Source organism: Altererythrobacter sp. B11, assembly GCF_003569745.1.
Taxonomy (GTDB): Bacteria; Pseudomonadota; Alphaproteobacteria; order Sphingomonadales; family Sphingomonadaceae; genus Croceibacterium_C.
The window spans coordinates 1127014-1184684 of the sequence record NZ_AP018498.1; the positions used below are offsets into that span (position 1 = coordinate 1127014).

Sequence of the window (57671 nt, forward strand, 5' to 3'; positions counted from 1 at the left end):
TTGGCCAGCGGCAGGTTTTCCTCGCCCGATTGCGCGGGGCTGGGGACATAGGCGGGCGCGGGCTGCGTAGCGGCAGGTGCCGCCTGTTCGCTATCCGCGGTGCGCGAGGCATTGAGGCCCCACAGCGTCGCGGCGCCGAGCACGGCGACGAAGCCGATGCCGAGCGCGAGGCCCACCGCATCGGAACTGCCCTTGCGGGTCGCCACCGCCGGATAGGCGGTGCGGCTGGCGAGGTCGATCACCTCGGCGCTGGCTTCCTCGCGCGGGTCGCGATCCTCGCCCTGGCGGCGGGTCTTTTCCGGAAGACGCATGGCAAGTTTCATCGGATTACCTTCGCTTGTCCGGGCCCGCCTGGGCCAGGGCCGATTGGTCGCCCTGCGGCGCCTTGCGCACAGGGCCTTCATTGGTCAGCGTGGCGACATCGCCGCCCGAACGCAGCACGAACTGGCGCGGCACGCCGTCCACGACGATGGTATCGCCGCGCACGGCATAATTCACCGGGCCTTCGTCGCCCGCCGCATTCAGCACCAGGATCGCCGGCAGCGGCGTGTCGCGCGGCCAGGTCATGAAGGTGGCGTCGCCATCGTCATAGATGCGCACCGGCAGCAGCTTGGCATCGCCCTTGGATCCCCAGGCGAAGTTCAGCTCGGCCGGGTCCACCACGGCATAGGGATCGGTGGCGGCGGCCACTTCGACCGGATTGGCCGCCTCCCCAGGCACGGGCGAGGCCACCGGCTCGGCGTCGGCCTCCTGCACCTCTTCCAGCTCCTTGGGATAGCTGAAGGCGAGGACATAGAGCGGATTGCGATTGGCCGGGCTCGCCACCAGATCGAACAGATAGGTGTGCTTGCTGGTGACCACCGTCATATTGGTGGCCGCCCGCTCCGCCAGCGGCTTCACGAACAGCAGATTGGCGCGCTTGTTGGGCGTCACCTGCCATTTCTGCGAATCGCCGATGGCGACATTCTCGATCGTTTCGTCCTCGCCGAACTGGATCGTGGCCTGGACATTCGCCTTGCCGTGGATCGTCACCACCTGATCCGGATCGTAGAGCCGGTCCACCAGGCGCGGATCGCTGGCACCGGCGGGGGCCGCCAGCGCGGCGGAGGCGAGGAGCGCTGCGGGAAGCAGGGCGCGGATCATTTGAACTTCTCCGTGGAACGTGCGGGGGCGGCGCGGAAACGGCTGCCGATGCCGCGCGCGCGCGCAGGGCCGGCACCGGCTGCGCCGGGCGCGGCAGGCCCGGAGCCTGCCAGGATGGTGGTTTCGCGGCGGGTGCTGCCGACGGGGCCGCTGTCGTTGGCGGCCATGGGCATGCCGCTTGCGGTCACGCGGATCTGGCGCGAAGCGGCTGCGGCGGCACCGCTGCGCGGCTGCTCCGCCCGGGGGGCAAGCGGGGCGATCGCCGGGGCAGGCGGCCGCGGCGCGGCGGAAGCGCGGCCGTCCGCGCTATCCGCGGCGGAGCCGGCGAGGCCGAAGACGCTCCACCCCGCAACCATCGTGCCTGCGACCTTGAGCACCATGACCATCAGCGCGGCATGGACCGCGCCGATCATGAAGAAGGCCATCGCGGCGCGCGGGTCGATCTTGCCCGGCACCACGGCGATCGCGCCCAGCACCGGCACGGTCAGTTCCAGCATCAGCGACCCGCCCAGCACGGCGAAGAGGGGGGTTATCGCCAGCATCACCACGCCCTTGAGCCAGCCCACGAACAGGCCGCGCGTCCCGGCGAACAGCGCCATCACCACGAATATCGGGCCAAGCGCGAGCAGCACCGCCAGTGCGATCTTGCACACCGCCAGCAGACCCACCGTGCCGAGCAGCAGCAGCGTACCGCCCATCCACAACAGGCCGGGGGGCGAAAAGGTGGAGGCCGCGCCCTGCTGCATTGCTTCAGGGCCGGAGGCGTTGATCAGCGCGGCGAACACCACGTCGATCTTCTGGGCGAAGATGTCCGTCGCCGAACCGTCGGAGCCCATGAGGATGGAGGCGATGTAGTCGGGCGCGCCGCCCGCCAGGTTCCAGAACACGCTTTGATAGGCGGCCCAGCTGGTGGCGAAGGTCACCACCAGGCCCAGCGTGACCATGCGCGGCGTCAGCGTGGCGATGCCGATCCGGCTGCGCCCGGTGATCAGCAGGAAGCCGAAGAAGGCGATGAAGATCGTCAGCAGGATGGTCAGCGCCGGCATCAGCGCGCCTTCGGTGCCGAACAGGCGGCCGAATGCGGCCTGCGCCGTGGCCGTGGCGGCACAGTCCACCGCCTTCAGGCTGGCGGCCACGCCCGCGCCCACGCCTTCCAGCGCGCGATCGCACATGGCGGCGTTCATTCCGCTGCCTCCCAGGCAGCGAAATCGCCATCGGCGCCGTCATCGGTGCGCTGGCCCGGCCAGGCACGGCCGGTGAGGGCGGGATACCATTCGGATGGCGCATCGCCGACGGCCTCGCGCAGCAGGTCCAGCCGCCGCACCGCGCTTTCGCGGCCGGACAGGATGGTCAGCACCTCGGGTGCGTTGGACAGGTCCAGCCGCACCACCACACTGGCATCGGGCTGGCGCACCAGGAAGCAGCGGCTGTGCGCCGGCAGGCTGCGGATCAGGGCAAACTCATGCTCGGTGAGGCCAAAGCCTTCGCAATAATCCTCCGGCCGGGCGCGGGCATTGGGCATGAAGATCATTGTGGCCGTCTGTTCCACCAGCGCGGTGGAGATGCGGCTTTCCAGCGCATCGCGCGCCGATTGCGTGGCGAAGCCGACCAGCGCGTTGCGCTTGCGCAGCGTCTTCAGCCAGTCGCGGATGCGGGCGGCAAATACCTCGTCATCCAGCGCCTTCCACCCCTCGTCGATCAGGATCATGGTGGGGTCGCCGTCCAGCCGCTCGTCGATGCGGTGGAACAGATACATCATGGTGGGGGTGCGCAGGCGCGCGTTTTCCAGCAGCGCCGTCATGTCGAAGCCCATCACCCGGGTCGACAGGTCGAGCCGGTCGGTCGCGTTGTCGAACAGCCAGCCATGCTCGCCATCCTCGATCCACGGGGAAAGCCGATCGGCGAGGTCACCCGGTTGCGGGCGCCGTGCGCCGGAAACCAGCTCGCGGAAATAGCGCAGCCGGCGCAGCGAGGAATCATTGCCATAGGCGGCGTCTACCGCCCCGGCGATCGTCGCCAGTTCCTCCGGCCCTTCCGCCTTCAGCAGCACGCCCAGCCATTCGCGCAGGAAGGCACGGTTGCCGGGGGTATCGGGCAGCGCCAGCGGGTTGAAGCCGGTCGGCTCGCCCGCGCGGATCCGGTCATAACTGCCGCCGATGCCGCGAATGAACAGCTCCGCCCCGCGATCCTTGTCGAACAGGATCGTGCGCGGGCTGAACTTCTGTGCCTGCGCGGCGAGGAAGTTCATCACCACCGTCTTGCCCGAGCCCGAGGGGCCGATGACCGAGAAATTGCCCAGGTCGCCGTGGTGGAAATTGAAGAAGAAGGGCGTGGCGCTGGTGGTTTCCAGCAGGGTCACCGCATCGCCCCAGTGATTGCCCTCCGCCTGGCCCAGCGCGAAGCCGTGCAGGCTGCCGAAGCCGGCCATATTGGCGGTGGAGATCATCGCCCGGCGGACCAGATAGCCCTCATTGCCCGGGAACTGGCCCCAGAAGGCGGGCTCCAGATTGGTATCCTCGCGCACGGCGATCGCGCCGGTGTCGGCCAGCGTGGCGCCGACCGCCGCGGTCGCATCGTCCAGCCGGGCCAGATCGCGTTCGCGCACCAATACGGTGAGGTGGTGATCGCCGAAGGCCACTGCCCCGCTGCCCAGCCCGTCGCGCGCGGCGAGCATGTCCGCCCGCTCGGCCATGGCCTCTTCATCGGCGGAACGCAGGCGGCGCAGGGCGAGGTCGATCCGTTCGCGCGCGGTCTGCCGTTCCTGCGGGGCGAAGCTTTCGCTCACCACCATTTCGAAGGGCAGGCGCAGCATCGCATCCAGCAGGCCGGGCGAGGTCGCGTCCGGATAGTCCTTCAGGCTCAGCATCGCGGCGAAATCGGGCGCCGCGGCGCCGCGCAGCTCCATCGCATCCAGCCCGAAGCTGGCGCGGCGATAGGGCAGCATGCGGCCGATATCGGCATCGTCTTCCGGCCGGCGGACGGGGCGCATCTCGCCATTGTAGAGTGCGCTCAGCAGCTCCAGCAGCTCGTTGTTCACATGCCCGCTGGTGCCGTTGTAATCGCCCAGCATCTGCGCGCCATACTGGCCGAGCGAGGCGGCGAGCGCCTGGACCGCGGCGCGCAGCGTGCGCAGATCCTTCGGGTCCGCATCCGGCCCTTCCGCCCCGCGCCGGCGGACGAGCTTGCCCATCCGTTCCGCCATGCCCGCCTTGCCGCGCGCGGTGCGGCGCACCAGCGTGACGAACTGATCGTTCACGAACAGCGATCCGCTGGACAGCTTCTCGCGCCAGCGGCGGTCGATATGCGCGGCCAGGGGATCGTCGAACTGCGCCGGAAGCTCCACCGCCACGCGGCGGCGGATCACGTGATGATACATGACGAAGCGCGCATCGAGGTTGGAGCGCAGCATCACTTCGCGCGTGGCAGCATGGGCATTCAGCGCGTCGGTATCCTCCGTCTCGAACAGCAGGCCCGGCACTTGCAGCGAGCTCATCAGCGAGCCGTCGCGCAGCATCAGCGTGTGCTGATCGACCAGCCGCGCATAGGGCAGGCGATCGCCGGCATGCGCTTCCTTCGCGCTCCATGCGGCGGCTCCGAGCCACTTGGTCTTCATGTCATGCTCCCTGCCGCCAGGCGGCGGTTCAGCTCAGGCGGTGTAGCTGTTGCAGCCCCACCGCCGGAAATTCCTCACCCGCGGGCACTTGCTGACCTTGGTGATCCACAGGTCGAAAATGCGCGGTTCGCGCAGGCAGGCGAAATAGCCCACCGCATGCATCACAAACGGGATGGGGATGATCCACAGGCTCTTGAAGATCAGGAACATCTCCGTGGTCACCAGCCCGTTGATGATGAAATAGTTGAACGTCACCCCGGCGAACATCTGCGGGCGGGTGAGCGCGCGGTGCACGGGGTGGCGGACCAGCTCCATGGCCTCAGCCCACCGCCGCGGCGGACTGGATGCCCGAAACGATCGAGGCGGCACCGAACAGGATGAAGCAGCCGATGATGACGGTTGCGCCGAAGCGCCAGTTCATCCGCCCGGTCAGCATCATGAAGCCCACGGCGGCCACGGCCATCACCGCCACGGCGGTGGCGACATTGCCCAGCAGCGTGCCCTGCATCCAGCCCAGCGCGGCCACGATCGGGCCGGAGCCGGCGGGATCGACGCCCTGTGCGAAGGCGGCGGAGGGGAACAGCAGCGCCAGCGTGGCGGCGGCAAGGCGGGAAAGCGAACGCATTTACTCGGAACTCCGGGATTGGTCGGACAAGCGGCCCATGATGGCCGAAACATATTGGCGGGTTTCGCGGATCGCGGGGACGCCGCCGGCGGTGATCACCCGGCCGGGGCCGGCGTTATAGGCGGCCAGCGCCTTCTCCAGATCGCCGTCGAAGCGGTCGATCTGTTCGCGCAGATAGCGGGCGCCGCCTTCCAGATTGGCGAAGGGATCGTCGGGATTCACGCCCAGGTAGCGGGCGGTGCCGGGCATCAGCTGGGCAAGCCCGCGCGCGCCGGCTGAAGAGCGGGCGCCCTCGCGCCAGCGGCTTTCCTGCCACACCAGCGCCTCGATCAGCGCGGGGCTGAGATCGAAGCGGGTGGCAACCTCCGCGACCTTGGCGGAATAGGCGGCGGGGATCGGTGCCGCGGCGCTGGCCGGCCGGGCAGCGGCATAATCGGCAGTGAGCGCCACTTCGGCGGGAACTTCAGCCAGCGGCGCGGATTGGGGGATGGCAGCCTCGGCCACGCCGAGTGCATCGCTTGCGCCCGGCCCGGCGACCCAGCGGGCTTCCCCGCCGCTCACTTCGAGCACGTCGGCATAGGCCGGAACCACGCCAAGCGTGGCCAGCGCCAGCGCGATCGCGGCTCTCGTGGCAATTAGAATCATCCGACCCTCCAAGCCCTTGGCTTTGCTTACCGTAAATGACATCGGCGTGACAGTCGCCCGATAAGCAGCACGCCCCGGGCGGCCTGAGCTGCCCGAGGCGTGTATTTGCCCGTCTGGGTGTGTCCGCGCGGCATCATGGGCGCGCGCGGAAAAGAGGGTCAGCGCAGGGCGATGGTGCCGCCGGCCTCCAGCTGGCTGAGCGCCTGCCGTGCGGCGTGGCGCGAATCCACCCAGCGGCCGTCGGCCAGTTCCAGCTTGTAGCGCGTGCGGCTGTCGATTGCCGCGCGATAGGCGCCGGCCGCCCGCTCCAGGTCGCCGGTCTGGCGATAGGCGGTGCCGAGATTGATAAGCAGGGCGGGGTCTTCGGGCTCGCTCCGCAGCTCAGCCTGCAATTGCGCGATGGCAGCGCGCGCATCGCCCGCGGCCACCTGTTCATAGGCGGCGTCTTTCTGTTCCAGCTGGGCGGTTTCGAAAGCCGGCGAAACGGTCATGGCCTGTGCGACGAGGAGCGCCGCGGTCATGGTGACGGACATCTGCAATCTCCCTCTTCTATTCGTATCTGACAGGAGAATGCGCCCCGTGCAGGCGTGCTGCAATGAAAATGTAATATTGTCATAAAAGTGCAACGAATGGCGAAGCCGCGCCGGAAAACTGCGAAGCAGAGCGGCTGCCGTCTTGCCGCGCAGCGGAAATCCTTGGCCGTGCAAAGAAACTGTCACGTCGCGGTCCTAGCGAGCGACTTGCGATCAACGATTTCGCATTCCTGATTCTCGGTTTTTGAGGGGACCGCTCGCTGTGACTCACCTTTCTCGCTCGCTTATCCTTGGCTGCAGTGTCCTGGCGCTCGCCGCCTGCGGCCCGGAAGAACTCGCCTCGCCCGGCACCGGCGGCGACATCATCATCGAAAACCCCGCGCCGACCCCCACGCCGACACCCACCCCCACGGGCGGCACGGGCACGGTTACGCCGGCGGCCGGCTGCCCGACGATCGGCACCAACGCGCTGGTCGATGACGGCACGATCACGAGCCCCAAGGGTGACTATCGCGTCTGCACGTTGCCCTCGACCTTCACCGCCGATGCCACGCTGCCCTATGTCGCAGGCGTGGTGTACCGCATGAACGGCCGCGTGAACGTGGGCGTGGACGATGGCGCGACCGCCGATGCCACCGATGGCGTCACCGGCACGAATGTGAACCTCACCATCGAACCCGGCGCGATCCTCTATGGCGCCGAAGGCGTCGGCGGCGGCTCCTACATGATCGTCAATCGCGGCAGCAAGCTGCTGGCCAACGGCACTGCCGCACGCCCGATCATCTTCACCGCGCAGAGCGACATTCTCGGCACCGCGCAGGATGATACCAGCGCCCTGTGGGGCGGCGTGGTCATGCTCGGCCGCGCGCCGGTGGCGGACTGCTTCGCCGGCGGCATCAACCAGAGCGACCAGACCAAGTGCGAAATGCGCGTGGAAGGCATTGCCAACGACATCCCGTTCTTCGGCGGCAACACGCCGACCGACAGCTCGGGCAGCGTGCAGTATGTCCAGATCCGTTACTCCGGCTTCACGCTGGACCTGGGCGGCGAACTTCAGTCGCTCACGCTGGGCGGCATCGGCAGCGGCACCACCATCGACCACGTCCAGTCCTACAACAGCTCGGATGACGGCGTGGAGTTCTTCGGCGGCCATCCGCAGGTGAAGCACTTCGTCGTGGTCGGCGCCGAGGATGACTCCTTCGACGTGGACAGCGGCGCGCAGCTGAACCTGCAGTATGCCCTGGCCGTGCAGCGCGCCAATGTCGGCGACCGGGTGCTCGAGAACGACTCCCCGGCGGACGACAAGGGTTCGGGCACGACCATCCCCGACGCTCTGCCACGCACGCTGACCCAGATCTCCAACTTCACCTTCTGGGCGGCCAGCGGCGCCAACACGATCAACGCGCGCGGTGCGGGTGACATCACCCTTGCCAACGGCGTGATCTACCAGCCGGCTTCCTCGCAGTTCTGCATCAACGATGCGGGCCATGTGGGCGGCGGCCGCGGTTCGATCCTCAAGTTCTTCTCGCTTGAGCTGGCCTGCGTGGCCAATGCCGCGACCAACACGGCGGTCGCCAACGGCAACGGCAGCGCCAACGTGTTCACCACCACGACGCTGGCGACCAAGTATCTGAACGGCGACAAGGAAATGAACTTCACGCCGATCTATAATGCGACGACGCTGTCCAGCTTCTTCGATGCCACGGCCTACATCGGCGCAGTGGCACGGCCGGCTGGCAGCGACCTGGCGTGGACCCGCGGCTGGACCTGCGACAGCACGACCGTGTCCTTCGGCAGCGGCGTCTCCTGTAAGTCCCTGCCGGTTTATAACTGAGCAGGCGTGAAACGGAGGGAGGCGCTCGCGTGGCGGGCGCCTCCCTTCTGCACTTGGGCCGCAGCCCATTCAAATCACAGGCCTTAAAATGAGGGGGTCTTTCGTCATGACCACTGGCAAGCAGTTGGTTGGGCTGCTCTTGCTCACCACCGCACTTACGTTTCCCGGCATGGCGTCCGCACAGGGCACCACCGGTCCCGCCAGCCCGGCGGGCGCCGCGCAGGCGCCGACCGAGGCCAGCAGCGACCAGGAACTGCTCGATCAGGTGGAGGGCACCGATGCCGCCGATGCCCAGGCGGAGGAGCCCGAGATTTCGATCCCCGGCGGCGCGATCATCGTGACCGGGCGCGTGCGGCGCGATCCCACCCGCGATTCCACGCAGGTGGTCTCGGTCCTCTCCACGGAGCAGATCGCGCGCACGGGCGAAGGCGACATCGCCGGCGCGCTGGGCCGCGTCACCGGCCTTTCGGTGGTGGGCAACGGCCGCGTCTATGTGCGCGGCCTCGGCGATCGCTACTCGCTGGCGCTGCTCAACGGCCTGCCGCTGCCGAGCCCCGAACCGCTCAGCCGCGTGGTCCCGCTCGACATCTTCCCGACCAATGTGATCGCCTCCACGCTGGTGCAGAAGACCTACTCGCCCAATTTCCCGGGGGAATTCGGCGGCGGCGTGATCAACCTGACCACCCGCGCCGTGCCGGATGAGAGTTTCCTCACCATCGGCGGCGGCATCAGCGGCGATACCGAAACCACCTTCCAGAACAGCTATGCCTATTTCGGCAGCCAGACGGACTGGACCGGGTTCGACGATGGCACGCGCGACCTGTCGCCCCAGCTCAGCCAGTATCTGTCGGATTCCATCGCCAACGGCACCTCGCTCGGCTCCATGTCGCAGGCGGAGCGGGAGAATATCGCCCGCACGCTCACGCCGCCGCAGTTCGCCGGCCTGCAGATCATCGACAAGACGCGCGCCAATTTCTCCGCCGGCCTCACCGCAGGCACCGCCTTCGACGTGGGCGGCGATGCGCGGCTCGGCCTCGTGCTCACTGGCAACCTCAGCAACAAATATCGCAATCGCGACATCACGCGCCAGGAAGCCGGCAATACCAACACCAGCTATTCGCGCAACGAGAACGACTTCGTCACCGACAACAACATCCTCGCCAATGCGCTGTTCAGCGCCGGCCTGGAATTCGGTGAGCATACGGTCCGCTGGACGAACCTGTTCATCCGCGACACCGTGAAGCAGGCGCGCCTTTCGTCCTACAAGATCGCCGATGTGGAGGAGGCCGATTTCCTCCGCCAGAACACCGCATGGTACGAACGCCAGCTGATCGACACGCAGCTGGTGGGCGAGTTCAAGTTCGGCCCCCTCAGCCTCGATCTTCGCGGCGGCTACGCCCGCACCGATCGCGAGGCGCCGTACAACCTCACCTATACCTACGCGCGCACGAACAACCCGGCCGATCGCTTCGGCGACGTCTATCGCATCGATCTCAGCGGCGCGGGGCAGCAGGCGCTGCAGGAAAGCGGCGTCTCCGTCTCCTTCTCCGACCTCAACGAGACGCTGTGGTTCGGCGGGCTGGATGCCAGCTATGAAGTGATGCCCGACCTCACGCTGACGGCGGGCTATGCCTATACCGACACCGATCGCTATACCGAGCGGCGCGCATTCGAAATTCGCGCCACGGTGGACCGCAACTTCAACAACCCGAATGGCGATCCCAGCATCCCGCCGATCGACCCTTCGCTCGTCCCCGCGCTGAACCAGGCGCTGGCGGCGGTGGGGGCGCGGCGGCCGTTCGAAATGCTGAACGGGGCGGTGTACAATCTGTTCGACGTGAACCTGCTGGAATCGGGCAGCACTACGCCTGCATTCAGCGCCGCGTTGAAGGTCCATGCCGGCTACGGCCAGCTGCAGTGGGCGCCGACCGCGGAAGTGACCGTGCAGGGCGGCGTACGTTATGAAAGTGCGGAGCAATCCTCCATCCCGCTGGGTGCCAACAACACGTCGAAGCCCCGCACGAACAAGAAGGATTACTTCCTGCCCGCCCTTACGGTGACGTGGGAACCGATCGACGATCTTCAGCTTCGGGCCAGCGGGTCGCGCACTCTGGCGCGGCCGCAGTTCCGCGAGCTGATCTCGCAGCTCTACTACGATCCGGAAACCAACCGTTCCTACAGCGGCAACCCGAACCTCAATGACAGCAAGCTGCTGAACTTCGAGGCGCGGGCGGAATATTACCTCACCAGCCAGAGCCGGCTTTCGCTGGCGGGCTTCTACAAGAAGATCGACAGCCCGATCGAAGCCTTCATGACGGGCGACGGATCGATCTCCTACGCCAACGCGCCCGAGGCCAATCTGTATGGTGCGGAACTGGAAGCCCAGTATTTCTATGATCTGGTCGATTGGGGCGGGTGGTTCGAAACCAAGCAGCTCGTGCTGATCGGCAACTACACCTACACGCAATCCAAGCTGAAGGTGGGTGACGAGACGATCCTGATCGACCAGGGCGGCAATGCCAGCCAGTTCCCGGCGAACCAGATCTTCACCGATGGCGCGCCGCTGGTCGGCCAGTCCGATCATCTGTTGAACCTGCAACTGGGGCTGGAGGATACCGACAAGCTGCAGCAGCTCACCCTGCTGGTGTCCTACGCCAGCAAGCGGCCGACCTTCCGCAGCCAGGGCGGCCTGCCCGACGTGATCGAGAAGCCGGGGGTCAGCCTGGATGCGGTGGTCCGCCAGGGCTTCACGCTCAAGGGAACCGAAGCAGAGCTGAAGCTGGAGGCGCGCAACATCCTCGGCACGCGCCATCAGGAATATCAGGTGAACGCCAACGGCCTGCGGATCGACAACAACACCTACGACGTCGGCCAGACTTTCGCGGCTTCGCTGTCGTTCACCTTCTGATGCTTTGCGCCGGCTGCCCCGCGCGGGTGGCCGGCCTTGTTGAATAGCCGCTTGCACATATCGTGCAGGCGGTTTTCCCCTTTCTTGCGCTCTGCTTGCGCGTGGCGCACAATCGGCGGACGGGTCACATCAGGTCGAGCACATAGCCCTTGCCGTGGACGGTGCGCAGCAGCTGGCTGGCGCCGGCATTGCGGAGGCCGAAGCGCAGCCGCTTGATCCATACGTCCACGGTGCGCAGGTAATCGGGATCGCCCGCCTTGCCCAGCGCGTGGACCAGCTCCTGCCGGGTCAGCACGCGGTTGGGGTTTTCCACCAGGAAGCGCAGCACGCGGAATTCATTGGGGCGCAGGGGGATCAGCTTGCCTTTCCAGCGCGCCTGCTCCCCGGCCACATTGATCTGCAATTCGCCCAGTTCGATCGTCTGCGCGGCGGCGCGGTGGCGATCATTGGCGTGCAGCGCCAGCACGCGGTCCAGCATTGCCTGCCGGTTGAGCGGGCCGACCGCGTAATCATCGGCGCCCGCCTTCAGCGCGCGGCGGCGGTCCTCCGGATCGTCATGCTCCAGCACCATGGTGATATGCGCCTCGCGCATCCTGGGATCGGCGCGCAGCCGGCGGCACATTTCCAGGCCGGAAAGCTCGTCCATCACCCAGTCCACGAACACCCAGGCGCCGCCTTCCACCAGCCGCGTCGGCCCTTCGGCCGTCAGCAGGGCGAAGGCGAACACCGTATCGCCATGCGCGAAGTCCTCGAAGCGGGCAGCGCCCGCGTTGGACGTGAAGATGGTGACGCGCTTCATCCCTGCCTTCGCCCCTATTGGTCTCAGGGATTTCCTGCCGCCGTGATGTGACTCGGTTATGACGGAGCACGCGGATCGCCGCAGCTGCGGCAAAGGACGCAGGGCTGGCTCCGTGACACGGCGCCCGGGCGCGGCTAAGCCGTTGGAAAGCTCCCCAAGCCCCGGAGAATGGACATGCGCACCGCCATCATCCCGCTCGCTCTTTCGCTCGCTGCCTGCGGGCAGATGGCCAGTCCGGATACGGTGCCGCCGCCCCCCGCGGCAGAAGCGCCGGGCGACAATTATGATCTCGCGGCGCAGCAGGCGAAGATGGCGGAAATCCGCATGGAGCCCGACACCTCCTATCTCACCGCGGAGGAGCGGGACGTGGTCAATCTGCTGATCCGGGCCTCGGGCCTGATGAGCGAGATCTATCTGCGCCAGCGGGACCCGGAGAATCCGCAAATCCGCACGGCCATTTCCCGCTCCCGCCGGGCCGATCGCGACCTGCTGCTCGACATGTTCGATCGCAATTTCGGCCCGTGGGACGAGATTGCGGAGCGGCATCCCTTCTGGGGCACCACGCCCATGCCGGAAGGCGCAGGCTTCTATCCGCATGATCTCACGCGCGAGGAATTCACCGCCTATCTTGCCGCCCATCCCGCGCAGAAGGATGCGCTGACCAGCCCCTATACGGTGGTGAAGCGCGAGGGCGACCGGCTGGTGGCCGTGCCCTATTCGATCGAATATGCCGAATGGCTGCGGCCGGCGGCCGATCTGCTGCGCCAGGCGGCCGCGCGCACCAGCAATGCCAGCCTGCGCAAGTTCCTGCAGCTGCGCGCGGACGCCTTCCTCAGCGACGATTATTTCGCCAGCGAACTCGCGTGGATGGACCTTTCGGGCACGCCCATCGAAGTCGCGATCGGGCCGTATGAGGTCTATACGGACGGGCTGTTCGGCACCAAGACCGCGTTCGAAAGCTTCGTGACGCTGAAGGATCCCGAAGCCTCCGCCGCGCTCGACAAGTACAAGCGCTATCTGCGCGATATGGAGGCGAACCTCCCGATCGAGGATCGCTACAAGAACTTCCAGCGCGGCTTCGAAAGCCCGATCGCCGTGGCGGATCAGGTGCAGGGCGGGGGCGACAACGTGCCCGGCGTCCAGACCATCGCCTTCAACCTGCCGAATGACGAGCGGGTGCGGGAGGCGAAGGGCGCCAAGAAGGTGATCCTGGCCAATGTGCTGGGCGCCAAATACGACCGCATCCTGCAGCCCATGGCCGAGATCGTGCTGGAGCCGGCGCAGGCGCGGCTGGTGGCGAAGAAGTATATGGAGCTGGAGACGCTGTTCCATGAACTGTCGCACAGCCTGGGGCCGGGCACGATCACCGTGGACGGGCGCCAGACCACCGTGGGCGAAGAACTGCGCGATCAATATTCGGCGCTGGAGGAATCCAAGGCCGATGTCGCCGGGGTTTGGAACATCCTGTTCATGATGAACAAGGGGGAACTGCCGGCGGCGGAGAAGGACCAGCTGTGGCCGACCTATTTCACCGGCATCTTTCGCGCGATGCGCTTCGGCACCGGGGAGGCGCATGGGCGCGGGGCGGCGGCGCAATATGGCTATCTGAAAGCCAAGGGCGCCTTCGCCTGGGACGCGGCCAGAGGCGCTTACGTGATCGACCCGGCGCGGATGGAAGCGGGGCTGCGCGATCTCCTGCATGACGAGCTGATGCTGGAGGCCACGGGCGATTACGCCGGCACCAAGGCCTTCCTCGATCGCTGGGCGGTGCTGGACGAGCATGCCGAGGCGGCCATCGCGCGCATGGCGGCGATCCCGGTGGATATTCGCCCGATCTATCCCGACCATATCTGATCCGGCGGCGCGGTGCCGCTTGACCGGCGCGGCGCATCTCCGTATTCGTTATTGCGAGGCATTTGCAAAAGAGAGTCGCAAATGCGCGGAGATCAGCGCCCGGCGGCCCAGTGGGTCGGGGCGCATCGCGGGAGGTGCGCATGTATCACTATATCGATCGGCCGCTGGGCCAGCTGGCGGCGCATGAGCAGTTCCTCGTCGCCTCGATGCGCCGCTGGGTGATGGCGCGGCACATGGGGCGCTGCGCGGTGCGCGCGGCGGAGCCATTGTTCCGCATGCGCGAGGCGCAGACGGCGCTGGGCGCGTTCCACTGCCTGATGTCGGTGCTCGCCTGCCACGCGGCCTGCCCGCTCAGCTTCGCGGCGCCGTGCTGCCTCAATGTGTCGGAAGGGGAGGCGCTGCTGCTCTCGCTGATCGAAGCCGCGCGCGAAGTGCCGCAGGAGGAACTGACGAGCCGCTGCGAAGGCGTGATCGGCGCGGATCGCGCGGTGGAGCTGGCCTTCGTGGTGGACCGGCTGGCGGGGGCGCTGGCCGAAGCCGGCTGACGCGGCTCAGAACAGCGCGTTCAGCACCAGGAAGCCGCCCGCGCCCAGCAGGCCGGCGGCCGGCACGGTGACGACCCAGGCCAGCGCGATCGGCTTCATCAGCGCCCAGTTGGTCTGCCGGTTGACGATCCCGATACCGAGCACGGCGCCGATCAGGATGTGCGTGCTGGACACCGGGATGCCGAAGGTGGAGGCGAGCATGACCACCGCGGCGGCGGACAGCTCCGCGGAAAAGCCGGAGGCCGGGTGCATCTGCGTGAGCTCCTGGCCGACCGTGCGGATCACCTCCTTGCCGATGAACCACAGGCCGGCGATCAGCGCCACGCCGAAGGTGATCATGGCGACGCTGGGGATGGCGGCGGTGCTTTCCATCGTGCCGCTGCGCAGCACGTCCATGATCGCGGCGAAGGGGCCGATGGCGTTGGCGATGTCGTTCGCGCCATGGCTGAAGGCGAAGCCGGCGGCGGTGAACACCTGCATCCAACTGAACAGCAGGAAGGTCGAACGATCGAGCGATCCGTTGCGCAGCGAGCGCACGAACACGAAAGTCGCCATCCACGCGGCGGCGGCGATCATCGCCATGATCAGGTAATTGTGGAGGGTGGAGATCTCCAGATGCATGTTCTTCAGGCCCTTGAAGAGCAGCATGGAGGAGATGATCGCGGAGCCCGCCGCCGCCACCAGCGGCACCCAGTTCTGCAAGGCCTTGTGCGCGGCGATGCTTTCGCGCCGGCGCTTGATCTCCACCAGTTCGCGGAAATAGTCGGACTCCAGCTCCTCGGGCGAGAAGTCCTCCTCGCGCAGGGCCACGCCGTCGCGCACCATGGTGTTGGTGTAGGAGATCTTCTGGATGTCGCTCAGCTTCTCGAAGGCGCTGCGGTGGCGTTCGTTCAGCTTGCGCCGTTCCTGCCGCAGCAATTGCAGCTGCTGCTTGGCGCGTTCGTTGTAGCCGAGGATGTGGGTCTTGATCTGGTAGTAGAGCAGATAGGACACGACCCCGCCCAGCAGCGGGGAAAGCACCCAGGACAGCACGATGGTGCCGATCTCGTCCCACTGCACCAGCGCCAGCGCCGCACCGCCGCCGCTCAGCAGCATGCCCAGCGCGATGGAGGCGCCGACGATCCCGCCGACGATGGAATGGGTGGTGGAGACGGGCCAGCCGTTGCGGCTGGCGAACAGCAGCCACAGCGCCGCCGAAAGCAGCGCCGCCATCATGATATAGACGAACTGCATCGGCTCGACCGCGGTGGCGGACAGATCGACGATGCCGCTGCGGATCGTGTCCGTCACCTCGCCGCCCGCGATCACCGCACCGCTCACTTCGAACACCGCCGCGATCATCAGCGCCTGCTTGATCGACAGCGTGCCCGCGCCCACGCTGGTGCCGAAGGAATTGGCCACATCGTTGCCGCCGATGTTGAAGGCCATGAACACGCCGAACAGCGTGGCCAGCACGAACAGCATCACATGCGCGTGATTGGTGTAATCGAGGCCCCAGAACAGGAAATACCCGGTCATCCCCACGAACAGCACGCCGAAGCCAAGGCTGGTCCAGCTGAGCCCGAAGGGCAGCACCGGTGCGGCGGAGGGCTCGTCCGGAGACACGGATATGTCCTGCATGCGCGTTCCTGCTCTGAATCGCCGCCGGCGGGCGGTGGCCGGATGGCCGGGCTGCCGCCGGAAGGCGACAGGCGCGCATCTCATGCAATCTTTGCGGGAGTGTGACTGCGATGGGGCAGGGCCGCGGCGCACCCCCACCGCTTCAGGCCGGCGCGGGCTGGCCGATCGGCAATTCCGCCAGCGCCGCCGGCAGATCGGCGACGCTGTCGATCACCCGATGCGCGCCGGCCGCGCTCAGCCGCGCCCGCGCGGCGGCAAGGCGCGCCTCCCGCTCCGCCGCAGGCAGGGCGGCGAGATCGGCGGCCGAAAGCCCCAGCGCATTGCCGGTGGCGGCCACCGCCACGGTCCACAGGCCGGCATTGCGCCCTTCGGCCAGCCCCACCTCGGTATCGTCCACCTTCACGCAGGCACCCGCGGGCCAGGCGCCCAGCTCCACCAGGTTCTTCCACGCCATCAGCGGGGACGGCCGCCCCTCCGTCGTTTCCCCCGCACACACCACGCAATCGGGGCGATAGCCCTGCTCCGCCGCCAGGGGCAGGATCGCCGCCATCATCTCGCGCGTGTAGCCGGTGCAGGATCCGATCTTCACCCCCGCCTGCTGCAGCACCCCCGCCACCTCCGCCGCGCCGGGGATCAGCACGGCACAATCGCGCGCCGCTTCCGTCATGGCCGGCCCGATCCGGTCGAACAGCATCCGCGCATCGGTTTCGACCGGGGGCGCGCCGTGGGCCTCCGCCCATGCGGCGGCAATGCGCGGCTTGGCCAGCAGGCAGGCGATGTGATCCCACTTGGCGCGGCCCATATCCTCCTGCGCCTCCGCCTCGGTAATCGGCACCTCATGGTCGGCAAACAGCCGGCACAGCGCAATCACCGGGGCGCGGCTGCCGAAATCGATCATCGTCCCGGCCCAGTCGAAGATCACGGCCTTGAGATTTGGGTGCACGATGCTGCCTTTCATGTCGGGAAGAGGGAGGAGAGGGTGTCTTCCGCCAGCGCGAAGGCCGTGGAAGCGCCGGTGCCACTGGTGACGACGACCAGCGTCACGCCGGGCAGCGGAGTGCGCCGGATGCTGTGATCCGGCCCGCTGGCATAGGTGCCGGTCCAGCGTTCGATCACTGGCGGCGCGGCACCGAACAGCGCGGCATATTGCGCCAGCATGGCCTGATCCACCGCGGCGGAGGCGAAGGGTTCGGGGGTGGCGGCATAGACATGGCTGTCCCCCAGCACGATCGATCCATCGGCGCTCTGCACGGCGATCAGATGGATGCCATAGCCCAGCGCCTCCGCCTCTTCCTGCTCCAGCCTTCGGCGCAGGGGCTCCGCCTCGGGCAGCTCGGCATAGCCGAGATAGCGGACCAGGCTGAGATCGCTCATCACCGGATGCGGCAGGCGCCAGCCCGGCGGGGCCAGCCGCAGCATCTGCAGCTGGCAGCGGGTGATGCCGGCATCGGCACAGGCGGCGGGGAACAGGCCCGCCCAGTCATCGCCCGGGCAGGCGATCACCTGCCCCGCGGCGATGCGGCTGCCGTCCGCCAGCACCACCGCGCCGGGCTCCACCTCGCGCACTGCCTGGCCGCGCAGGAAGGTGACGCCGCGGCTTTCCTCCAGCCAGCGCGCCAGCAGCGGGATGGCGCTGCGCGATTCCACCCGCAGATCGGCGGTGGAAAGCAGAGCGGCAGCGGGCTGGCCGCGCAGCGCGGGGGCCAGTTGCCGTGCCTCCCGCCCGCTCAGCACGCGGCAGCCCTCACCCATCGGCGTATCCGCAAAGGCTTCGATCACCAGCGCCGCCTCCGCCCGCTGGGCCACCAGCAGCAGCCCTTCCTGCTCGATGGCGATGCCGGCCTGCGGCGCCACTTCCCGCCAGATGGCGGCGCTGCGGCGCGCCAGCTGCCACACGCGCCCGCTCTGCTGCCCGGTGACGGTGACGAAGCCGAAATTGCGGATGGAGGCGCCATTGGCCTGCGCATCCCGATCCACCACCGCCACGCGCAGCCCGCGCCGCGTGGCGGCCAGCGCATGGGCGAGGCCGACGATGCCCGCGCCTACGATGGCAAGGTCAAACTGCTGCGGCTGTGCGGACATGATGCGTGCCAAGACGGAAGTGGAAATAGAGCGCCGAACAGATGGTGAGCAGCGCCACGGCGGCGGAGGCGACATAAGCCGCGTCGATGTAGAAGGAGAGCCAGTCCATCCGCGCCGCGCCGAAGCTGCGATATAGCAGCAGCGCCACGCTGCCGACATAGCCGGAGCTGTCCGCCACATAGATCAGGAAGCCCGCATTGCCGGCATGGCCGATGGCGGCGATCATCCGGTCGAACAGCATGGCGTTGAACGGGGTATAAGCGAAATAGAGGCCCGCCCCGGTCAGGATCATATAGGGCAGCGGGTGCAGCAGGCCCATCTGGAAGGCCAGCGTGGAAAAGCCCAGCAGCAGCGCGCCCAGCAGGATGATGCCATGCATCGCCAGCAGCGCGCGCATATTGTCGCGGATCAGCATCAGCCCGCCCAGCGCCGCCAGCGCCACTGCGGCCACCGGCAATTCGCTGGCGGAAAAGACCGATGCGACGCCGCCATAACCCATCGCGCCCCACAGTTCGGCGGCGAAATTGTCGCGGAAGTCGCGGATCGCGGTCAGCAGCACATAGCCGGAAACCAGCAGCACCATGGCGAGGCCGTAATTGCGCAGGAAAGCCAGCCGCGCCGCGCGCAGCATGGGGACACGCACGGTCCGTTCCGCCTCGTCGCGTCTATCGGGGGCCGGCATGCGTTCCAGCAGGAACAGCGCCAGGAACAGCACGGGGAAGAACAGCGCGCCGGTGACGGCGGGCATCCACATCTCGCTGACGCCGCGGTCCATCACCAGCACCGCCACCGATTTCACCGCGCCGGAGGAGATGATGAAACTGGCGCAGAGCACCGCGCCCAGCGCTTCGGACACGCGGCGCCCTTCGATATAGCTGAACACCAGCCCCCAGATCATGCCCAGCGGCAGGCCGTTCAGGAACAGGCAGGCGATATTCCACGGCGCGGGGATCAGCGCGAACAGGATCAGCGCCAGCCAGGCCGTGCCGATCAGCGCCAGGATCGCCAGTCCGCGCCCCTGCCGGCCGAATTCCGCGATCACGCGGATGCCGATCAGCTTGGACAGGGCATAGCCCATGACCTGCGCGATCAGCAGCGCCGTCTTGTAATCAAGCCCGCCCAGCAGCGCCGGATGATCGGCAAAGGTCGCCGCCGCAAAGGGTTTGCGGAAGGCATACATGGCGAAATAGGCGCTGAAGGCAGCAAGCCCGCCCAGCGCGATCATCAGGCTGCGCCGGACCGGTGCGGGCGGGGGCGCAAGTGCGGGAGACTCCACGATCACCTCTGGAACGGGGGTGGGGCTGAAGGCGGCGGGCGCGCTCATCGGCGGGGCTCCGCACTTTCGCCGCCGGCCTCGCAGCGCCGGGCGGCGATCGCGTGCGGGGCCAGGGCGAAGCTGTCGCGCAGGCGGCCTTCGGCATCGCGCATCTCGATCTCCAGCCGGTCCTGCCACAGTCGCGCCAGCAGGAAATGGAAGCCGCTGTGCAGCGTGGCCGCGGTGGGGCTGGCGGCGGGGGCGGCCCGCTCGCTGTCGCCGCCGCCCCCGCCGCTGACGACATAGGTCACTCCGCCGCAGGCGGGCTTGCCCGCGCGCAGCGGCCAGGATCGCTCGTAGCCGTGGATATGGCCGGAAAGCGCGAGATCGACGCCGTGCCGCTCGTAAAGATCGACGAAATCGGCGCGGATTTCAGGATCGCCGCCGGTGGTGGGGGCGGCATAGCCGTTGCCATAATCGTCGTCGTCGGAACTGTAGGCCGGCTGGTGGTGCAGGGCGATCTTCCACCTTGCGGTGGATGCGCCCAGCGCCTGATCCAGCCAGGCGCGCTGCGCCTTGCGGAAGCCGGGCTCCTGCCGCTCGCGCAGGGCCAGATTGCCGTCCAGCACGAAGAATTCGGCATCGCCGATGCGATAGGAATAATAGCCGCGGCCCTCGTCGGGCTGGTTGTGATAGCGATCGAAATTGGTGAACAGGCGCCGGTCCTGCGCGGGGTCCACCACATCCACATCGCCATTGCCGCGCACGGCGAGCGCGGGAACCCGCTCGACCAGCGGGCCCATGCCGGGGAAGAACTCGTCGGTCCAGTGCCAGCGCCGCTCGTCCTCCTCGCCGCCAACCAGATCGCCGGCGAGCACCACGAATTGCGGGCGCTGTTGCCAGATCAGCCGGCTGAGGCGGGCGTTGATGAAGGGCCGTTCCTGCGTGTCGCCCACCACCGCGAAGACCAGCGGCCTGCCCTCCGCCGGCATGGTGCGGAAGGCCAGCGTGCCGCTGTCCAGCACCTCGCCGGCGGCATCGCGTGCCGTGACGCCGTAGAAATACTTGGTCGCGGGGGCGAGGGCGGGCAGGGTGGCTCGGTGCAGCCGCGCGGCATCCGTGAATTCCAGCGCATGGCCGAAGGCTGCGGTCGGCCCCCATTCCACGCGGCCGGTGGCGGGGCGGTCCGTCTCCCACAGTAGCTTCTGCTCGCGCGTGCCCGGCGGCGTCAGATAGGGGCCGGCGGTGAAGCGCAGTTGCTTGCCCGTGCCGCGCGTGGCCGCCGCAATCTCGGCGGTGCGGGCGGCGAAGGCGGCCTGCGCCCCGGCGGCATCTATCGCCTGCCCATGCAGCCATGCGCCGCGCAGCAGATTCGCCATGCGCATATGCGGCTCCGCGGCCAGATAGCCGGCCATATGCACCGCGCGGAATGGTCGCGCTGCGCCCTCAGCCTCGGCCACCAGCACGCCGTTATGGAACAGCCGCCAGTGGTGCCCGTCGAAACTGCCCACGATATGATGCAGATAGCTGCGATAGGGGGCAAAGCGCGGCGCGGCGCGATCGGGCAGCCATTCCAGCGGGCCGAAGCGCAGCGCGGGATCGCCGGTGAACTTGCCGTTGCCCAGCAGGCTGAAATAGCCGAGCGTCCAGGCGGGCGCCCCATCGCCGTCTACCCCGGCGGCGAGCAGGCCCACCGGGTGGTTCACATGGTCCGCAAGCCATAGCTCCACGCTGAAGGGGCCGTCCGCCACTTCGGGCAGCGAGGCCCAGTCCTGCCGCACTTCGGAAGGGGGCTGGCCGAACAGCAGCGGCGGCGCCCAGGGCGCGGGGGCGATCATCGGCGGCGCCGGCGGGACGGCGGGCTCCTCCGGTATGTCAGGCGGGATCACCAGCGCATAGCTCGGATCCGGCCGCCACACGGCTTCGGGCGGGGATGCGCCGCCGGCCGCCAGCGCCAACAGCGCCAGTGCCGGCCGGCTGAGGCCCGGCGTCACGCCAGCACGCGCATGGCGCCGATGCCCGGATCGGTCAGGCCGGGCCGGCCGTTCTCCACCTTGCCGGCGAAGCGGCGCAGGAAGCGCTCGTCGCCCGCCACGGTCACCGTCAGATCGTACCAGCCCTGGCTCGGGGCGAGCGGCCAGGCCAGGCTGGCGGACCTGCCCGGCGCCACGCGCATTTCGCGCTGCACCGGTTTGCCCCCGGCATAGGCCCCGTCCATCACCGCGACGAAGGTGATCCACTCGGCGCCATCGTTGCGCAGCTGGAGCGCCAGCGCCTGTTCCGCTTCGCGTTCGCGCATGTTGGCTTCGGCCGGAAGGCGATCGCTGCCGAGGGTGCCGGCATAGCGGCGCCAGTAGCCGTTCGGGCCGCGCAGGGTCATATCGTATGCCCAATCAATTGCACTGTCCGTCTGCCATGCTTGCGTGGCGTGTGCGTCGCCCGTGCCGAGGGTGAAATGCAACGGTTCCTCGCGGTCCAGATTGTCGTGCAGCGTCAGCGTCGCGCCCGTCAGGCCCTTGTTTTCCATGGTGATTGTGAGGCGGCCATCGGCCCCCACCGCGGTTTGGGTGACCAGCCGATAGGGCAGCGGCCGATGCGGCCGGCGCCCCTCCATTTGCTCTCCAGGCTGTTGTTTTTGCGGGATTTCGTTCGCCTTCCCCGCATGCGAGGCGGCGACCCGGATGGCGAAATCCGCAGTATCCGGCAGCCCCAATTCCCCCAGCCCGGCAGTGGCACTGGCGAAGTCGAAAGCGGAGGTCAGATCGCCGCACACCGCCCGGCGCCAGTGGCTGATATTCTCCTCCCGCACCCCGAAGCGCCGCTCCATCAGCTGCAGGACCGAGGTGTGATCGAACAGTTCGGAGCAGACGAAGCCGCCCCGGCTCCACGGGGAAACCACCACCGCCGGCACTCTTATGCCGAGGCCGATCGGGTGCGGCCCGCGGACCTTCTTGGCCTCCGGCCCCCAGACCTTCGTCTCTCCGTCGATCGGGACGGTGGAATGGCCGCGGTAATCCCCCACCGGCGGCACGGGCGGGGCCATATGGTCGTAGAACCCGCCCGCCTCGTCATAATTGAGGATGAAGGCGGTGCGCGCGAAGACCTCCGGATTGTCCACCAGCGCGGCGATCAGGCCGGCGGTGACATGCTCCCCCTTGGCGGGTTCCGCCTGCGGATGTTCGGACAGATCCGCCGCCGTGACGATCCAGCTGATCTGCGGCAGCTTGCCCGATTCCACGTCCGACCGGAACGCCGCGACCAGCTGTTCGCCATCGGACCGGGTGCGATCGGCGCCCTCCTTGTGCTCGCTCACCCATGAGCGGCCCCGGCGATAGAGCTCGGAATCCTCCGGGCAGGGGCGGAAGGCCGGGAAGACGGACAGCAGATTGTCGCCGAAATTGTCGTATTCCTGATAGACCTTCCAGCTTACCCCGGCCTTCTGCAGACGCTCGGCATAGGTGGACCATGTGTAGGCGTCCGGCCGCAGCGGCTGATCCGTGCGCATGTCGGCGCTCGGCGTCTCGTCCTCGCCGTAATTGTGCATTTGCGGATCGCCGCCGACCGTGCCGCCGCCGTTGCAGCCGGTGAACAGGTGCAGCCTGTTCGGATAGGTCTGCGTCATGGTGGAGCAGTGATAGGCGTCGCATACGGTGAAGGCGTCGGCCAGCGCGTAGTAGAAGGGCAGATCGCCCGCCGCATAATGCAGCATGCGGTTGTGCAGCTCGTCCGTGTGACCCCAGCGATCGTATCGCCCGCGGTTGAAGATCACCATGTTCTCCTGGTGCGACTGGTCGGCGCCATCGACCTTGAAGGAGCGGGTGGTCTTCGAATCCCCGTGATAGGGCAGCACGTATCCGTCGGGATGCTGGCTGGAGGGCTGCGCCCAGACCGAGCGCCCGCCCGGCAGCCGCAGCGGGCGGGGATCGCCCAGCCCGCGCACGCCGTTGAGCCTGCCGAAATAGTGATCGAAGGAACGGTTCTCCTGCATGTGGACGACGATGTGGTCGATGTCGTTCAACGTGCCTGAGCGGCGGGCAGGGGCGATCGCCAGCGCGCGGCTGATGAGGTCCGGATAGAGCGAGGCGATCGCTGCGCCGCCGGTCAAGCCGAGGAAATTCCTGCGAGAGCCGCGAATCATCTTTCCAACCTCCAGTCGCTGCGCTAACTGCGGCGCTCGCTTTTGGTATAGTCCAAAGACTACAGTTCTGCGTCACTTCGGGGAGTTTGCCAGCGCGGCCTTCCTCCCCGCACGGGGTGACATTCGCGAGTGATGGCCAGCCGATGATCGATTCCATCTTTGCCCTGTTCCGCCGCTTCGGGGAGGAACATTACGGGGAGAATGCATCCCAGCTGCAGCATGCGTTGCAGTGCGCGCAGCTGGCGCGTGAGCACGGCTGTGCCGACAGCCTGGTGGCGGCGGCATTGCTGCATGACGTGGGCCAGTTCCTCAACGACGCCGGCAATGCGGCGGTGAAGCTCAACCGCGACGCACGGCACGAGATCACCGGCGCCGCTTTCCTTGCGCGCGGCTTTCCTCGCGAGGTGACGGAGCCGGTGCGGCTGCATGTGGATGCGAAGCGCTATCTCTGCACCGTGCAGCGCGATTACGAAGCGGGGCTGAGCGAGGCGTCACTGCTGAGCTATCGCCTTCAGGGCGGCCGCATGAGCGAGGAAGAGCTGGCTGCATTCCGCAATGAAGACTTCTTCGAGGAAGCACTGCTGCTGCGGCGCTTTGATGATTCCGGCAAGCGGCCGGATTGGGCGGTTCCCGGCCTGGAAAGCTACCGCGACCTGCTGCAATCGCTGCTGCTGGCCGATCATCCCGCCGCCTGAGGGCGGGGCCGCTGCTCACCATCCTCAAATCCTGACGCTGCTGACGGCCGGCGGTCGCATGCGAAGCTGCGCGCCCGAGCGGCGCACGGCCGTGCGCTAGGCGCATGCCGCGCTTCGCGGGTGCAACAAAAAATTTTCCTTCCTTTCCATGTGTGTGCGTGCCGTCGCGGTGAAATTAACCGGCTGCCGCTCGTCCTGTCACGCAGCTGTAATCGGTAACTGGCCTATACCAGTTTGAAAGACAAAGACCGAGTCGCGGGCTTCGGGGGTGGATCGAGTGCGGACCAACACGGTTCCCGCAGCGCGATCTTGCACGCCCGGTGCAAGCAAGTCTCTGACTTTTCATGAATCTTGGACAACATTGAGGGAAATCATGAAACGCCATGTCTCTTGCGCCGCGCTGAAGCGGCACCTTCTCCGCACTGCTGCGCTCGGCACGCTCGCTGTCGCCGGCACTGCGCATGCCGAAGCCGATGATGCGGCCACCGACGCCGACCAGATCGTGGTCACCGGCCAGAGGCTCAGCCGCGAAAGCGCGATCGCCGCCAAGAAAGAGGCCGACACCGTGATCGACGAGATCGCGGCGGATGATCTGGGCAAGCTGCCCGACGCCAACGTGGCCGATGCGCTGGCGCGGCTGCCGGGTGTGAACGTGGTCGTCAACCAGGATACTGGCGAGGGCGAATATGTCACCATCCGCGGCTTTTCCGGCACCTATAATGCTGTGACGATCAATGGCGTGCGCGTGGCGCAGACCGACCCTTCCAGCCGTGACGTGTCGCTCAGCGTGCTGCCTCCCAATGGGCTGGCCGCCATCCGCGTGACGAAGACGCTGACGCCCGACGTGGATGGGGATGCGATCGCTGGCGTGATCGATTTTCGCACGCCTACGGCCTTCGACTTCAACAAGCCCACGACGCTGCGCCTCTATGCCACGGGCGGGATCAATGGCCGCGCTCATTCCGCCGACGAGGATTCTGGCGTTTATCAGGGCCAGCTCGATTTCGCGCAGAAGTTCGGAGACGGGCAGTTCGGCATCTTCGCCTCGGTCAATTACGGCGTGACCCACGGCAACGCGCAGGAGACCGAGAACGACGGCGAGTGGGAGCCCTATGTTTGGCGGAAGAACTCGACCGAGACGATCTCCGAAGACAATATGCATTTGCCGGGCATCGACCTTGACTATCGCCGCGTGAAGCAGACCCGCTACGGCGGCAATATCTCGCTGGATTATCACGGGGATGCCACGCAGCTTTATCTCCGCGGCCAGTATGCGCGGCAGGAACTGCGCGGCACGAACGATTACACCGACTACCGCAATCGTCCGACCGCGCGGCTCACCCAGGTGGACCCCGAAGACACCAGCCTGCTGCAGCCGGAAGACATGATCACCGGCAGCGATCCGACGCTGGGCAGTATCTACGGCTACACGACCGGACAGATCGTGGACGAGGATGGCGATGGCATCATTTCCGACGCCGATCGCAATTCCAGCAAATATTGGTCGCTCAACGGCCGCTCTGGCGTGTGGAACCCGCAGGCGTTCCAGTTCGCTCGCAACTTTGGCACGATCGACGTGAACCAGACCCTCGCTACCGTCGAGTTTGGTGGTGAAAGCAAGATGGACGCGCTGACGCTGACCTACAGCGCCAGCTATTCGGGCGGCACGCGAGAGAACCCCGATGGCTACTCCGTCGGCTATAATTGCGACAAGTGCACCTTCCCGCTCGATGCCACGGGGATCGACTGGGTTTCCAGCGATCCGCGCTTCCCTCATGCGGGCATGCCGGCTTTCGCGGAGTTCGTGGAGCGCGACAGTTCGCTGCTCCCCTTCGATGGCGCGAGCCATGAGCGTTGGAAGCAGAAGGATGACCGGATCGCGTTGAAGCTGGACGCACGCTACGACATGGATGGTGTGCTCAGCTATGTGCAGGCGGGCGCCAAATGGCTGCGCTCCAAGCGCGATTACGATTACACGCCGCTGTATGACGGCGATTTCGCCGGCACTCCGCTGGACGGTCTGAACCTGGAGGAATCGGGGCTGGTGGACAAGGAAGTCACCAGCATGCTGGGCGGCGAGTATTATTATGGCGACGTGTTCGATCGCGCCGCCGTGGTCGCCGCCATCCGCGCTGCGGAGGCGGCCAATGGCGGCGACGTCAGCGAAGAAGATCTCCTGCAGGACGACAAGAAGGGCAGCGAGAACGTCTATGCCGGTTATGCGCTGGCAAATTTCGACTGGGACGCCTTCCGCCTGATCGCCGGCGCCCGGCTGGAGCACCGCACCATCCACAACGACTTCTGGGTGGACGACGGTGACGAGAGCGGCTTCGGCAGCAGCGATTCCAGCTACACGATCTTCCTGCCCAGCCTCACCGCCACCTACCGCCCGAGCAACCGAGTGGCGATCCGCGGTGCCCTGTGGACCGGCTATTCCGCGCCGGAATATGGCAACATCTCTGGCGGCCAGAGCATCACTCGCGACCCCGTGACGGATGAAATTATCGCCATCAGCCAGGGCAATCCGGATCTGAAGCCGGCGAAGGCCTATAACGCCGATCTTTCGCTGGAATATTATCCCGATCCCACCAGCGTCGTATCCGTCGCCGCCTACTACAAGCACATCAAGAACTTCATCTTCACCAACGGCAATCAGGTGGATGCGGCGACGACGATCGGGACGATCGAAATCACCCAGCCGAAGAATGGCGAGACGGCCAAGGTCTATGGCGTGGAGCTGAACCTGATCAAGGGGTTCGACGGGCTGGCTGCGCCCTTCGATGGCTTCGGCTTCGAAGGCAATCTGACGCTACAGCACAGCGAGGCGGAGAGCGGGCTGGACTATCGCGAGGGCGACAAGATGCGCCTCGTGAACACGCCGCATATCCTCTACAACGCGGCGCTGACCTTCCAGAAATATGGCTTCGAAGCGAAGCTGTCCTATAATTACCGCGGCAAGTTCATCGAAGACCTGCGGGACAATGCGGTGGACAAGTGGGTGCGGCCCAACCGCAGCCTCGATCTCCATACGCGCTACAATATCACCCCCAGCCTGGCGATGGACTTCGACGTGGGCAATTTGCTCAACGACTGGAAGTACTACACCACCAAGGGCGACAATCCTTCGTACCAAAAGGACTATATGGAGCCGGGCCGCACCTATCTGATGCGCCTCAGCTACGTTTATTGATTGCGGGCGCGGGGGTCGGCAGCCATGCCGGCCCCCGCCCTGCCGTGGCCGGTTGCCAAGGCGCCCTGCAGGAGGCACCAAGCGACCAGACGCGTCACCCAATGCAGGGGATACCATCCACTATGCCGGCGAGGAAAAGCTCCGCTGACGCTCGCGGAAAGCCTCCGCCTGCCGCGGAGGCGGCGGTGCCGCAATATCTCGCCCTGCGCGACAGGATCGCCGAAGGCATCGAGATGGGCAAGCTGGCGCCCGGCGCCCGGTTGCCGTCGGAACGGCAATTGCAGACGGACAGCGGCGCCGCGCGCGGGACCATCCGCGAAGCGCTGTTCCAGCTGGAAGCGGAGGGGCTGATCTATCGCCGCGATCGCAGCGGCTGGTACGTCTCGCCCCCGCCCATCACCTATGACCCGACGCGCTGGGCCGGTTTCATGAGCTATGTCGCGGATCAGGGGCGGACGCCGGAAACGCGCACGTTGCTGAAGGAGGAGGTGCCCGCCCCGCCAGCCATCGCCGATATCTTCCGCGTGGCCCCTGGCGCTCGGCTGTATGTGATCTCGCGCCGCCGCTCGATCGACGGGCGGCCTGTGCTGGTGGAGCGCATTACGGTCGATCCCAAGCTGGCTCCCGGGCTGTTCGACCATTCGCTCGACGGGTCGCTGACCCAGGTGCTGACGCAGGCCTACAAGCTTTCAGTGGCGCGCAACCGGGTGAGCATGCGCCCCTGTGCGCTGGTGGGCACGGCGGCGGAGCAGCTCGGCGTGAAAAGCGGCACTCCGGGGCTGGAAGTGGTGCGCACCAGCTTCGACCCGGCGGGCCGGGTCGTCGAGTACGATCAGGAATACTGGCGGCACGACGCCATACGGGTGCATGTGGACCTGAACGTGGCCTAGCGCGGCGCGCCGGTGGCGGCGCATCACTCGGCACGCCGAGATTTCGGAACTCGCGCCGTCATGGCGAATTACAGCAACGGCAAGTGAGAAGCCCTGCGCTCGCTGTCGATCACCGGTGACTGGTTCGAAGTCCTTGGCTTCGTCCCTTTCGATCGTGATCGCCACCCGTGCTCCGCCAGCCCGCCTGCGATGACAAGAGGATCCGTCATGGATGATATAGCCCCCCGCCGCCGCAGCTTTGCCGCAATGATCGTGGGGGCGCTCGTGGCTCTCATCGGCACCGTACTGACGATTGGGGGCGGGTGGCTCGTGATCCTCGACGGATCACCCTATTATCTGCTCGCTGGCCTGGCGATGCTCGCCTCCGGCATCCTCCTGTTTCGGCAGCGCCTGCTGGGCGGCTGGGTGTATATCGCAGTATTCGCCGCGACGGTAATCTGGGCCTTCTGGGAAGTGGGCGCCAACGGCTGGGCGCTGGTCCCGCGCCTGATCGCGCCGCTCGTCCTGCTGATCGCCGTGGTGCTCGTCATGCCGGCGCTCACCCTTGCTCATCGCCGCTGGACCTTTGCCTTTGGCGGGCTCGCCGCGGTGTTGCTGGTGTTCATCCTCGGCGGCGTGATCATCGGCAAGGAGAACGAGCACGAAGTTCTGGCCGAACTCCCCGCAGAAGGCAGCGGCATGGCCGATCCTTCGCCCTTGCATGCGGATAGCGACTGGCCTGCCTATGGCGGCTCCTACGCCGCGCGCCGTTACACGCCGCTCAGCCAGATCACTCCCGCCAATGTCTCCAAGCTCGAGCGGGCGTGGCTGGTGCACACGGGCGACATGCCTTCCTCCAAGGAGGTGGCGGGCAAGTATGGTGACGAGAACACGCCCCTGAAGGTGGGCGATACGCTGTATGTCTGCACGCCGAAGAACTGGATTCTCGCGCTCGATCCCGCCACGGGCAGGCAGCGCTGGAAGTTCGATCCAAAGGTCCCGGACGCAGCGATTCCCTACACCGCCGCGTGCCGCGGGGTGAGCTATTACGAGGTGCCCGGAGCGGCCGGGGACGAGCCTTGCGCCCGGCGCATCATCTTCGGCACGCTGGACGCGCGGCTTTTCGCGCTGGACGCGGCAACCGGGCGCCCGTGCGAGGATTTCGGCACTAACGGGCAGGTGGATACGACAATCGGCATGGGCCAGACGCGGCCGGGCTATGTCTCGATCAATTCCCCGCCCACCATTGTCCATGGTGTCGTGGTGACCGGGCATCAGGTGCTCGACGGACAGGACCGGTGGGAGCCCTCGGGCGTGATCCGTGGCTTCGACGCCGTTACCGGCAAGCTCGACTGGGCGTGGGACATGATGCACCCGGACTGGAATGGCTATCCGCCGCCGGGTGAGGAATGGGCGCGCGGCACCCCCAATATGTGGACGATTGCGTCGGGTGACGAGGATCTCGGCCTCGTCTACCTCCCCATGGGCAACTCCGCAGCCGATTACTGGAGCGGCAAGCGCCGCCCGCCGGAGAACTTCTATGCCACCTCGCTCGTCGCGCTGGATGTGGACACCGGCAAGCCCCGCTGGCGCTTCCAGGCGGTGAAGAAGGATGTGTGGGATTACGATTTCGGCGCGCAGGCGACCCTGATCGACTACAAGGGTACGCCGGCGCTGGTGCTCCCTAGCAAGCAGGGCGACATCTACATCCTCGACCGTCGCACCGGGAAGCCACTGACGCCCGTGGGCACGATCCGCGCCCCGATCGGAGGTGTGGAACCACAGGAGCGGGCAGAAACGCAGATCGTTTCGCGCTGGCAGACGCTGCGAAAGCCGGACCTGACCGAACAGGACATGTGGGGCATGTCCCCGATCGACCAGATGATCTGCCGCATCCAGTTCCGCAAGGCGAGCTATGACGGCTTCTATACGCCTCCCACGGCGGATCGGCATTCGATCGAATACCCGGGCTATAATGGCGGCACCGACTGGGGTGGTATCGCGGTGGACCCGCGCCGTGGGGTGATCGTGGCCAATTACAATGACATGCCGAATTACGTGCGACTGGTTCCGCGCAAGAAGGCGGAGGAACTCGGCTGGGCGCCGCGTGGCGAGGCCCGGGGCGGGATCGGCGGAGCGGAAGGCGCGGGCGATCCACAGCTCAACACGCCCTATGCAATTGATGTGAACGCCGGATGGCGGCTGCCCCTCACGGGTATGTTGTGCAAGCAGCCGCCCTATGGCGGGCTGCGGGCGATCGACATCGCAACCGGGAAAACGCTGTGGGATCGCCCGTTCGGCACGGCGCGCACCAACGGCCCGTTCGGCATTCCGTCCATGCTCCCGCTGACGATCGGCACGCCGAACAATGGCGGGGCGGTGGTGACAGCCAGCGGCCTCATCTTCATCGCAGCGGCAACCGACAATCTTATCCGTGCGGTCGATCTCGCCACAGGCAAGACCCTCTGGACCGACAAGCTGCCGGCGGGCGGCCAGGCCACCCCCATGGTCTATCAGCAGAACGGGCGCGAATATCTGGTCATCGTGGCGGGCGGCCATCACTTCATGGAGACGCCGATTGGCGATGAGGTAATCGCCTATGCCCTGCCGCAGAGCGGGTGACCCAGGCCGCGTGCTTGATTATCCCGGCCGCACTGCCTATCTCGGTCGCGGCCGGCATGTGCCGGCTGACGTTCTCAGGGCGGGGTGAAATTCCCCACCGGCGGTAATTGCGCTTATGTGCATCAGCCCGCGAGCGCCCGTGGCCTAGGCTGCGGGGTCAGCAGACCCGGTGTGACTCCGGGGCCGACGGTATAGTCCGGATGGAAGAGAACGATGATGGCTGGCGCGCGCCTTCCTATGGGAGGCGTGCCAGTGCTGTCATGCGCCCTGGGCTGCGTCCGTTGTTTGAGTCGGAGCGGCATGGGCAGGTTCGAGACACTCGACAAGCAGGCGGGGGCGGCATGGATTGCCGATGCCTTCGCGCGTGCGATCGAGTGTGCGCGTGCCTTTGAAGGCGCCACCGCACCCAATCCCCCGGTCGGTTGTGTGCTGCTCGACGACGAGGGGCGGCAACTGGCCGCCGCGGCGCATCAGAAGGCGGGCGGCCCCCATGCGGAGGCGCTGGCGATCGAAGCCTGCCGCGCCAACGGCACGACCCCGCAGGTCCACACTGCAGTCGTTACGCTGGAACCCTGCAACCACCATGGACGCACGCCGCCCTGCAGCGAAGCATTGCTGGCCACGCCCGTGCGCGTGGTGTGGATCGCCTGCCGCGATCCCAATACGCAGGTCGCCGGGGGCGGTGCGGAGCGGCTGGCGGCCGCGGGCCTTGCCGTGCATTTCCTCGACGAGCTGGATGATCCCCGCGCGTCATCGTTGAAGCGGGCGGCAGACCGGCTGATCGCGCCCTTCGCGCACCGGATGCATACGGGCCTGCCCTTCGTGACCGTCAAGCAGGCGGTGACGGGCGAAGGAAGCATGATCCCGCCGGCCGGCAGCAAGACCTTCACCTCCTCCTCGTCACTACGCCTCGCCCATGTCCTGCGGCGCAGGGCGGATGCAATTCTGACGGGCTCCGGCACCATTCTGGCCGACGAGCCTCTCCTTACCGTTCGCCATGTGGCGGATCATCCCGGCAAGCACCGGATGCTGGCGATCCTCGACCGCCGCGGGCGCGTGCCGCCGGCTTATCTTGAAGCGGCGCAGGCACGCGGCTTTGTGCCGATCATCGCCCGCGATCCAGCTGAGGCGCTTGCCGCGCTGGGCGACGCCGGAGCGCTGGAAGTGCTGGTGGAGGCGGGCCCGCGCGTGACCGAGGCCATGCTGTCACGCGGCCTGTGGGATGAGCACGTTCTCATTGAGAGCCTGCCCGCCGCAGAGGGCGGTGACAGGATCTCCGTCCGCCGGCGTGATGCGGCGGGGGACATTTCGGAAGGGGGCGTGGATGTTCTCGGGTATTATTGAATGCACGGCGCCGGTGCTGGCCGCCGGGGCGCGGGAGGGTTCGCTCTCGCTGCGGCTCGCGACCGGCTTCCCCGATCTGGATCTGGGCGAAAGCGTAGCGGTGAACGGCGTTTGCCTGACCGTTACGGAGCGGGACGCTGCCGGGGAAGCGCTATTCTTCGTCGGCCCGGAAACACTGGCGCGAAGCAATCTGGGCGCTCTGACTACCGGGGGTCTCGTCAACCTTGAACGTTCGGCCACGCTTTCCTCGCGCCTTTCGGGCCATCTCGTGCAGGGGCATGTGGACGGGCTCGCCCGCCTTTCCGGCCAGAGTGAAGACGGGGGGACATGGCGCCTGCGCTTCACCGTCCCCGAAGATCTTTCCCGCTACTGCGTGGAGAAGGGTTCGATCGCGCTCAACGGCGTCAGCCTGACCCTCAACGCAGTCGAAGCTGCCGGGCAGGGCGAGAGCGACCTGCACGTGGCGATCATCCCCCACACCTGGGAACACACCAATCTGCACCGGCTGACGCCGGGCGATGCCGTCAATGTCGAAGTGGACGTGATGGCCAAATATGTGGAGCGTCTATGTCAGCCCTATCAACGGCCCTGAACCAGTTGCGGCAGGGCGGCATGATCGTCCTGCTCGACGACGAGGATCGCGAGAACGAAGGCGATCTGGTGCTCGCCGCCGAATTCGCCACGCCCGAAGCGATCAACTTCATGGCACGGTTCGGGCGCGGCCTGATCTGCCTGGCCTTGGCCGGGGAGCAGGTGGACCGGCTCGGCCTCAAGCCGATGGTGGCCGTGAACCAGGCACGCCGCTCCACCGCCTTCACGGTCTCGATCGAGGCGCGCGAGGGGATCACCACCGGCATTTCCGCACATGATCGCGCGCGGACGATCCGCGTAGCCATCGACCCCGCTTCGGGGCCGCAACACATTGCCTCCCCCGGCCACGTCTTCCCGCTGCGCGCGGCGGAGGGCGGGGTGCTGGCGCGGAACGGCCATACCGAGGGCGCGGTGGACCTGATGCGGCTTGCGGGGCTGCAGCCGGCGGGGGTGATCTGCGAGGTGATGAAGGATGACGGCACCATGGCGCGGCGGGATGACCTGAGGGCTTTCGCACGCGAGCATGACCTGCCGATCCTGACCATTGCCGAGATCGCTGCGCATCGCCGCGCGAACGAAGTGCTGGTGGAGGAAGTCGCCCGCTCCACGCTTCCGACCGAATTTTCCGCCAGCCCGTTCGAAATGCGCGCCTTTCGGGGCCTGCATGACGGGGTGGAACATCTGGCGTTGCTGCGCACGCCGCTGGGCGATGCGCCGCTGGTGCGGGTTCATTCCGAATGCCTGACCGGCGATGCGCTGGGATCGCTGCGCTGCGACTGCGGGGCGCAATTGCGCGAGGCGCTGCAACTGATCGATCAGCAGGGCGGCGCGCTGCTCTATCTGCGCAGCCAGGAAGGGCGCGGCATCGGCCTTGCCAACAAGGTGCGTGCCTATTCGCTGCAGGATCAGGGGCACGACACGCTGGAGGCCAATCTTGCCCTCGGCTTCGCGCCGGATGCGCGCGAGTACGGCGTGGCTGCGCAGATGCTGCGAGCTCTGGGCATCACGCAATTGCGCCTGCTGACCAACAATCCCGAAAAGTCGCGCGCTCTGGTGGCGGCCGGCCTCGACGTGCGCGAGCAGGTGCCATTGATCGTTCCCGCCAATCCGTTCAACGCTCGCTATCTTGCCACCAAGCGCGACCGCTTCGGCCACACGCTTGCCCATGACCATACGACCGAGGACCATCATGCCTGATCCGATTCAACCCCGCATCGCGCTGGTCGTTAGCCAGTTCAATCCCGAGGTCACGGATGGCCTGCGCGATGGCGCGCTGGCTGCGCTGGCGGAGCGGGGAGTAAAGGTGGCGGACGCCGACATTCATAGCGCCCCCGGCGCCTTCGAAATCCCGCTGCTCGCCCGGGCGCTAGCCCACTCCGGCTATGACGGGGTGGTCGGCCTGGGCTGCGTGATCAAGGGCGATACGGCGCATTTTGAATATATCAGCCAGGCGGCCAGTATCGGCCTGATGCAGGCGGGGCTGGAGACAGGCAAGCCGCTCACCTTCGGTATCATCACCGTTTATACGGAAGAGCAGGCGGTTGAGCGGAGCCGCGCCGATGCCCACAACAAGGGGCGCGAAGCGGCGGAGGCGTGCTACGCCGCGCTGCAGACGCTCGCGGCGATCCGCGCACGCGGCAAGTAGAACTGCGAGGGCAGGGGCGCCGCTTGGCGTCCCTGCTGTGCGCTTTAGTGCGGCACGGCGCCCAGCTCGAAGCCGGTCTTGTCGTGCAGCGCGAAGCGATCGACCAGGTCGGCGCTGGCCCTGTTGTAACCGATCACTTCCATCGGGCAGCCATCGCGGCGCAGCCGGGCGACGACCTTGTCGAGCGCGGCGACGGCGGAGATATCCCAGAAGTGGGCGGCTGATACGTCGATGGTGACGCGCTGCCCCGCCTCAGGAGCGAAGGCGCGGGTGAAGCGGTCCACGGAGGCGAAGAAGATTTCTCCGCGGACGCGATAGGTCACCGGCCCGTCCCCACTAATCGGCTCGCGTTCCACAGCGAACATGCGGCGGACCTTCCCTGTGAAGAAAATGCCGGACAGCAGCACCCCGGCGAGAACGCCCTGCGCCAGATCGTGCGTTGCCACCACCACCGCGACGGTGACCAGCATCACCACAGATGAGGTGGGTGGATGGCGGCGAAGGTTGGGGATCGAATTCCAGCTGAAGGTACCGATCGAAACCATGATCATCACGGCGACCAGCGCCGGCATGGGAATGCGCCCCACCAGCGGCCCCAGCACTGTCAGCAGGAACATCAGGAACGCGCCGGCGGTGAAGGTGGAGAGCCGCTTTCGCCCGCCCGAGGTGACGTTGATGACCGACTGGCCGATCATGGCGCAGCCGCCCATGCCGCCGACCAGCGCCGCGGCGATGTTGGCACCGCCCTGACCTGCGCATTCGCGGCGCTTGTCGCTTTCGGTGTCGGTCATGTCATCGACGATCTGCGCAGTCATCATCGATTCCAGCAGCCCCACCGCGGCCATGGTCAGCGAAAAGGGAAGGATGATCCGCAGCATTTCCAGCGTGAAGGGCACCTGCGGAAGGGCTAAGGAGGGCAAGCCTTCGGGCAAGCGCCCCATGTCGCCCACGGTGCGCACCGGCAGGTCGAGAGCAATGCTTAGCCCGGCGAGCACAACGATCGCCACCAGTGGGGACGGCACGGCTCGGGTAAGGCGAGGCAACAGGTAGATGATTGCGAGCCCCGCTGCGACCATCCCATAGGTGTGCCACGTCACCCCCGAGAGCTGAGGGATCTGGGCGAGGAAGATGAGTATCGCGAGTGCGTTCACGAAGCCGGTGATGACCGACCGGGAAACGAACTGCATCAGCAGGTCAAGCCGCAGGAACCCTGCAACGATCTGGATTATCCCCATCAGGATCGTGGCGGCGAACAGGTACTCGACGCCGTGTTCGCGAACGAGCGGAGCCACCACCACGGCAACAGCTGCGGTCGCGGCCGAAATCATTCCCGGCCGCCCACCCAGCAGCGAAATGACGATTGCAATCGCGACGGAGGCATAGAGCCCCACGCTGGGATCCACGCCGGAGATGATCGAGAAGCCGATGGCTTCGGGGATGAGCGCCAAGGCTACGACGACGCCGGCGAGAATATCGCGGCGCGCTTCGCCAGCGTCGGCGGCCCATTCGGCGCCGAATCGGGACAGGATTTTGTTCATTCAACAGTCTTGCGCACAGCACATGCCGATGCCCGGAACGGGTGTTGCTTTGATGGCATGTGGAGTTTCCCCGGCGGATCGGCGGCCGGGATAGCCACCCGGATTTGCACCGGGTCCTTGCGAATGCGGCGCTGATAGCCGCAACCGCTACGCCAAGGCAAGGCCGGCGCGGGGCGCGAGCGAGGCAACGCTTGTCAGCAATGCGTCCTTCCCCGTCCGGAGGCGAAGATGGGGAAGGGTTAGACCAGCCAGACCGAAGAACGACGGACGAACGTAAAAACGATCGGCGAAAATCGGATCGCATAGGCAAGGCTGCAGAAAGGGGGATCCGTGCGCACGAGAGATTGATATTCACTCTTCCTGCGTCCGTCGATTAGACCGGCAGCGCAGGGAGCCGATCACGCGGCGGCGCCAGATACGATAGCTGCGGCGCTCGACTCCGCCACACCCTTGAGGCCCCATCGCTTAACCGATGCCAAACTCTCATCGCAGGAAAAGTTCTGGGATCGCATGTCGCGGCGAAAGCTCCGGCTGTTTCTTTCTCCGATATGGGGAATTCCTCCAACGGATCTGCCGTAACATCGTAATATTTGCAGACGGCGCCTTCGCCTTCCGCTTTGATGTTCAGCAGCTTGTACCTTTCATTTCGTAACGCGATCTGGCGTTCGTGATTCTTCAGCGGAATCACCGTTTCGCAAATGATGACGCCGGTCTGTGGATCCCGGGTTCTGGCCTCACCGTCCTTCAGGACGGGCAGAAGCGATACGGAATCCAGTGCAACCATCTGTCCGTCGCTGTTTGGCACCTGCGCGGGTTTCTCCACCTTCGCGAGATCCAGGATGGTGGCGTGGGACGTCCACAACGTGGGTGACGGCATCGGTATAGCCCGGCGTGATGCCGGGGCCTGTCACAAGCATGGGAACGCGGACGCCACTTCCATAACCGGTGCCTTTGGCGCGGCCCTCGGCGGTAAGATACGAGAGTGACCGACGAGGTGTCGCCGGGCGGGCCCTGGTGCAGGCCCACTCCGGCGTACGCCTCGATTATCGGGGTAATTTCTCGAAAACCACGCGGTCGATTGCGAGTTCGGACATGGCCGGTTCGGCCATATCTTTGAGTAGCGTACGCACGTTGTAGCGCCCGATCACCCCGGATCCGCGGAGCGGATAGTACACCGCGACATCTGCCGACTGCGCCACCTTACCGTCCACGATCATCGAAATCTTCGCCGCTCGTGGCCCGATGTCCGGCGCTGCCGCCACCGAAATGGCGATCTCATGCTGCCCCACCGAGAGCTGCCCGCCCTCCAGGCGAACACGCTCTGCCTCGCGTCCGCTGGGGTTGTACAGGTAGGAAGGGCGTCCATCGCGGATGATCAGCCCGCCACCACCGGCTTCGTCACCGATGATGACCACTGGACCTGCAGCATTACTGCTGGCGGTGGTGAGCGAAGCCCGCATCGACCACCCGGAACCGAGGCCCGGGAAATTCCCCTGGGGGTAACGGGCGGGTCCCGGATAATAGGTGAACTGATCGCGTCCGTCGACGAGCGATGGCCGCTTGCCGGCGCCCACGCGGCCAATCAGGTCAGCCTGTATGGGATAGACGTGATACCGCTTCGCAGCCTCTGCGAACCCTTGCTGCAGTTCCGCGAGCTTCGCAGGATTTTGAGCGGCCAGATTGCGAGACTGGGAATAGTCCTGCGACAGGTTGTACAGTTCCCACTCGAATTTCGAGGGATCGAGCGGGGTGGTCGACCTGTCGAACGGCGCGCGCGGCGGGGTCGTCGATGCAATCCAGCCATCCTTGTAATAGGACCGGTTGCCCAGCATCTCGAAATACTGCTCCCGCCGGGTGGAAGGGGCGGCGGCATTGGCGAAGCTGTAGACCATGCTGACGCCGTCAATTGGCTGCTGCTTCACGCCGTCGACCTCAGTCGGCGGGGTTACGCCCGCCGCTTCGTAGATGGTCGGCGCGATGTCGATCACATGGTGAAACTGGCTGCGCACTTGCCCGGTGGCCTTGATGCGTTGGGGCCAGCTGATCACCAACCCATCGCGCAAGCCGCCGAGGTGGGAAGCGATTTGCTTCCCCCACTGGAAGGGTGCGTTCTGCGCCCATGCCCATGCGGCGTTATAGTTCGAGTAGCTGTGGGGCGTGCCGTTCTCGCTCCATGTCTCGATCAGTTCTTCTTCCGAAGGCTCGATCCCGATCAGGCTCTGCAATTCCTGAACCGCGCCCCGCCGGCTGTCCATGCTGGCGCCGTTGTCGCCCTGCAGATAGATGATCATCGTGTTGTCGAGCTGGCCGTTCGCCTCCAGCTCGTCGATCACGCGGCCCAGCTGATAGTCGAAATAGGCCAGCTGAGCGGCCGCGACTTCCATCTGGTGTGCATAGGTCCGCTTTGCTTCCGGGCTGAGACTGTCCCAGGCGGGCAAGGCATCGGGCCGCGGGGTCAGCACCGCATTGGCAGGGATGATGCCAGCTTTCTTCTGCCGGGCGAAGATCTGCTGGCGCAGCTCGTCCCAGCCCATGTCGAAGCTGCCTTTGAAACGGGCAATCCATTCGGTTGGCGCCTGATGGGGCGAATGCATGGTCCCGGGCGACACATAGACGAAGAACGGATTATCCGGCTTCTGGCTCCACTTCACGTGCAGCCAGTCGAGCACGTGATTGGTCATGTCCTTGTCGAAAATGTAGTCGCCGGAGGCGGGCGGTTCTATCGCATTGCGATTTTCAATCAGTTCAGGGCGAAACTGGTCGCTGGCGGCTGCATTGAAGCCATAGAAGTAATCGAAACCCCATCCGTTCGGCCAGCGATCGAAAGGCCCCATCGGTCCGGTTTCCCACACCGGGGTGTTGTGGTTCTTCCCGAAGAATGCGGTATCATAGCCGTTATCGTGAAGAACGCGGGCTATCGTTGCGGCGCTCTTCGGGATGACGGAAGTGTAGCCCGGTTCATCGATGGCGACATTGGTGATCGCACCGGTGGCAACCGCGTGGGAATTCCGGCCGGTGAGCAGGGCAGCCCGGCTCGGAGAACACATCGCCGTCGTGTGGAACTCGTTGTACTTGAGGCCGCGTTTCGCGAGTGCGTCGAAGGTTGGGGTGGGGATCGGCCCGCCGAAGGTGCTGGCCGATCCGAAGCCGACGTCGTCCGTCATGATCAGCAGCACGTTCGGCGCGCCCTTCGGGGCGCGCTTTGGCTCTTCGAAATAGCGCCAATGGGGTGCTTCGTCGCGGGTGGTGCCATCCTTGGCCACGGCCATGCCTGCGTGAGCCACGACAAGTGAAAGTGCGGTAGAACCGGCGATACGGGCAATTCGTGACTTCAGGGGCATCATCTCTGTCTCTCGTTCTTGTCACCTGGCCATTTCGCTAAGCATCACGTGCGCAGCGAAAACCGATGTGGCTGGTGGAGGTGTCTATCGTCTGCGGGTAGCGGCTGGCTGGTCGATAGCGGCGGCAGTAGTTTTCAGCGCACAGGTGGGATCCACCTTTCAGTACCTTGCGCGGAAAGCCGGTCGTGCCGTTTTCATAGCTTCGGTCCCGTTCGCCGCCGCGCGGATTTTCAGGCACACAACACCCGGGGCCCGTGGCGACCGCTGCGCCTTCGGCATACCAGTCCGAAGTCCATTCCCACACATTCCCGATCATATCGTAGAGGCCGAAGGGGTTGGCCGGATATGTTCCGATCGGGGAGGTGCGCAGGTATCCGTCTTCCAGGCTGTTTTGCCAGGGGAACGAACCCTGCCAGAAATTGGCGAGCATCTTGCCGCCGGGGGTCAGTTCTTCTCCCCATGCATAAGCTGTTCCCTCAAGGCCGCCTCTGGCCGCGCGTTCCCACTCTGCTTCGGTAGGGAGGCGCTTGCCGGCCCATTCGGCGTATTGGCTGGCATCTTCATGAGAGACATGAACCACCGGATGGTCGGCCAACCCCTCTATATCGCTGTCCGGACCATAGGGGTGCTTCCACGAGGCGCCGGCCTCGAGCCGCCACCATGCAAACGGATTATGCAATGGAACGGGCTGCTGAGGCGGCACGAAGAGCGATGAAGCTGGTCGCAGAAGCGATGGGTCCGCATCAGGATAGTCTTCCAGCTTAGGTGCCGTTTCAGCAGTCGTCACATACCCGGTGTCCGCGACAAAGGCTGCAAATTCAGCATTGGTGACCGGGTGAGTATCCAACCAGAACGAACTGACTTTCACTTTTCTCGCCGGAGCTTCCTCCGGATAGTGATTGTCGGAGCCCATCGTAAATATTCCGCCGGGTATCAACTGCATGAAAATATCCTCAGGTGATCCTGCCGCCCGGAGGGAGGGCCGGGCGGCAGGAAGGGGGTCAGAACGCCCGCCGCACCGTGAGCGACCATTCCCGAGGAGCGCCAGGAGTGCCGATAACCAGCCCGATCGGGAGGCGGGTCTTATTCTGGTAATAGAATTTGTCGGTCAGGTTCGTGACCGCAAGCGAGACCGTCCAGTCCTCATCATAGGATCGCCAGGTCACCCGGCCGTTGAGCATCGTATATGCCGGCACCAGCGAGGCCGGATTGTTGTCGGCGTTCGTAAAGAACGAAGACTGGTATGCCATGTCGATACGCGGCGTCAGCGTGCCCGCCCGCCCGATCAGGAAATCGTATTGCGCACCGGCACTTACCTTCCATTCGGTGACGAACGGCGCGATGGAGTCGATCGTCACCCCTGCGATCGTGGCACCTTCCGCGCCCAGCCGGGTCAACTGGAAGTCGAGATAGCTGACGCTCCCGTCGATCGAGAGGTGGTCGATCGGCTTCGCAGTGAGTTCGGCCTCGAATCCCTTGAAGCGTGCGTCTCCCGCATTGGTCGGCGTTGCATTCTGCGGCGTGAGGACGACCCCGTTGACTACTGTCGGCGCAGTGTTGGAGAATATGATATCCTTGTAATTGTTGATGAAGGCTGAGGCGTTCAATCTCACTGCCCGGCCAAACAGATCGCTCTTGAACCCAACCTCATAGGCATCGAGCGATTCCGGTTGGAACGGAACGACCTGCTCGATCACGAAGGGGCGGGGGTTGACGCCGCCACCGCGGAAGCCCGTGGAGAATTGCGCATAGACCATCAGATCGTCGGTCAGGCGATAGTCGATATTGGCCCGATAATCCCATCGTTTGCCGCGGAAATTGCCTTCCGCACCATCAATCAGTCGCTGAGCGGTATAGCTTGTCTCGCTCGGATCAAACGGGTTCAGGCGGCGGAAGCGGTAATCCTTCCTGTCGTCGGTGTAGCGTATCCCGCCCGTCAGATTGAGCCGATCGGTGACATGCACTGTGGCATGCGCGAAACCAGATATGCTGCGCGCCGGGATGGTATCGTCGGAATAAAATACCGAAGAGAACGCAGCGCCCGGGGCAATGATGCTGCCGCCCTCGATGTAGCTGGTAGCCTTGTAGTAGAAACCGCCCACCGTCCATTCGAGCAGGTCTGACAGGCTAGTGCCGTTCAGGCGGACTTCCTGCGTGAACTGATGATGGCGGTTGGTGGTGTTCCCGGTGTTGATGCCGAAGGGCGTGGTGTCGAAGTCCGTGCCATAGCGCCCAGAAATGCTCTGGTAGGAGGTGATGGACTTGAGGGCGAGGTCCGGCCCCAGATTCCAGTCGACCGTACCAGACGCTTCCCAGGTGCGCAGGCGGGTGTTCGGTTGCCATACGACAGTGTCATGCGTGCCGCCGGCATCGGTGAAGGCCGGCGTCGTGTAAGTCGCGTAGTTGGAGTAATCCTCAGCTCCCGTGATGAAGACGCTGCGGTCCGGAACGCCCGGCGTGAGCACGGGCGATACGGAGATGGCCAGCAACTTCGTCGCGCTGGGTTCAGAATCGTCCACCAATCGGCTGGCCGCCAAGTTGACCTCGATGTCATCGGTGGCGATCCACCGCAGGGCGATACGCCCGGCGGTGTATTTGGTGCCGCCTTCATGACCAATCACGCAATCCTTGCCGGCCGCTGCAGAGCGCGGGAACACACCGTTGTTCGGATTGACGCAGCCAAAATCCAGCCGGTCGAGATAGCCTTCCTTGCTCCGCGTTGCGCCCGACACGCGCACATACACCTTGTCCGGTACGATGCTGAAGTCGGCTGCTCCGCGAAAATCGAGCCGGTCGAAGCTCCCCGTCGTCGCTTCGATGAAGCCGCCTTCACCTGACGGCTTCTTGGTGAACAGCTTCACCGCACCGCCGATCGAGTTCTTGCCGGCCAGGGTGCCCTGCGGGCCGCGGAGAATTTCGACCCGCTCAAGATCGAGCAGATCGAGCTGAGACCCAAACACAGTGCCATGATACACGTCATCGACATAGAGGCCGACGCCCGGCTCATAAGCGAAATTGGTATCCGCTTGACCGACACCGCGAACATAGATCGCCGCGCCGGGGCCGAAGGCCGATGTCGTAGGTTTCAGGACGACGTTGGGGGCGCTGTTGGTTAGATCGGTTACCGTGGTGTAGCTGCGCGCCTCCATCATGGCGCTATCCATCGCCGTGATTGCGATCGGCGTATCCTGAAGGCGCTGGGACCGAAACTGGGCCGTCACAACGATATCGTTGACGCCCGAAGTTGCATCGTCTGCCGAAGTCTCCACCGGCGCCTGTTCCTGCGCGATGGCAGGCGTGACGGCGGATACGGCGATTGCAGCGACGCTGGCGCGCACAAGCAGAGTCTGGAACGTGATCACGAAATCTCCCCCATGTATTGATCTCCGCCTTGCATATGTGTGGCGGTTTGATCGTCAGTTCGGGACAAATCGCTTGTGAAGCAATGTACTAAAGCACTATCACGGTGATAACCAAAAGGCTGTCAGCGGGGAGTAGAGGCTTGGCGACGATCCGACAGATGGAAGTGTTTCTGGCGGTGGTGAGGGAAGGGGGATTCCGCCGTGCCGCTGATGCTCTGGAGATAAGCGAAGCATCTGTGAGCAAGCAAATCAAGGCATTGGAACGGGTCTGTGGCGCTGCGTTGTTCAGGCGGGCGGCTGGAAAGTCTCCGGCTCTTACGGAAGAGGGCCAGCAAACACTCGCAGTTGCAAATGAAGCGGTCCTTTTGCAGCGAAAGATGCGCTCGTGTGCGAAGCCTTCAATGGAGGACCGCGAGCTGGAATTCATTACACGGCCGTATTTCTTTCAAACCTTCATCAAGCCTAACATCGCAACAATCATCGAGGAGTTGCGGCCTAGCAATGTCAGGTTTACGATTTTGGAGTCAACGTCCGAAATATTGAGCAGACTGATATCTAACAGAAAATCTTTTGCGATTGTGAGGATGTACGCCCAGAGTCACGAAAGGATCAGCTTTTCGCAACTCAAAGAAGCGCGGGCTTCGATATACATTCCGGCGGCGTTGCATCCCCTGTATATGAGCGGTTCTTTAGCACTCAAGGACATTCCCTCGGTCACGCCGAGCTTCAATCACGATTTGAATGAGATTTGCATGAGGGAGATCAACGCCAGGAGTATGAACGATGTTCTGATCCAGGCGCAGGTTTTTACCGAGCAAATCATAGAGGAAGCCCTGACGAAGGGCGCAAAGACCTTCCTCTTGGATCACCATGCGCGCGAGGCTGTCGCGAGTGGAAAGATCGTGAAGATTGAAAATGAAGATACCAAATTCTGGGTGACTTTTGCATGCGCTAAGGACAGTTCCGATGACATGCACGGAAGAGTTCTGAGCGTGGCGAAACGCATCATCAAGAACCACACATTTTGATGAGATTGCAAGCTGGCGACCGGGTTATCAAAGTGGTCACGTGGCTGACGGCTAGCCCGGCACTTCCGTCGAGACGCCGACTTGTGCCGGGCCGCGAGGCTAAGGCGTGGTGTGCGTTTCGAGGTGAAGATGGCGCTGGCTAAACAGATCATGGCGCCAGGACAGGCCCCTTCTGCGCGTGCTAGCCAAGTGATATGGTAAAGATCGGCTTGGGGCCGCCTACACGACCGGTGGGGCTAGGCGAGGCCGATCTGTGCGCACTGGCGGCGGGCTATGTTCAGGGCACGGCGCGTAACGACCCGTTCGTCGACAGCAATAAGCGCACCGCATGAGGGAACTGGCGCGTTTGTTGCCTGCACTGAACGACGTGCAGATCGGCTTCGCGCCGGGGAAAGCCATTTACATGGTTTCAGTGATGAATCCGGTCAGGCGGAGTGGTCACCGTCAGCGGCCCAGCAGCGTCGGTGCGTCAATGGTGAACTTGAAGCCAAGTACCAGCGCGTCTCGAATGTCTCGGGTCCGTTCCGGCGCGCCGGTCTGATCGGGATGGAGGATGTACTGGATATTGGGCGAGACGCGGATCGCGGACGTCAGATGCACGCCATAGGCCAGCTCCAACATATATTGATGCCGGTTGATATCGCTATCGCCGCCCGCCGCAACGCGCGCCGAGCGCATGCGCTCCATCGCCAGATCGGAGAAGCGCTGGTCGCTGATGACGAAGCCGATCGTATCCCGGTCGCGCCCGGCAAAGGTGCCCGTCTGCACGATGCCGAAATCGAGGAAATGGCTGAGCTCCACCCGGCCTGAAAGATTGGTCATCGCCACGCCGAACAGCGAAAGCCCGCGGGGATCGTCGCCGCCCTGACCGGTGACCTGCTGCTGCGCGCGGAAATAGATGCCCGAGCGGCCCTTGCGGGTCGCCGGAGCGCGGCCGGATAGGATGGCGATGCCGCCCGCATCGTCCAGCAGCGGATCGGCATAGTCGCCCCGGTCGATCCAGCCGCCGATGATATAGCTTCCCGGCAGACCGGTGCCGCCCAGATCGGCGGGTCGATACTCAACCTCCCATGGCACGATGTAGCCCGTCGCCCCGCGCAGGTTGAAGGTGAAGCCGTTATCGTCGGGCCGCTTGCGCTCGGGATTGACTTCGTAAATCCCGGCATGGACGTGGAAATCGCGGCCGATCCGCGTTTTTGCCTGCGCCATCCAGCTCGACGCCGGGAAGTAGGTGAAATTGCTGTTCTTGAACACGAAGGTCGGGTTGCCGCAGACCGCGTTGCTCTGAAAATTGCAATAGAGCGGCGAATTCAGGAAATGGATGTTCGCCTGACTCTTGCCCGCTTCCACCGTCAGGCGGCCGTTCAGCAATTGCTGTTCCCAGGTGAGGATGGCGAGATGGGTATTCTGCGTACCGAAGATTTCCTGCACCGACGTGTTGTTGCCGATCGCCAGCGCGGACAGGCTTTCCCCGTGCCGGTTGGTCACCGCCGCATGGATGGTCGCGCCGCCGATGCCGGCAATCCGGTCCATGTCCAGATCCGCACCGACATAGACCTGCCCAGCATAGGCCGCGCTTTGCCGCAGACCGCCGATGGGATTGGCGGCCGCTTCGCCGGTATAGTTCAGCGCAAGGGTGATACCCGCATCAGCGAAGGGCTGGAAAGGCTCGACTTCTTGCGATCCGGGTGTGGGCAAGGCCGGCTGTAACGGTTGCTGCGGGTCGGAAACCGTACTGGTGTCCTTGTCCTGCGTCGTCTGGGCGTCCGCGGGCGAGGGCAGGGCGAGCGCGGCGGCAGCGATCAGCGCCGCAGCCATTCGCGCAGGCAAGCCGGGGGCGTCGGCGCCGCCACGGGCGCCGTGAAGGATGGATACGGTCATGAGCTATCTCCGAGAAGGAAGCGGAATTACATCGCCGTTTCGATTGCTGCGGGGGGCGCGGTGCGCTTGAGAAGGCCGATCAGCACCGCGCTCAATAGCGTGCCTGCCAGGATCGAAAGGGTGTAGAGCCCCAGATGGGTGACGGCGCCGGGGATAGGCAGCACGAACACGCCGCCATGCGGCACCCGCAATTGCGCGCCCAGCGCCATGGACAGTGCGCCCGCAAGCGCGGAGCCGCCGATAAAGGCGGGGATCATCCGCAAGGGATCGCGAGCGGCAAAGGGGATCGCCCCTTCCGTGACGAAGGCGAGCCCGAGCACCGCCGCGGCGCCACCGGCCTCGCGCTCTTCGGGCGAGAAGCGGCTCCTGAACAGCCGCGTCGCGAGCGCCGCGGCCAGCGGCGGGCACATGCCGGCGGCCATTACCGCCGCCATCGGTCCGTAAATGCCGCTCGTGAGTACGCCGATAGCGAACGCATAGGCAGCCTTGTTGACAGGGCCGCCCATATCGAGCGCCATCATCGCCCCCAGCAGTGCGCCGAGCAGGAGAGCGCTCGATCCCTGCATTGCGCGGAGCCATTCGGTGAGCAGAGCGACCGCCGAGGCGACGGGGGTGCCGACAACATAGATCATCAGCAGCCCGGTCGCGAACGTGCCCAGCACCGGCAACACCAACACCGGCATTAGTCCGCGCAGATTCTTGGGCAGGACGATCATACGGTTCAGCCAGTGAACGGCATATCCCGCCACGAACCCGGCCAATATCCCGCCCAGGAACCCTGCGCCCAGCGAATTGGCGAGCAACCCGCCGACCATGCCCGGCGCGATGCCGGGTCGGTCGGCGATGGAAAAGGCAATGTATCCCGCCAGCGCCGGCACGAACAGCGCAAACGCGCCTTCCGCGCCGATCCGGAACAGCGCATTCGCGAAGGTGCCTCGCGCCGCCTCGGCGTTGACGTCGATGCCGCCAAGCGCGAAGGCCATGGCGATAAGGAGGCCGCCCGCCACCACGAAGGGCAGCATGAAGGAGACGCCCGTCATCAGATGTTTGTACGGCCCGGTGCGTTCCTGCTCGCGGGCAGTCCCGCCGGCATCTGCCGCAGTCGCTTCCGCCACCACTCCGGCTTGCGTCTGCGCCTCCGTCAGCGCGCGCTCGATTAGCTGCGCGCCACCTGAAATGGCGGGCTTGGTGCTGGAGGTGAAGACCCGTTTGCCGGCGAAGCGCGCCCGGTCCACTTCGCGATCGGCGGCGATGATGACGATGTCGGCGGCTGCGATCTCTTCGGCGGTGAGCGGCGTGCCCGCGCCGACCGACCCCTGCGTCTCGACGCGGATATCATGGCCCAGCCGCTCCGCGCCTTCCTGCAGCCCCTCGGCCGCCATGAAAGTGTGCGCGATGCCGGTGGGGCAGGACGTCACCGCGACAATGCGCTTTCCGGTCGCCGCTTCGGCAGCATAGTCACTCGGATCGCCAAGGGCGCCCTGGGGATTGGCAAGCACGGCATCGAGCGTGAGATGGCGATCGGCGCGGGCGGCGAGCGCTTCGTCGCCCGCCCCGGCAGGTCCGACCAGCACCAGAACGTCCCCATGGGTGGGCGCGCCGTCGGGAAGAGCGCCGACCACGCCCTGCTCGCTGCGTACTTCGACAGTAATGGCGCGTCCGCTCCCTTGCGCGGCTTGGCGCAGGGCTTCGGCCGCCAGAAAGGCGCGCACGCCCGCCTGCGCATCGTCGACGATGGCATAATATCGGCTCACTTTTTCTCTCCCCGTTCACCCGGCCGATCGTTGAGCGCTTGCGCCGGCCCGGGAAGCCATTCGACCACCACCTCCCGAGCCAGGGCCTGCACGGTGCCCAATTCAGGCAGGTTCGGCCCGGCCATGCCCAGCTTCGCCACCGCGAAAGCGGTGGAAAGTCGAGCGATCCGTTCGAGGCCGGCGCCCTCGGCGAGTGCGGCGGCGATACCCGCCACCATCGCATCGCCCGCGCCCACCGTGCTGGCGAGGTCGCCAATCTGGAGTCGGCCCGTGAGCGCCCCCTCATTCGAGGCGAACAGCGCCCCGTCCTCGCCGGCCGAGATCACCACCAGTTCCACTCCGTCCGCGCGCAGGCGGTCGACGGCCTTCAGCAGGTCTTCGCGTGTCTCGATCGGCCGACCGAGCCATTCGCTCAGCTCGTGTCGGTTCGGCTTCACCGCATCGGGCAGGATGTCCGCCGTGAGCGCGAGCCGCCAGGGTGTACCGCTGGTATCGAGGAGCACGCGGGCGCCCGCGCGCTTCGCCATTGCCGTGATATCCGCGTAAAGATCGGGGCGCGCGCCGGGCGGCAAGCTGCCCGAGAGGATCAGAAGGTCGCCCGCCTGCAGCCGGCGCCGCAGGGCCTCCGTCATTTCGTGCGCGACTTTCCCATCAATCGCGATGCCTGCCATGTTGATGTCTGTGGTTCCGGCATCGTCGACGATCTTCAGATTGACGCGGGTCGAGCCCGGAATCCGGATCATCCGATCCCCGATAGCCTTGGCCGCGAACAGCGCATCGAAGGAAGCGGCATTGTCCGCCCCCAGCAAACCGTGTGCCTCGACGGGCGTACCCCAGTCGGCGAGGCAGGAGGCGACGTTCACGCCCTTGCCGCCTGCATTCTGGCGTACCTGACGCGCGCGGTGGACCGCGCCGACTTCCAGTCGGTCCAACACCACCGTCTCGTCGATGGCGGGGTTGAGGGTGACGGTGAGGATGTTCATTCGCAGCTTCCCGCTGCGCCAATGTTCTGTTCGTCGAGCGCGCGCACCTCGCCCGGATCGGACGCGGCGAGGGCGCGCTGCGCCAGGTCGCGCAGTTCGGCCATCGCGGCGCGGCGCAACCGCGCTTTCACCGCAGGAATATCGCGCGGGGTCATCGATAATTCGCCGACGCCCAGCCCCGCCAGCAACGCCGCGCCGAAGGGATCGCCGGCGATCCCGCCGCATACGCCCACCGGGCGGCCATGGGCCTTCGCACCTTCCACGCAGGTTGCGATGAGGTTGAGCACAGCAGGGTGCAGGCTGTCCGCCTCGGCGGCAAGCTCCGGGTTCTGGCGATCGATGGCCAGCGCATATTGGGTGAGATCGTTGGTGCCGACCGAGAAGAAGTCGGCATGCTGCGCCAGTGCGCGCGCTTGCACGGCTGCCGCGGGAACCTCGATCATGATGCCCACGGGGACCTTGGGCGCGTCCAGCGCTGCGCGAATCTCCTCGCACCGTGCGCGCAGCCGCACCAGTTCCCATACCGATGTGATCATCGGGAACATGATCGACAGGCCGCCGCCATCGGCGCCCGCGTCCTTTGCCGCGCGGTAAAGCGCGCGCAATTGCGGATCGAGCAGATCAGGCCGGCGCAGCAGCAGCCGCGCGCCGCGCACGCCAAGAAATGGGTTTTCCTCTTCCGGCAGGTCGAGATGCGGCACCTGCTTGTCGCCGCCGATATCCAGCGCGCGCACGATCAGCGGCCGACCTTCCAACGCATCGATCATGCCGCGATAGGTCGCATATTGTTCGTCCTCGTCCGGGCTGTGTCGCGCTTCGAGGAACAGGAATTCGGTGCGCATCAGGCCCACGGCCTCGCCCCCCTGCGCGAGCGCGAAGGGCACCTGATCGGGACGGTTCACATTGGCCGCGATTTCGATCTGCACGCCGTCCGTGGTCGTTGCCGGGCGACCACGTTCCGCCTCTTCGGCGGCGCGGCGCTCTTGCTGCGCAGCGATCCACGCCCGCGCGGAAGCGAGATCGGCCTCTGTCGGATCGATCCACACCCGCCCGCCATCACCATCGACGATGGCGGTGGTGCCCGATGCCACTCCCAGCAGCCGCGCGCCGCCCGCGACCACCGACGGCAGTCCGAGCGTGCGCGCGAGGATGGCGCTATGCGATGTCGGCCCGCCCAGCACGGTGGCGATGCCGGCCACACGCGCGGGATCGAGCGTCGCAGTATCTGACGGAGACAAGTCCGATGCCACCAGGATGGCGCCCTCGTCGGGCAGGTCGTCCGACGTTCCTATGGCGAGCGACGAGTCGATCTGCGCGAGTACCCGGCGGCCGACATCGTGGAGATCGGCGGCCCGGGCCGCGAGCACCGGATTGCCCAACGCCGAAAGCTGGCCGGCCACGCGCCCCACCGCCTCGTGCCAAGACCATGCGACGCCGTGGCCCTGCACCATCAGCTGACAGGTGAGTGTGATGAGGTCGGTATCGTCGAGCAGTTCGGCCTGGGCACGGAAGATCGCGGCATCGGAAGCGCCCAGCCGCCGCGTCGTATCATCGATCAGCGACTTCATCTGAGCGCGCGTGCGCGTCAACGCCTCGTCAAGTTCGGCCCCGCCAGCGACGAGATCGACCGGCGTATCGGGCACGTCGAGATCGGGCGCGGCGAGGACGTGGATGGTGCCGATGGCGATGCCGGGGCTGGCCGCGACACCGGCGATCATAGCTATATCCCCTTCCGGCTTCCATCCCGTCACTGGCGCGCGTTGCTTCTCCGCCGCGAGTTCTGCGTCGCGGCGCTCACGCGCGGTGAGGTTGCGCGCGGTCTTCACCAGCGCGTCAAGCGCCGCGCGTGCATCCGTCCCCTCGGCAGAGAGTATCAGCCGGTCGCCTTCGCGCAATCCAAGCTGGAGCAGCGATATGAGGCTGCGCGGATCGGCCACATAATTCCCATGACGCACTCGCAGGCGCGCCTCGGTGCCCTTCGCCGTCTCCACCCAGGCCGAAGCGGGGCGGGCGTGAAGGCCGGCGGGATAATCGACCGTCCATTCCGCGGTTTGCGCATAATCGGTAGCCGCCTCGGCGGGCGCGGCGGCGGTTTCCTCGCCTTCGAGCGCGCGGGCGATCGCTTCGGGATCGTCGCTCGCGATCAGCGCTTCGAGCCGGGCTTCGTCCTGAATCAGTCGGGTCAGCCGCCGCAAAATGGCGATATGGCTGTCCGAATTGGCGGCGATGCCCACCACGAGGCGGGCGGTCTGCCCCGGATTCCATTCGACGCCGTCCGGCACCTGCAGCACGGCAATGCCATCGTGGCGAACCAGCGCGCGATCTTCCTTCAATCCGTGCGGGATGGCTACGCCTGAACCCAGGAAGGTGTTGGCCACGTCCTCCCGCGACAGCATCGACTGGACGTATCCGGCCTCGACCGTGCCGGCCGCGACGAGGATCTGGCCGGCTTGCCGGATTGCATCCTCTTTCGACGCGGCCTCAGCCCCGATTCTGACATGGGTGGTGCCCTCGGCACCGCGGACCCGAGCGCTATCTGCCAACATCCTACTCTCCACGATCTCTACGTCGTTATTTTGAGAAAACGTTTTCTCTACTCTGTTGTCAAGGGTGGTTGCGAAAAGATTGACGAATCTTCATGATGTCGCGCGAAAGTTTACCAGACATCGGCGCAGGTGAGAGAACGTTTTATGGCTGTCGGCATACGCGATGTGGCGCGAGAGGCCGGGGTTTCTCCCGCCACCGTCTCGCGCGTGCTTGCCGGAAAGGCGGTCGATCGCTCCATGCGCGAGCGCGTGCTGGCAGCGGTGACGGCAACCGGATATCGTCCCAATCTGGCCGCACGGCGTCTGCGTTCGCAGCGATCCGAGACGATCGGGCTGATCGTCGCCGATATCCGCAATCCCTTCTTCACCGCCGTTTCGCGAACCATCGAGATGATCGCGGCGGAGCGTGGACTGCGGCTGATTCTCAGCAATACGGACGAGGACTCGGCGAAGGAGGCTGCCTACCTTGACCTGATGGAGCAGGAACGGGTCAACGGCGTGATCCTTGCTCCCGCGCGGTCCACCGACCGGCCGCCGGAACATGACTTTCCGATGGTGCTGATCGACCGCAACGTGCCCGGCAGCGCGCTCGATTGCGTGACACTCGACAACGAAGCGATGGCCGCCGCGCTGGTCGACCATCTCGCCGCGAACGGCCACCGGCGCATCACGGGGCTGTTCGGCGCTGATAGCGATACCGGTCGCGCGCGCCGCATCGGCTTCGAACGCGCCGGCGCCCGACTCGGCCTCACCACGATGGGACACGCCGTCCCCCACGCCGAATGCGAGGGCGCCGCCACGCTGCGCGCACTTCTCGAAGGAAGGGAACGGCCGGATGCGATTGTCGCTAGTAACGGTGTGATGCTTTTGAACGCGCTACGCGCGCTGCGCGAGATCGGTCTACGGGTGCCCGACGATGTCGCCCTAGCGGGTTTCGACAACAATGACTGGATGGAATTCGTCGGTGGCGGACTGACTGTAATCGAACAGCCCGTCAACGAGATCGGACGCACAGCGATGACCATGCTGCTGGACCGGATAGCGAACCCCGGCGTACCCGCCCGCAAGGTGGTGCTGCAGGGCCGCATGATAGAGCGCGGCTCGTCCGTACGACATACACAGGGCGCCTGGAGCAAGGAATGACGGACATGGCAGATCGCCGGCTACGCACGAAGCCGCCTATCGGGCCGGACACGAAATTGTGTATCTCACTCTCCGGCCGGCCTGGGCGGTCGGGCACGCTGCTCCACAACCGGCTTTACGAAACGACGGGTCTCGACTTCGTTTATAAATCCTTCGGCACGCAGGATCTGGCGGGCGCCGTCGCTGGTATCCGGGCGCTGGGGATCCGCGGCTGCGGCGTTTCCATGCCATTCAAGGAAGCGGTAATCCCGATGCTCGACGCGCTGGAAGGATCGGCGCGCGCTATCGACAGCGTCAACACCATCGTCAACGACGATGGTGTGCTGACCGGCTACAATACCGATTTCATCGCGGTGCGCGACCTTTTGGCGGCGGACGGCATTGATCCGGCGACGCCGTTCGTCCTGCGCGGCAGCGGGGGGATGGCGAAGGCGGTGGCTGCCGCCCTTCACGATCTGGGCTTCGCGAACGGCATCATCCTGGCCCGCAACCGAGGCACCGGACCTGCGCTTGCACAAAGCTATGGCTATGCATGGAGCGAAGACCTGCCGGACACCGGCGCACCGCTGCTCATCAATGTAACGCCTGTCGGCATGGCGGGCGGGAATGCGGGCGAACTAGCCTTTCCCAAAGCCTGGATCGCGGCATCCGACCTCGCCTTCGACGTCGTGGCGCAGCCCGCCGAAACCCCGTTCATCCTGACCGCGCGCGATGCGGGCAAGCGCGTTATCTCGGGCGCGAGCGTGATCGTACTCCAAGCCGTCGAACAATTCGCGCTTTATACGAGCATTCGCCCCGCTGCCCACGAGATCGTCGAAGCGGCCGCCTTCGCCCATGGCGATGCCGTGGCGACGCAGGTTCGCAACGTCTTAGCGATGGGCGCTAACCGGCCCGCCGGAAAGGAGTTGTAGGACCATGCCCAATCCCGGACCGAGCCTCAGCCGTTTTCTGATCGAGCAGCAGCGCCTGCCTGGCTCCACCTGCCCGGCGGAACTGCGCCTCTTGATCGAAACGATCGCCCGCGCCTGCAAGGTGATCAACCATGCCATCTCCAAAGGCGCGCTCGGCGACGTGCTGGGCAGCCTGGGGTCGGAGAACGTGCAGGGCGAAGTTCAGAAAAAGCTGGACGTTATCGCCAACGATCTGCTGCTCGACTCGAACGAGTGGGGCGGGCACCTCGCCGGGATGGCATCGGAGGAGATGGAAGCAATCCATCTCATCCCCAATCGTTACCCGAAGGGCGAATATCTGCTGCTGTTCGATCCCATCGACGGATCGAGCAATGTGGATGTCGATCTCACCGTCGGTACGATCTTTTCCATACTCCTTGCGCCGGAAGACAGCGCAGGTCGCGATGTGGAGGAGCGCGATTTCCTCCAGCCCGGCCGCCGCCAGGTCGCCGCCGGATACGCGATCTACGGCCCGCAGACGCTGCTGGTGCTGACGGTCGGCAGCGGTGTTTACGAATTCACGCTCGACAGCGAGATCGGATCTTGGCGCCTGACGGACGGCCCGCTGACGATTCCCGCCGGCAATCGCGAATTCGCGATCAACATGGCGCGTCGCAGGCAGTGGTCGCCCGCGATCACGCGTTTCGTGGAGGACCGCCTCCAGGGGAGCGAAGGGCCGCTTGGCGAGGATTATAACATGCGCTGGACCGCCTCCATGGTGGCCGACGTGCATCGCATCCTGAAGCGCGGCGGCGTGTTTCTCTATCCCGCCGATCATCGTGCTGGGGGCAGGGGAAAGCTGCGCCTGCTCTACGAAGCGAACCCGATGGCCTTCCTGATTGAACAGGCGGGCGGCGCGGCGAGCGACGGAGCGAAACGTATTCTCGATGCCGAACCGATCGGGCTGCACCAGCGCATCGGTGTGATCCTTGGCGACAAAGCGGAGGTCGCTGCGGCGTCGGGAGCACGATCCTAGAGATACCTTGCAAGAACTGCCCACCCCGGGCCTGGCTAGCTTGAGACTATGCCGCGCTTCCATCGAAGGGAGAATACGAAAAAGTCAGCGTCATTTCCGCAAAACAGATGACCAAAATCAGCTTCTCTTGCGGCAATCTGGCTGAAGCACGTTCACGCACAACCGACTCTGTAAGATACGCTTCCAGCAGAAGCTTATCGCGATTGTGCTCCCGGAATGTCGTACTCCGAGCGCAAGCGGTCAATGCCCCCGACGACAGACAACATCAGCTTCGCCCGATCGGAACCCGATAGCTGTGTTCCGGACCCTTCGCATCAGCCCAAATTCGATCATCAACTTGAGCGTCGCTGCAGCGCCTCGGCACAAGCTCTCCGGGTGGGCTGATCGCCCCTCCCCGGGCAATCAGCGAGTGGCTGCATGACTTGCTCGACCAGTGCGTTCCGCGACCGCGGACAGCTTGACCGCCCCGCATGTCAATTCGCGGCGACCTTCGGCGCACACTTCTTACGATGCGCACTGAGCGCGAGATGCTCGCCTGGTCGAAAATCTCTCAGAAATCAACCGCTTATCGCGGGATGTGGCGGAGACGGAGGGATTCGAACCCTCGATACGATTACTCGTATGGTTCCTTAGCAGGGAACTGGTTTCAGCCACTCACCCACGTCTCCGGGCCTTCTGGCGAGGGGCGGCCTATAACGGCGGTACGGGTGCGCATCAAGTGGGTGTGGTGCAATGGCGAAACTTCGCTCCGGCGGCTCGCACTGGGAGGATTCGGCTCGGCCCGAAAGCGACTCGCTTCGCCGCGCATTCATTGCTGCTTCAGGCGTGAGGGATTCTTGTTGCCCGGCAAGGGTGCGACCGGATGGAAGAGGGATTTGCCGAGAATGATGATGCAGCTAGCCGCCAATTGCCGCCGCCATGCGCTCGCCGTGGTGCTTGGGCTCGCGGTCGCCTGCGCGGCCTCTCCCACGCTGGCGCAGGGCATCCAGACGGTCGATCCGGACGCGGCGATCGACGGCGACCTGGCCCAGCCTCAGGCGCCGTCCAGCAGTGCGGATGGCGACTACCAGATTCCTGATTACAAACAGGACGGCGATGTGCCGCCCCCGCCCACATCGCAGCCCGATTATGGGCAGCCGGCTGCCACCACCGGTGCCCCTGCCGCAGATCCGGCGGCGGCGGAAGCGCAGGCAGCGGTGTCTGGCGAGGGCGATACCTACAAGGAAGATGACCTGATTGGTGCGGCCGAGGGACTGTTCGGCAAGGGTGCCGAAGGGCTCGCTGGACTGATCGAGGATATCCTGCGCAAGCAGGGCGAGCCCAACGCCTATATCGTCGGGCGCGAGGCGGGCGCGGCCTTCATCTTCGGCGCACGCTATGGCTCGGGGACGCTGTTCCACAAGGTGGAGGGGCAGCGGCCGGTGTACTGGACCGGGCCATCGATCGGCTTCGATGCCGGCGCCAACGCGGGCAATACCTTCGTGCTGGTGTACAATCTCTACGACACGGAGGAGCTCTACGAGCGCTATCCGGCGGGCGAGGGACAGCTCTATTTCGTCGGCGGCTTCAATGCGAGCTACCTTCGCAAGGGCGACGTGGTGCTGATCCCCATCCGCGTCGGTGCGGGGCTGCGCGTGGGCGTGAACGCCGGTTACATGAAGTTCTCCAAGAAGCAGCGCTGGCTGCCTTTCTGATACGGGACCGCCGCAAAGGCGGAAATACAGGAAAAATTGGCGGAACCGGCTTGCGGCGCGGCGTGAGGCTGGGCATGAGCGCCGCGCCATGCTGGACAGACTCGAACAACAGCCGCCCGACGCGCTTCTCGCGCTGATCAAACTCTATGAGGCCGACGCACGGCCCGACAAGATCGACCTTGGCGTGGGCGTCTATCGCACGCGCGATGGCGACACGCCGGTGTTCGCCTCCATCAAGGCGGCCGAGCAGCTGCTGGTCGATACGCAGGACACCAAGGCCTATCTCGGGCCGGAAGGCGACATGAGTTTCGTTCATGCGCTGATGCCGCACATCTTCGGCAAGGATGCCACGCATCATGGCCGGATCGATGGCATGCAGACACCCGGCGGAACCGGCGCGGTGCGCCTGGCGGCGGCGCTGGCGAAGCGCGCCGGTATCACCCGCGTACTGATGGGCACGCCGAGCTGGCCCAACCACGCGCAGATCTTTGCGGACCTGGGTCTCGAGCTGGTCGCCTTCAACCATGCGACGGAAGACGGCGCCGCCGATCTTCAGGCGCTTGAAGCGGCCTTGCAGGATGCGGGCGAAGGCGATGCAGTGCTGTTGCACGGCTGCTGCCACAACCCCACCGGGGTGGACTATACGCCGGAGCAGTGGGACGCCATCGTCGCCCTGCTGGCGAACAGCCCCGTGCTGCCGATCGTCGATCTCGCCTATCAGGGCCTCGGCCGTGGCATGGACGAAGATGCGGAAGGCACGCGCAAGCTGTTGGCTGCGGTGCCGGAAGCGCTGGTGGGCTACAGCTGCGACAAGAACTTCGGTCTCTATCGTGACCGCGTCGGCGCGCTCTATGTGCAGGCACGTGATGCGCAGGGGCTCGGCCCGATCCTCTCCAACGGCGCGGCGCTGGCCCGCGCGGCCTGGTCCATGCCGCCTGATCACGGCGCGGCCGCGGTGCGGCTCGTGCTGCGCGACTCCGCGCTGACCGAGCAGTGGCTGGCCGAGGTCGCCGAAATGCGCCAGCGTATCCGCCAGGTCCGCGCGGCTCTGGCCGAGCGCGGCACCGCGGGCGCGATCGACCTCGCGCCGCTGGCCGAACAGAATGGCATGTTTGCCATGCTCAAGGTCAGCAAGGAGCAGGTGCAGCAATTGCGGGAAGAGCACGGCATCTACATGGCCGGTTCGGGCCGCATCAATATTGCCGGCCTCACCATGAACAACCTGCCCAAATTCGTGGCTGCCCTGGCCGACGTCACCGCTTGAGCATGAACCGGCAACCGTTTCTCGAAGGGGAACGGCTGTGGCTGCGACCCCTGGAAGAGCGCGATTGGGAGCCACTCTACGAGGTAGCCTCCGATCGCGAGCTATGGGCTATGCACCCGGAGCCGAACCGCTGGCAGGAGCCGGTCTTTCGGGCCTTTTTCGAGGATGCTCTGGCGCAGGGCGGAGCGCTGGCGGTGGTGGACAAGGCCAGCGGCGGAGTGATCGGCTCCTCTCGCTTCCAGGGGTATGATCCCCGTGGGGAGGGGGAGGTGGAAATCGGCTGGAGCTTCCTCGCGCGCCATTACTGGGGCCTGGGCTACAACGCCGAATTCAAGAAGTTGATGCTGGCCTACGCCTTGCGCCATGTGGGGCGGGTGATCTTCCGCGTGGGCGCTGGCAATGTGATTTCCCGCCGCGCAATGGCCAATATCGGCGGCCGGCTGACCGGTGAAACCTATTGGGCAGACCGGGGCGGCCGGCAGATCGAGCATGTGGTGTTCGAAGTCACGCGCGAGAGTTTCGCGGCGGGGCCGCTCTCCGCATAGGGCAGCGTCAGTTTTCGGCCTGTGGGCCCGCAGCCGCCTTTTCTGCTTCGGCCTGCGCGGCAGAGGCGCCTTCCCGCTCCGGTGCAGGCTTGGCCTTTGCTGCCGCCTCCGCCGCC

At 65.6% G+C, this 57671-nt stretch carries 44 protein-coding genes, 1 tRNA gene, 1 riboswitch and 1 other annotated feature (2 of these 47 only partly in view); of the genes, 19 read left to right on the top strand and 26 right to left on the bottom strand.

Features of this window, described 5'->3' with window-relative positions:
- The 8 genes from AEB_RS05390 to AEB_RS05425 all read right to left on the bottom strand — a co-directional run.
- A protein-coding gene (locus tag AEB_RS05390) for a TrbI/VirB10 family protein (protein WP_231958923.1) crosses the window boundary here: on the bottom strand, positions 1 to 323 show its 5' end (the start). Its footprint begins 808 nt before the window's first position; 323 of the gene's 1131 nt are visible here — the first part of the coding sequence; its start codon is at positions 321 to 323; its stop codon lies off the left edge, out of view.
- Positions 324 to 327: 4 nt separating this feature from the next.
- On the bottom strand, positions 328 to 1143 hold the full coding sequence (locus tag AEB_RS05395; RefSeq protein WP_119082267.1) for a TrbG/VirB9 family P-type conjugative transfer protein: 816 nt from the start codon (positions 1141 to 1143) through the stop codon (positions 328 to 330).
- The gene (locus AEB_RS05400) at positions 1140 to 2327 is read right to left on the bottom strand and encodes a type IV secretion system protein (protein ID WP_119082268.1); all 1188 of its coding nucleotides are present in this window, start codon (positions 2325 to 2327) and stop codon (positions 1140 to 1142) included. Before AEB_RS05400 ends, AEB_RS05395 begins: the two co-directional genes overlap by 4 nt.
- Positions 2324 to 4756 carry a VirB4 family type IV secretion/conjugal transfer ATPase gene (locus AEB_RS05405; RefSeq protein WP_119082269.1) on the bottom strand — a complete coding sequence of 811 codons (2433 nt, stop codon included), beginning with the start codon at positions 4754 to 4756 and terminating at the stop codon, positions 2324 to 2326. Before AEB_RS05405 ends, AEB_RS05400 begins: the two co-directional genes overlap by 4 nt.
- Positions 4757 to 4789: 33 nt before the next feature.
- Entirely contained in the window at positions 4790 to 5071 is a 282-nt protein-coding gene (locus AEB_RS05410) for a type IV secretion system protein VirB3 (RefSeq protein WP_119082270.1), read from the bottom strand.
- A 4-nt stretch (positions 5072 to 5075) separates the two neighbouring features.
- Complete coding sequence (locus AEB_RS05415) at positions 5076 to 5381, bottom strand: TrbC/VirB2 family protein (protein WP_119082271.1); 306 nt, start codon at positions 5379 to 5381, stop codon at positions 5076 to 5078.
- A complete protein-coding gene (locus AEB_RS05420; protein WP_119082272.1) occupies positions 5382 to 6026 on the bottom strand; it encodes a lytic transglycosylase domain-containing protein in 645 nt (214 codons plus the stop codon).
- Between the two features lie 158 nt (positions 6027 to 6184).
- Complete coding sequence (locus tag AEB_RS05425; RefSeq protein WP_119082273.1) at positions 6185 to 6559, bottom strand: tetratricopeptide repeat protein; 375 nt, start codon at positions 6557 to 6559, stop codon at positions 6185 to 6187.
- A gap of 262 nt (positions 6560 to 6821) precedes the next feature.
- Between AEB_RS05425 and AEB_RS05430 the strand changes: the two genes are divergently transcribed.
- On the top strand, positions 6822 to 8393 hold the full coding sequence (locus AEB_RS05430; protein ID WP_119082274.1) for a hypothetical protein: 1572 nt from the start codon (positions 6822 to 6824) through the stop codon (positions 8391 to 8393).
- A 106-nt stretch (positions 8394 to 8499) separates the two neighbouring features.
- Complete coding sequence (locus AEB_RS05435; RefSeq protein ID WP_119082275.1) at positions 8500 to 11301, top strand: TonB-dependent receptor domain-containing protein; 2802 nt, start codon at positions 8500 to 8502, stop codon at positions 11299 to 11301.
- Between the two features lie 124 nt (positions 11302 to 11425).
- Here AEB_RS05435 and AEB_RS05440 read toward each other — a convergent pair whose 3' ends face one another.
- Positions 11426 to 12100 (bottom strand): response regulator transcription factor, encoded by a 675-nt coding sequence (locus AEB_RS05440; RefSeq protein ID WP_119082276.1) that lies wholly within the window; start codon positions 12098 to 12100, stop codon positions 11426 to 11428.
- Between the two features lie 174 nt (positions 12101 to 12274).
- Here AEB_RS05440 and AEB_RS05445 point away from each other — a divergent pair, with 174 nt between their 5' ends.
- Together AEB_RS05445 and AEB_RS05450 are read left to right on the top strand one after the other, a co-directional pair.
- Entirely contained in the window at positions 12275 to 13954 is a 1680-nt protein-coding gene (locus tag AEB_RS05445) for a dipeptidyl-peptidase 3 family protein (protein WP_119082277.1), read from the top strand.
- 140 nt (positions 13955 to 14094) lie between these two features.
- Positions 14095 to 14499 carry a hypothetical protein gene (locus tag AEB_RS05450; protein ID WP_119082278.1) on the top strand — a complete coding sequence of 135 codons (405 nt, stop codon included), beginning with the start codon at positions 14095 to 14097 and terminating at the stop codon, positions 14497 to 14499.
- Positions 14500 to 14505: 6 nt separating this feature from the next.
- Here the strand turns inward: AEB_RS05450 and AEB_RS05455 are convergent, their stop codons facing one another.
- From AEB_RS05455 to AEB_RS05480, 6 genes are all read right to left on the bottom strand, one after another.
- Positions 14506 to 16119: an inorganic phosphate transporter gene (locus tag AEB_RS05455; protein ID WP_119082279.1), complete on the bottom strand. Its 1614-nt coding sequence runs from the start codon at positions 16117 to 16119 to the stop codon at positions 14506 to 14508.
- Positions 16120 to 16261: 142 nt separating this feature from the next.
- Positions 16262 to 17062: a phosphonoacetaldehyde hydrolase gene (gene phnX / locus AEB_RS05460; RefSeq protein ID WP_119084476.1), complete on the bottom strand. Its 801-nt coding sequence runs from the start codon at positions 17060 to 17062 to the stop codon at positions 16262 to 16264.
- A gap of 11 nt (positions 17063 to 17073) precedes the next feature.
- Entirely contained in the window at positions 17074 to 18201 is a 1128-nt protein-coding gene (locus AEB_RS05465) for a TIGR03364 family FAD-dependent oxidoreductase (protein ID WP_119082280.1), read from the bottom strand.
- The gene (locus AEB_RS05470; RefSeq protein WP_231958924.1) at positions 18176 to 19525 is read right to left on the bottom strand and encodes a DUF5690 family protein; all 1350 of its coding nucleotides are present in this window, start codon (positions 19523 to 19525) and stop codon (positions 18176 to 18178) included. Before AEB_RS05470 ends, AEB_RS05465 begins: the two co-directional genes overlap by 26 nt.
- Positions 19522 to 21450, bottom strand: coding sequence for a metallophosphoesterase (locus tag AEB_RS05475; protein ID WP_119082281.1), 1929 nt, complete (start codon positions 21448 to 21450; stop codon positions 19522 to 19524). Before AEB_RS05475 ends, AEB_RS05470 begins: the two co-directional genes overlap by 4 nt.
- Positions 21447 to 23594: a phosphocholine-specific phospholipase C gene (locus AEB_RS05480; RefSeq protein ID WP_119082282.1), complete on the bottom strand. Its 2148-nt coding sequence runs from the start codon at positions 23592 to 23594 to the stop codon at positions 21447 to 21449. The genes AEB_RS05475 and AEB_RS05480 overlap by 4 nt, the downstream gene beginning before the upstream one ends.
- A gap of 143 nt (positions 23595 to 23737) precedes the next feature.
- Here AEB_RS05480 and AEB_RS05485 point away from each other — a divergent pair, with 143 nt between their 5' ends.
- The 8 genes from AEB_RS05485 (at position 23738) to ribH (ending at position 34550) form a co-directional block, all read left to right on the top strand.
- Positions 23738 to 24289, top strand: coding sequence for an HD domain-containing protein (locus AEB_RS05485; protein ID WP_119082283.1), 552 nt, complete (start codon positions 23738 to 23740; stop codon positions 24287 to 24289).
- Positions 24290 to 24662: 373 nt separating this feature from the next.
- Positions 24663 to 27479, top strand: a complete 2817-nt coding sequence (locus AEB_RS05490) for a TonB-dependent receptor (RefSeq protein ID WP_119082284.1) — start codon at positions 24663 to 24665, stop codon at positions 27477 to 27479.
- Between the two features lie 185 nt (positions 27480 to 27664).
- The gene (locus tag AEB_RS05495; protein WP_231958925.1) at positions 27665 to 28369 is read left to right on the top strand and encodes a UTRA domain-containing protein; all 705 of its coding nucleotides are present in this window, start codon (positions 27665 to 27667) and stop codon (positions 28367 to 28369) included.
- 207 nt (positions 28370 to 28576) lie between these two features.
- Positions 28577 to 30970 carry a membrane-bound PQQ-dependent dehydrogenase, glucose/quinate/shikimate family gene (locus tag AEB_RS05500; protein ID WP_119082286.1) on the top strand — a complete coding sequence of 798 codons (2394 nt, stop codon included), beginning with the start codon at positions 28577 to 28579 and terminating at the stop codon, positions 30968 to 30970.
- A 66-nt stretch (positions 30971 to 31036) separates the two neighbouring features.
- Positions 31037 to 31186, top strand: a riboswitch (FMN riboswitch).
- An 84-nt stretch (positions 31187 to 31270) separates the two neighbouring features.
- A complete protein-coding gene (gene ribD, locus AEB_RS05505; RefSeq protein ID WP_119082287.1) occupies positions 31271 to 32314 on the top strand; it encodes a bifunctional diaminohydroxyphosphoribosylaminopyrimidine deaminase/5-amino-6-(5-phosphoribosylamino)uracil reductase RibD in 1044 nt (347 codons plus the stop codon).
- Positions 32295 to 32906, top strand: coding sequence for a riboflavin synthase (locus AEB_RS05510; RefSeq protein WP_119082288.1), 612 nt, complete (start codon positions 32295 to 32297; stop codon positions 32904 to 32906). The genes ribD and AEB_RS05510 overlap by 20 nt, the downstream gene beginning before the upstream one ends.
- Positions 32882 to 34102: a 3,4-dihydroxy-2-butanone-4-phosphate synthase gene (gene ribB / locus AEB_RS05515; RefSeq protein ID WP_119082289.1), complete on the top strand. Its 1221-nt coding sequence runs from the start codon at positions 32882 to 32884 to the stop codon at positions 34100 to 34102. Before AEB_RS05510 ends, ribB begins: the two co-directional genes overlap by 25 nt.
- Complete coding sequence (gene ribH, locus AEB_RS05520) at positions 34095 to 34550, top strand: 6,7-dimethyl-8-ribityllumazine synthase (RefSeq protein WP_119082290.1); 456 nt, start codon at positions 34095 to 34097, stop codon at positions 34548 to 34550. The genes ribB and ribH overlap by 8 nt, the downstream gene beginning before the upstream one ends.
- A gap of 44 nt (positions 34551 to 34594) precedes the next feature.
- Here the strand turns inward: ribH and AEB_RS05525 are convergent, their stop codons facing one another.
- The 5 genes from AEB_RS05525 to AEB_RS05545 all read right to left on the bottom strand — a co-directional run bounded on the left by AEB_RS05525 (position 34595) and on the right by AEB_RS05545 (position 42791).
- Entirely contained in the window at positions 34595 to 36088 is a 1494-nt protein-coding gene (locus AEB_RS05525; protein ID WP_119082291.1) for a SulP family inorganic anion transporter, read from the bottom strand.
- 64 nt (positions 36089 to 36152) lie between these two features.
- Positions 36153 to 36208: a sequence feature (sul1 is cis-regulatory element that is thought to sense ions involved in sulfur or methionine metabolism; They are found in Alphaproteobacteria), on the bottom strand.
- 253 nt (positions 36209 to 36461) lie between these two features.
- Complete coding sequence (locus tag AEB_RS05530) at positions 36462 to 36965, bottom strand: hypothetical protein (RefSeq protein WP_119082292.1); 504 nt, start codon at positions 36963 to 36965, stop codon at positions 36462 to 36464.
- Positions 36966 to 37131: 166 nt separating this feature from the next.
- On the bottom strand, positions 37132 to 39357 hold the full coding sequence (locus AEB_RS05535) for an arylsulfatase (protein ID WP_231958926.1): 2226 nt from the start codon (positions 39355 to 39357) through the stop codon (positions 37132 to 37134).
- A gap of 109 nt (positions 39358 to 39466) precedes the next feature.
- On the bottom strand, positions 39467 to 40372 hold the full coding sequence (locus AEB_RS05540; protein WP_119082294.1) for a formylglycine-generating enzyme family protein: 906 nt from the start codon (positions 40370 to 40372) through the stop codon (positions 39467 to 39469).
- A 58-nt stretch (positions 40373 to 40430) separates the two neighbouring features.
- Positions 40431 to 42791, bottom strand: a complete 2361-nt coding sequence (locus AEB_RS05545) for a TonB-dependent receptor (RefSeq protein ID WP_119082295.1) — start codon at positions 42789 to 42791, stop codon at positions 40431 to 40433.
- 140 nt (positions 42792 to 42931) lie between these two features.
- Here AEB_RS05545 and AEB_RS05550 point away from each other — a divergent pair, with 140 nt between their 5' ends.
- Positions 42932 to 43819 carry a LysR family transcriptional regulator gene (locus tag AEB_RS05550; protein WP_145985269.1) on the top strand — a complete coding sequence of 296 codons (888 nt, stop codon included), beginning with the start codon at positions 42932 to 42934 and terminating at the stop codon, positions 43817 to 43819.
- A gap of 444 nt (positions 43820 to 44263) precedes the next feature.
- Here the strand turns inward: AEB_RS05550 and AEB_RS05555 are convergent, their stop codons facing one another.
- From AEB_RS05555 to ptsP, 4 genes are read right to left on the bottom strand one after another with little or no spacing between them, the layout of a single operon-like run.
- On the bottom strand, positions 44264 to 45700 hold the full coding sequence (locus AEB_RS05555; RefSeq protein WP_231958927.1) for a carbohydrate porin: 1437 nt from the start codon (positions 45698 to 45700) through the stop codon (positions 44264 to 44266).
- Positions 45701 to 45726: 26 nt separating this feature from the next.
- Complete coding sequence (locus AEB_RS05560; protein ID WP_119082297.1) at positions 45727 to 47454, bottom strand: PTS fructose transporter subunit IIC; 1728 nt, start codon at positions 47452 to 47454, stop codon at positions 45727 to 45729.
- Positions 47451 to 48437, bottom strand: coding sequence for a 1-phosphofructokinase (gene pfkB / locus AEB_RS05565; protein ID WP_172593011.1), 987 nt, complete (start codon positions 48435 to 48437; stop codon positions 47451 to 47453). The genes AEB_RS05560 and pfkB overlap by 4 nt, the downstream gene beginning before the upstream one ends.
- Positions 48434 to 50983, bottom strand: a complete 2550-nt coding sequence (gene ptsP, locus AEB_RS05570) for a phosphoenolpyruvate--protein phosphotransferase (protein ID WP_119082298.1) — start codon at positions 50981 to 50983, stop codon at positions 48434 to 48436. Before ptsP ends, pfkB begins: the two co-directional genes overlap by 4 nt.
- 144 nt (positions 50984 to 51127) lie before the next feature.
- Here ptsP and AEB_RS05575 point away from each other — a divergent pair, with 144 nt between their 5' ends.
- The 3 genes from AEB_RS05575 to AEB_RS05585 are packed head-to-tail and all read left to right on the top strand — an operon-like array spanning position 51128 to position 54052.
- Positions 51128 to 52126, top strand: coding sequence for a LacI family DNA-binding transcriptional regulator (locus AEB_RS05575; protein WP_119082299.1), 999 nt, complete (start codon positions 51128 to 51130; stop codon positions 52124 to 52126).
- A 5-nt stretch (positions 52127 to 52131) separates the two neighbouring features.
- A complete protein-coding gene (locus tag AEB_RS05580; protein ID WP_119084480.1) occupies positions 52132 to 53037 on the top strand; it encodes a shikimate 5-dehydrogenase in 906 nt (301 codons plus the stop codon).
- Positions 53038 to 53041: 4 nt separating this feature from the next.
- The gene (locus AEB_RS05585; RefSeq protein ID WP_119082300.1) at positions 53042 to 54052 is read left to right on the top strand and encodes a class 1 fructose-bisphosphatase; all 1011 of its coding nucleotides are present in this window, start codon (positions 53042 to 53044) and stop codon (positions 54050 to 54052) included.
- Positions 54053 to 54630: 578 nt separating this feature from the next.
- On the opposite strand, the gene AEB_RS05590 is transcribed toward AEB_RS05585, so the two are convergent.
- Positions 54631 to 54720 (bottom strand) — tRNA-Ser (locus AEB_RS05590).
- Positions 54721 to 54942: 222 nt separating this feature from the next.
- Between AEB_RS05590 and AEB_RS05595 the strand changes: the two genes are divergently transcribed.
- The 3 genes from AEB_RS05595 to AEB_RS05605 all read left to right on the top strand — a co-directional run bounded on the left by AEB_RS05595 (position 54943) and on the right by AEB_RS05605 (position 57555).
- On the top strand, positions 54943 to 55746 hold the full coding sequence (locus AEB_RS05595) for a DUF1134 domain-containing protein (RefSeq protein ID WP_119084481.1): 804 nt from the start codon (positions 54943 to 54945) through the stop codon (positions 55744 to 55746).
- An 88-nt stretch (positions 55747 to 55834) separates the two neighbouring features.
- Positions 55835 to 57010: an amino acid aminotransferase gene (locus AEB_RS05600; RefSeq protein WP_119082301.1), complete on the top strand. Its 1176-nt coding sequence runs from the start codon at positions 55835 to 55837 to the stop codon at positions 57008 to 57010.
- A gap of 2 nt (positions 57011 to 57012) precedes the next feature.
- Positions 57013 to 57555: a GNAT family N-acetyltransferase gene (locus AEB_RS05605; RefSeq protein ID WP_119082302.1), complete on the top strand. Its 543-nt coding sequence runs from the start codon at positions 57013 to 57015 to the stop codon at positions 57553 to 57555.
- A gap of 7 nt (positions 57556 to 57562) precedes the next feature.
- Here AEB_RS05605 and AEB_RS05610 read toward each other — a convergent pair whose 3' ends face one another.
- Positions 57563 to 57671 carry the 3' portion of a hypothetical protein gene (locus AEB_RS05610; RefSeq protein ID WP_119082303.1) on the bottom strand. 371 nt of this gene lie beyond the right edge of the window, so 109 of the gene's 480 nt are visible here — the last part of the coding sequence; its start codon lies off the right edge, out of view; the stop codon is at positions 57563 to 57565.

Bases quoted from the DNA above. Each gene is read 5' to 3' on its own strand.
- AEB_RS05510 (WP_119082288.1), top strand. From the start codon at position 32,295: ATGTTCTCGGGTATTATTGAATGCACGGCGCCGGTGCTGGCCGCCGGG.
- AEB_RS05445 (WP_119082277.1), top strand. From the start codon at position 12,275: ATGCGCACCGCCATCATCCCGCTCGCTCTTTCGCTCGCTGCCTGCGGG.
- AEB_RS05605 (WP_119082302.1), top strand. From the start codon at position 57,013: ATGAACCGGCAACCGTTTCTCGAAGGGGAACGGCTGTGGCTGCGACCC.
- AEB_RS05585 (WP_119082300.1), top strand. From the start codon at position 53,042: ATGCCCAATCCCGGACCGAGCCTCAGCCGTTTTCTGATCGAGCAGCAG.
- AEB_RS05465 (WP_119082280.1), bottom strand. From the start codon at position 18,201: ATGTCCGCACAGCCGCAGCAGTTTGACCTTGCCATCGTAGGCGCGGGC.
- AEB_RS05490 (WP_119082284.1), top strand. From the start codon at position 24,663: ATGAAACGCCATGTCTCTTGCGCCGCGCTGAAGCGGCACCTTCTCCGC.
- AEB_RS05535 (WP_231958926.1), bottom strand. From the start codon at position 39,357: ATGGCCGTGGCCAAGGATGGCACCACCCGCGACGAAGCACCCCATTGG.
- AEB_RS05580 (WP_119084480.1), top strand. From the start codon at position 52,132: ATGGCAGATCGCCGGCTACGCACGAAGCCGCCTATCGGGCCGGACACG.
- ribH (WP_119082290.1), top strand. From the start codon at position 34,095: ATGCCTGATCCGATTCAACCCCGCATCGCGCTGGTCGTTAGCCAGTTC.
- AEB_RS05435 (WP_119082275.1), top strand. From the start codon at position 8,500: ATGACCACTGGCAAGCAGTTGGTTGGGCTGCTCTTGCTCACCACCGCA.
- AEB_RS05410 (WP_119082270.1), bottom strand. From the start codon at position 5,071: ATGGAGCTGGTCCGCCACCCCGTGCACCGCGCGCTCACCCGCCCGCAG.
- AEB_RS05500 (WP_119082286.1), top strand. From the start codon at position 28,577: ATGGATGATATAGCCCCCCGCCGCCGCAGCTTTGCCGCAATGATCGTG.
- AEB_RS05395 (WP_119082267.1), bottom strand. From the start codon at position 1,143: ATGATCCGCGCCCTGCTTCCCGCAGCGCTCCTCGCCTCCGCCGCGCTG.
- AEB_RS05595 (WP_119084481.1), top strand. From the start codon at position 54,943: ATGCAGCTAGCCGCCAATTGCCGCCGCCATGCGCTCGCCGTGGTGCTT.
- AEB_RS05415 (WP_119082271.1), bottom strand. From the start codon at position 5,381: ATGCGTTCGCTTTCCCGCCTTGCCGCCGCCACGCTGGCGCTGCTGTTC.
- ribB (WP_119082289.1), top strand. From the start codon at position 32,882: ATGTCAGCCCTATCAACGGCCCTGAACCAGTTGCGGCAGGGCGGCATG.
- AEB_RS05525 (WP_119082291.1), bottom strand. From the start codon at position 36,088: ATGAACAAAATCCTGTCCCGATTCGGCGCCGAATGGGCCGCCGACGCT.
- ribD (WP_119082287.1), top strand. From the start codon at position 31,271: ATGGGCAGGTTCGAGACACTCGACAAGCAGGCGGGGGCGGCATGGATT.
- AEB_RS05555 (WP_231958927.1), bottom strand. From the start codon at position 45,700: ATGACCGTATCCATCCTTCACGGCGCCCGTGGCGGCGCCGACGCCCCC.
- AEB_RS05450 (WP_119082278.1), top strand. From the start codon at position 14,095: ATGTATCACTATATCGATCGGCCGCTGGGCCAGCTGGCGGCGCATGAG.
- AEB_RS05600 (WP_119082301.1), top strand. From the start codon at position 55,835: ATGCTGGACAGACTCGAACAACAGCCGCCCGACGCGCTTCTCGCGCTG.
- AEB_RS05575 (WP_119082299.1), top strand. From the start codon at position 51,128: ATGGCTGTCGGCATACGCGATGTGGCGCGAGAGGCCGGGGTTTCTCCC.
- AEB_RS05530 (WP_119082292.1), bottom strand. From the start codon at position 36,965: ATGCCGTCACCCACGTTGTGGACGTCCCACGCCACCATCCTGGATCTC.
- AEB_RS05540 (WP_119082294.1), bottom strand. From the start codon at position 40,372: ATGCAGTTGATACCCGGCGGAATATTTACGATGGGCTCCGACAATCAC.
- AEB_RS05480 (WP_119082282.1), bottom strand. From the start codon at position 23,594: ATGATTCGCGGCTCTCGCAGGAATTTCCTCGGCTTGACCGGCGGCGCA.
- AEB_RS05425 (WP_119082273.1), bottom strand. From the start codon at position 6,559: ATGTCCGTCACCATGACCGCGGCGCTCCTCGTCGCACAGGCCATGACC.
- AEB_RS05455 (WP_119082279.1), bottom strand. From the start codon at position 16,119: ATGCAGGACATATCCGTGTCTCCGGACGAGCCCTCCGCCGCACCGGTG.
- AEB_RS05470 (WP_231958924.1), bottom strand. From the start codon at position 19,525: ATGAGCGCGCCCGCCGCCTTCAGCCCCACCCCCGTTCCAGAGGTGATC.
- AEB_RS05420 (WP_119082272.1), bottom strand. From the start codon at position 6,026: ATGATTCTAATTGCCACGAGAGCCGCGATCGCGCTGGCGCTGGCCACG.
- AEB_RS05405 (WP_119082269.1), bottom strand. From the start codon at position 4,756: ATGAAGACCAAGTGGCTCGGAGCCGCCGCATGGAGCGCGAAGGAAGCG.
- AEB_RS05440 (WP_119082276.1), bottom strand. From the start codon at position 12,100: ATGAAGCGCGTCACCATCTTCACGTCCAACGCGGGCGCTGCCCGCTTC.
- AEB_RS05400 (WP_119082268.1), bottom strand. From the start codon at position 2,327: ATGAACGCCGCCATGTGCGATCGCGCGCTGGAAGGCGTGGGCGCGGGC.
- AEB_RS05485 (WP_119082283.1), top strand. From the start codon at position 23,738: ATGATCGATTCCATCTTTGCCCTGTTCCGCCGCTTCGGGGAGGAACAT.
- ptsP (WP_119082298.1), bottom strand. From the start codon at position 50,983: ATGTTGGCAGATAGCGCTCGGGTCCGCGGTGCCGAGGGCACCACCCAT.
- pfkB (WP_172593011.1), bottom strand. From the start codon at position 48,437: ATGAACATCCTCACCGTCACCCTCAACCCCGCCATCGACGAGACGGTG.